The sequence below is a fragment of the uncultured Devosia sp. genome, from assembly GCF_964244875.1.
In the GTDB taxonomy this organism is placed as follows: Bacteria; Pseudomonadota; Alphaproteobacteria; order Rhizobiales; family Devosiaceae; genus Devosia.
This window is the reverse complement of sequence record NZ_CAXTKA010000001.1, coordinates 339,790-394,565: the sequence shown is the minus strand read 5'-3', so window position 1 is coordinate 394,565 and position 54,776 is coordinate 339,790. Positions and strand designations below refer to the sequence as shown.

Annotated in this window: 60 protein-coding genes and 2 tRNA genes (2 of these 62 only partly in view); 36 read left to right on the top strand and 26 right to left on the bottom strand. The window is 63.1% G+C overall.

All coding sequences use genetic code 11. The features are described 5' to 3' along the window. Positions 1-543: the 3' portion of an HAD family hydrolase gene (locus ACFE8X_RS01885; RefSeq protein ID WP_375449735.1), read on the top strand. 153 nt of this gene lie to the left of the window's left edge; only the last 543 of its 696 coding nucleotides appear in the window; its start codon lies beyond the left edge, outside the window; it ends in the stop codon at positions 541-543. 7 nt (positions 544-550) lie between these two features. Here the strand turns inward: ACFE8X_RS01885 and ACFE8X_RS01880 are convergent, their stop codons facing one another. Further along, positions 551-1,699, bottom strand: a complete 1,149-nt coding sequence (locus ACFE8X_RS01880) for a PA0069 family radical SAM protein (RefSeq protein WP_375449734.1) — start codon at positions 1,697-1,699, stop codon at positions 551-553. Between the two features lie 381 nt (positions 1,700-2,080). On the opposite strand from ACFE8X_RS01880, the gene ACFE8X_RS01875 reads away from it, so the two are divergent. Further along, positions 2,081-3,565, top strand: a complete 1,485-nt coding sequence (locus ACFE8X_RS01875; protein ID WP_375449733.1) for a DHA2 family efflux MFS transporter permease subunit — start codon at positions 2,081-2,083, stop codon at positions 3,563-3,565. Positions 3,566-3,663: 98 nt separating this feature from the next. On the opposite strand, the gene infA is transcribed toward ACFE8X_RS01875, so the two are convergent. The 4 genes from infA to ACFE8X_RS01855 form a co-directional block, all read right to left on the bottom strand. Further along, entirely contained in the window at positions 3,664-3,882 is a 219-nt protein-coding gene (gene infA, locus ACFE8X_RS01870) for a translation initiation factor IF-1 (RefSeq protein ID WP_299729566.1), read from the bottom strand. A gap of 217 nt (positions 3,883-4,099) precedes the next feature. Beyond that, entirely contained in the window at positions 4,100-4,636 is a 537-nt protein-coding gene (moaB, locus tag ACFE8X_RS01865; RefSeq protein ID WP_375449732.1) for a molybdenum cofactor biosynthesis protein B, read from the bottom strand. Next, on the bottom strand, positions 4,614-5,915 hold the full coding sequence (locus ACFE8X_RS01860) for an MFS transporter (protein WP_375449731.1): 1,302 nt from the start codon (positions 5,913-5,915) through the stop codon (positions 4,614-4,616). The genes moaB and ACFE8X_RS01860 overlap by 23 nt, the downstream gene beginning before the upstream one ends. Positions 5,916-6,077: 162 nt before the next feature. Further along, entirely contained in the window at positions 6,078-6,893 is an 816-nt protein-coding gene (locus ACFE8X_RS01855; RefSeq protein WP_375449730.1) for a uracil-DNA glycosylase, read from the bottom strand. Positions 6,894-7,057: 164 nt separating this feature from the next. Between ACFE8X_RS01855 and ACFE8X_RS01850 the strand changes: the two genes are divergently transcribed. Both ACFE8X_RS01850 and ACFE8X_RS01845 read left to right on the top strand, forming a co-directional pair. Then, positions 7,058-8,779, top strand: coding sequence for a tetratricopeptide repeat protein (locus tag ACFE8X_RS01850; protein WP_375449729.1), 1,722 nt, complete (start codon positions 7,058-7,060; stop codon positions 8,777-8,779). A gap of 10 nt (positions 8,780-8,789) precedes the next feature. Further along, entirely contained in the window at positions 8,790-9,662 is an 873-nt protein-coding gene (locus ACFE8X_RS01845) for a 4-(cytidine 5'-diphospho)-2-C-methyl-D-erythritol kinase (RefSeq protein ID WP_375449728.1), read from the top strand. Positions 9,663-9,666: 4 nt separating this feature from the next. Here ACFE8X_RS01845 and ACFE8X_RS01840 read toward each other — a convergent pair whose 3' ends face one another. Continuing rightward, positions 9,667-10,674 (bottom strand): polyprenyl synthetase family protein, encoded by a 1,008-nt coding sequence (locus ACFE8X_RS01840; protein WP_375449727.1) that lies wholly within the window; start codon positions 10,672-10,674, stop codon positions 9,667-9,669. 179 nt (positions 10,675-10,853) lie between these two features. Here ACFE8X_RS01840 and ACFE8X_RS01835 point away from each other — a divergent pair, with 179 nt between their 5' ends. The 8 genes from ACFE8X_RS01835 to glyS all read left to right on the top strand — a co-directional run bounded on the left by ACFE8X_RS01835 (position 10,854) and on the right by glyS (position 19,008). Continuing rightward, a complete protein-coding gene (locus tag ACFE8X_RS01835) occupies positions 10,854-11,561 on the top strand; it encodes a tRNA1(Val) (adenine(37)-N6)-methyltransferase (protein WP_375449726.1) in 708 nt (235 codons plus the stop codon). A gap of 47 nt (positions 11,562-11,608) precedes the next feature. Then, entirely contained in the window at positions 11,609-12,454 is an 846-nt protein-coding gene (locus ACFE8X_RS01830; RefSeq protein ID WP_375449725.1) for a S49 family peptidase, read from the top strand. Next, complete coding sequence (locus tag ACFE8X_RS01825; RefSeq protein WP_375449724.1) at positions 12,455-12,679, top strand: hypothetical protein; 225 nt, start codon at positions 12,455-12,457, stop codon at positions 12,677-12,679. Positions 12,680-12,758: 79 nt separating this feature from the next. Next, entirely contained in the window at positions 12,759-13,682 is a 924-nt protein-coding gene (locus tag ACFE8X_RS01820; protein WP_375449723.1) for a glycine--tRNA ligase subunit alpha, read from the top strand. A gap of 221 nt (positions 13,683-13,903) precedes the next feature. Beyond that, positions 13,904-14,455, top strand: coding sequence for a LemA family protein (locus ACFE8X_RS01815; RefSeq protein WP_375449863.1), 552 nt, complete (start codon positions 13,904-13,906; stop codon positions 14,453-14,455). 4 nt (positions 14,456-14,459) lie between these two features. Further along, positions 14,460-16,382 (top strand): DUF2207 domain-containing protein, encoded by a 1,923-nt coding sequence (locus ACFE8X_RS01810; RefSeq protein WP_375449722.1) that lies wholly within the window; start codon positions 14,460-14,462, stop codon positions 16,380-16,382. A gap of 14 nt (positions 16,383-16,396) precedes the next feature. Beyond that, the gene (locus ACFE8X_RS01805; RefSeq protein ID WP_375449721.1) at positions 16,397-16,900 is read left to right on the top strand and encodes a hypothetical protein; all 504 of its coding nucleotides are present in this window, start codon (positions 16,397-16,399) and stop codon (positions 16,898-16,900) included. An 83-nt stretch (positions 16,901-16,983) separates the two neighbouring features. Then, positions 16,984-19,008, top strand: a complete 2,025-nt coding sequence (gene glyS, locus ACFE8X_RS01800; RefSeq protein ID WP_375449720.1) for a glycine--tRNA ligase subunit beta — start codon at positions 16,984-16,986, stop codon at positions 19,006-19,008. A gap of 2 nt (positions 19,009-19,010) precedes the next feature. Here glyS and ACFE8X_RS01795 read toward each other — a convergent pair whose 3' ends face one another. Continuing rightward, the gene (locus tag ACFE8X_RS01795; RefSeq protein ID WP_375449719.1) at positions 19,011-19,346 is read right to left on the bottom strand and encodes a hypothetical protein; all 336 of its coding nucleotides are present in this window, start codon (positions 19,344-19,346) and stop codon (positions 19,011-19,013) included. 64 nt (positions 19,347-19,410) lie between these two features. Between ACFE8X_RS01795 and ACFE8X_RS01790 the strand changes: the two genes are divergently transcribed. Next, positions 19,411-20,391 (top strand): DUF808 domain-containing protein, encoded by a 981-nt coding sequence (locus tag ACFE8X_RS01790; RefSeq protein WP_375449718.1) that lies wholly within the window; start codon positions 19,411-19,413, stop codon positions 20,389-20,391. 34 nt (positions 20,392-20,425) lie between these two features. Here the strand turns inward: ACFE8X_RS01790 and rnhA are convergent, their stop codons facing one another. Genes rnhA through ispH form a run of 3 tightly spaced genes read right to left on the bottom strand, consistent with a single transcriptional unit; the run spans position 20,426 to position 22,382 of the window. Then, positions 20,426-20,929, bottom strand: a complete 504-nt coding sequence (rnhA, locus tag ACFE8X_RS01785; protein WP_375449717.1) for a ribonuclease HI — start codon at positions 20,927-20,929, stop codon at positions 20,426-20,428. Further along, the gene (locus tag ACFE8X_RS01780) at positions 20,893-21,414 is read right to left on the bottom strand and encodes a GNAT family N-acetyltransferase (RefSeq protein ID WP_375449716.1); all 522 of its coding nucleotides are present in this window, start codon (positions 21,412-21,414) and stop codon (positions 20,893-20,895) included. Before ACFE8X_RS01780 ends, rnhA begins: the two co-directional genes overlap by 37 nt. Further along, positions 21,411-22,382: a 4-hydroxy-3-methylbut-2-enyl diphosphate reductase gene (gene ispH, locus ACFE8X_RS01775; RefSeq protein WP_375449715.1), complete on the bottom strand. Its 972-nt coding sequence runs from the start codon at positions 22,380-22,382 to the stop codon at positions 21,411-21,413. Before ispH ends, ACFE8X_RS01780 begins: the two co-directional genes overlap by 4 nt. Before the next feature lie 118 nt (positions 22,383-22,500). Here ispH and ACFE8X_RS01770 point away from each other — a divergent pair, with 118 nt between their 5' ends. The 3 genes from ACFE8X_RS01770 to ACFE8X_RS01760 all read left to right on the top strand — a co-directional run bounded on the left by ACFE8X_RS01770 (position 22,501) and on the right by ACFE8X_RS01760 (position 26,618). Beyond that, positions 22,501-24,768 carry a putative PEP-binding protein gene (locus ACFE8X_RS01770; protein ID WP_375449714.1) on the top strand — a complete coding sequence of 756 codons (2,268 nt, stop codon included), beginning with the start codon at positions 22,501-22,503 and terminating at the stop codon, positions 24,766-24,768. A gap of 73 nt (positions 24,769-24,841) precedes the next feature. Next, a complete protein-coding gene (locus tag ACFE8X_RS01765; protein ID WP_375449713.1) occupies positions 24,842-25,387 on the top strand; it encodes a hypothetical protein in 546 nt (181 codons plus the stop codon). Between the two features lie 178 nt (positions 25,388-25,565). Next, positions 25,566-26,618, top strand: coding sequence for a cell wall hydrolase (locus tag ACFE8X_RS01760; protein ID WP_375449712.1), 1,053 nt, complete (start codon positions 25,566-25,568; stop codon positions 26,616-26,618). A 6-nt stretch (positions 26,619-26,624) separates the two neighbouring features. Here ACFE8X_RS01760 and ACFE8X_RS01755 read toward each other — a convergent pair whose 3' ends face one another. The 3 genes from ACFE8X_RS01755 to ACFE8X_RS01745 form a co-directional block, all read right to left on the bottom strand. Beyond that, positions 26,625-27,134, bottom strand: a complete 510-nt coding sequence (locus tag ACFE8X_RS01755; RefSeq protein ID WP_375449711.1) for a hypothetical protein — start codon at positions 27,132-27,134, stop codon at positions 26,625-26,627. Between the two features lie 111 nt (positions 27,135-27,245). Further along, positions 27,246-27,848 carry a hydrolase gene (locus tag ACFE8X_RS01750; RefSeq protein ID WP_375449710.1) on the bottom strand — a complete coding sequence of 201 codons (603 nt, stop codon included), beginning with the start codon at positions 27,846-27,848 and terminating at the stop codon, positions 27,246-27,248. A 65-nt stretch (positions 27,849-27,913) separates the two neighbouring features. Then, a complete protein-coding gene (locus tag ACFE8X_RS01745) occupies positions 27,914-28,705 on the bottom strand; it encodes a YgfZ/GcvT domain-containing protein (protein ID WP_375449709.1) in 792 nt (263 codons plus the stop codon). Between the two features lie 68 nt (positions 28,706-28,773). Between ACFE8X_RS01745 and ACFE8X_RS01740 the strand changes: the two genes are divergently transcribed. Next, entirely contained in the window at positions 28,774-30,108 is a 1,335-nt protein-coding gene (locus ACFE8X_RS01740) for a dihydroorotase (RefSeq protein WP_375449708.1), read from the top strand. A gap of 10 nt (positions 30,109-30,118) precedes the next feature. Here the strand turns inward: ACFE8X_RS01740 and ACFE8X_RS01735 are convergent, their stop codons facing one another. The 3 genes from ACFE8X_RS01735 to ACFE8X_RS01725 form a co-directional block, all read right to left on the bottom strand. Continuing rightward, positions 30,119-30,397, bottom strand: a complete 279-nt coding sequence (locus tag ACFE8X_RS01735) for a hypothetical protein (RefSeq protein ID WP_375449707.1) — start codon at positions 30,395-30,397, stop codon at positions 30,119-30,121. A 95-nt stretch (positions 30,398-30,492) separates the two neighbouring features. After that, entirely contained in the window at positions 30,493-30,909 is a 417-nt protein-coding gene (locus tag ACFE8X_RS01730) for a TIGR02301 family protein (RefSeq protein ID WP_375449706.1), read from the bottom strand. Beyond that, positions 30,896-31,294, bottom strand: a complete 399-nt coding sequence (locus tag ACFE8X_RS01725) for an NUDIX domain-containing protein (protein ID WP_375449705.1) — start codon at positions 31,292-31,294, stop codon at positions 30,896-30,898. The genes ACFE8X_RS01730 and ACFE8X_RS01725 overlap by 14 nt, the downstream gene beginning before the upstream one ends. A gap of 67 nt (positions 31,295-31,361) precedes the next feature. On the opposite strand from ACFE8X_RS01725, the gene ACFE8X_RS01720 reads away from it, so the two are divergent. Beyond that, positions 31,362-32,090 (top strand): SOS response-associated peptidase, encoded by a 729-nt coding sequence (locus tag ACFE8X_RS01720; protein WP_375449704.1) that lies wholly within the window; start codon positions 31,362-31,364, stop codon positions 32,088-32,090. Between the two features lie 34 nt (positions 32,091-32,124). Here the strand turns inward: ACFE8X_RS01720 and ACFE8X_RS01715 are convergent, their stop codons facing one another. Next, positions 32,125-32,748, bottom strand: coding sequence for a hemerythrin domain-containing protein (locus ACFE8X_RS01715; RefSeq protein WP_375449703.1), 624 nt, complete (start codon positions 32,746-32,748; stop codon positions 32,125-32,127). A 78-nt stretch (positions 32,749-32,826) separates the two neighbouring features. After that, positions 32,827-34,239 (bottom strand): FAD-binding oxidoreductase, encoded by a 1,413-nt coding sequence (locus ACFE8X_RS01710; RefSeq protein WP_375449702.1) that lies wholly within the window; start codon positions 34,237-34,239, stop codon positions 32,827-32,829. Positions 34,240-34,509: 270 nt separating this feature from the next. Between ACFE8X_RS01710 and ACFE8X_RS01705 the strand changes: the two genes are divergently transcribed. From ACFE8X_RS01705 to aroC, 4 genes are read left to right on the top strand one after another with little or no spacing between them, the layout of a single operon-like run. Beyond that, a complete protein-coding gene (locus ACFE8X_RS01705; RefSeq protein WP_375449701.1) occupies positions 34,510-35,136 on the top strand; it encodes a histidine phosphatase family protein in 627 nt (208 codons plus the stop codon). A gap of 44 nt (positions 35,137-35,180) precedes the next feature. Next, a complete protein-coding gene (locus ACFE8X_RS01700; protein WP_375449700.1) occupies positions 35,181-35,447 on the top strand; it encodes a type II toxin-antitoxin system Phd/YefM family antitoxin in 267 nt (88 codons plus the stop codon). Further along, positions 35,428-35,733, top strand: coding sequence for a type II toxin-antitoxin system RelE/ParE family toxin (locus tag ACFE8X_RS01695; protein ID WP_375449699.1), 306 nt, complete (start codon positions 35,428-35,430; stop codon positions 35,731-35,733). The genes ACFE8X_RS01700 and ACFE8X_RS01695 overlap by 20 nt, the downstream gene beginning before the upstream one ends. A gap of 48 nt (positions 35,734-35,781) precedes the next feature. After that, positions 35,782-36,897: a chorismate synthase gene (gene aroC / locus ACFE8X_RS01690; RefSeq protein WP_375449698.1), complete on the top strand. Its 1,116-nt coding sequence runs from the start codon at positions 35,782-35,784 to the stop codon at positions 36,895-36,897. On the opposite strand, the gene ACFE8X_RS01685 is transcribed toward aroC, so the two are convergent. Genes ACFE8X_RS01685 through ACFE8X_RS01670 form a run of 4 tightly spaced genes read right to left on the bottom strand, consistent with a single transcriptional unit; the run spans position 36,894 to position 39,493 of the window. Further along, complete coding sequence (locus tag ACFE8X_RS01685) at positions 36,894-37,631, bottom strand: TlyA family RNA methyltransferase (RefSeq protein WP_375449697.1); 738 nt, start codon at positions 37,629-37,631, stop codon at positions 36,894-36,896. The genes aroC and ACFE8X_RS01685 overlap by 4 nt on opposite strands. Then, positions 37,628-38,230: an SCO family protein gene (locus ACFE8X_RS01680; RefSeq protein WP_375449696.1), complete on the bottom strand. Its 603-nt coding sequence runs from the start codon at positions 38,228-38,230 to the stop codon at positions 37,628-37,630. Before ACFE8X_RS01680 ends, ACFE8X_RS01685 begins: the two co-directional genes overlap by 4 nt. A gap of 59 nt (positions 38,231-38,289) precedes the next feature. Continuing rightward, positions 38,290-38,535, bottom strand: a complete 246-nt coding sequence (locus tag ACFE8X_RS01675) for an exodeoxyribonuclease VII small subunit (protein ID WP_375449695.1) — start codon at positions 38,533-38,535, stop codon at positions 38,290-38,292. Positions 38,536-38,545: 10 nt separating this feature from the next. Further along, complete coding sequence (locus ACFE8X_RS01670) at positions 38,546-39,493, bottom strand: histone deacetylase family protein (protein WP_375449694.1); 948 nt, start codon at positions 39,491-39,493, stop codon at positions 38,546-38,548. A gap of 67 nt (positions 39,494-39,560) precedes the next feature. Between ACFE8X_RS01670 and ACFE8X_RS01665 the strand changes: the two genes are divergently transcribed. Then, positions 39,561-40,490, top strand: coding sequence for an L-threonylcarbamoyladenylate synthase (locus ACFE8X_RS01665; RefSeq protein WP_375449693.1), 930 nt, complete (start codon positions 39,561-39,563; stop codon positions 40,488-40,490). Here the strand turns inward: ACFE8X_RS01665 and ACFE8X_RS01660 are convergent. After that, positions 40,487-41,416 (bottom strand): DnaJ C-terminal domain-containing protein, encoded by a 930-nt coding sequence (locus ACFE8X_RS01660; protein WP_375449692.1) that lies wholly within the window; start codon positions 41,414-41,416, stop codon positions 40,487-40,489. The two genes, ACFE8X_RS01665 and ACFE8X_RS01660, sit on opposite strands and share 4 nt — an antisense overlap. Before the next feature lie 136 nt (positions 41,417-41,552). Between ACFE8X_RS01660 and pdxH the strand changes: the two genes are divergently transcribed. After that, positions 41,553-42,170, top strand: coding sequence for a pyridoxamine 5'-phosphate oxidase (pdxH, locus tag ACFE8X_RS01655; RefSeq protein ID WP_375449862.1), 618 nt, complete (start codon positions 41,553-41,555; stop codon positions 42,168-42,170). 22 nt (positions 42,171-42,192) lie between these two features. Then, entirely contained in the window at positions 42,193-43,023 is an 831-nt protein-coding gene (locus ACFE8X_RS01650; protein WP_375449691.1) for a DUF1499 domain-containing protein, read from the top strand. Positions 43,024-43,027: 4 nt separating this feature from the next. Here ACFE8X_RS01650 and ACFE8X_RS01645 read toward each other — a convergent pair whose 3' ends face one another. Next, positions 43,028-43,945 (bottom strand): MBL fold metallo-hydrolase, encoded by a 918-nt coding sequence (locus ACFE8X_RS01645; RefSeq protein ID WP_375449690.1) that lies wholly within the window; start codon positions 43,943-43,945, stop codon positions 43,028-43,030. 94 nt (positions 43,946-44,039) lie between these two features. Between ACFE8X_RS01645 and ACFE8X_RS01640 the strand changes: the two genes are divergently transcribed. The 3 genes from ACFE8X_RS01640 (at position 44,040) to ACFE8X_RS01630 (ending at position 45,547) form a co-directional block, all read left to right on the top strand. Beyond that, entirely contained in the window at positions 44,040-44,678 is a 639-nt protein-coding gene (locus tag ACFE8X_RS01640) for a biotin transporter BioY (protein WP_375449689.1), read from the top strand. Positions 44,679-44,800: 122 nt separating this feature from the next. After that, entirely contained in the window at positions 44,801-45,055 is a 255-nt protein-coding gene (locus ACFE8X_RS01635; protein WP_375449688.1) for a GlsB/YeaQ/YmgE family stress response membrane protein, read from the top strand. Between the two features lie 21 nt (positions 45,056-45,076). Then, positions 45,077-45,547 carry a YidB family protein gene (locus ACFE8X_RS01630; RefSeq protein ID WP_375449687.1) on the top strand — a complete coding sequence of 157 codons (471 nt, stop codon included), beginning with the start codon at positions 45,077-45,079 and terminating at the stop codon, positions 45,545-45,547. 59 nt (positions 45,548-45,606) lie between these two features. Here the strand turns inward: ACFE8X_RS01630 and ACFE8X_RS01625 are convergent. After that, positions 45,607-45,683, bottom strand: a tRNA-Pro gene (locus tag ACFE8X_RS01625). Between the two features lie 132 nt (positions 45,684-45,815). Here ACFE8X_RS01625 and ACFE8X_RS01620 point away from each other — a divergent pair. The 7 genes from ACFE8X_RS01620 to ACFE8X_RS01590 all read left to right on the top strand — a co-directional run bounded on the left by ACFE8X_RS01620 (position 45,816) and on the right by ACFE8X_RS01590 (position 52,678). Then, a tRNA-Gln gene (locus ACFE8X_RS01620) sits at positions 45,816-45,890 on the top strand. A gap of 436 nt (positions 45,891-46,326) precedes the next feature. Further along, on the top strand, positions 46,327-47,706 hold the full coding sequence (locus tag ACFE8X_RS01615; protein ID WP_375449686.1) for an extracellular solute-binding protein: 1,380 nt from the start codon (positions 46,327-46,329) through the stop codon (positions 47,704-47,706). Positions 47,707-47,810: 104 nt separating this feature from the next. After that, complete coding sequence (locus ACFE8X_RS01610) at positions 47,811-48,713, top strand: carbohydrate ABC transporter permease (protein ID WP_375449685.1); 903 nt, start codon at positions 47,811-47,813, stop codon at positions 48,711-48,713. Continuing rightward, positions 48,710-49,513, top strand: a complete 804-nt coding sequence (locus ACFE8X_RS01605; RefSeq protein ID WP_375449684.1) for a carbohydrate ABC transporter permease — start codon at positions 48,710-48,712, stop codon at positions 49,511-49,513. Before ACFE8X_RS01610 ends, ACFE8X_RS01605 begins: the two co-directional genes overlap by 4 nt. 58 nt (positions 49,514-49,571) lie before the next feature. Continuing rightward, positions 49,572-50,624, top strand: a complete 1,053-nt coding sequence (locus ACFE8X_RS01600) for a Gfo/Idh/MocA family protein (RefSeq protein ID WP_375449683.1) — start codon at positions 49,572-49,574, stop codon at positions 50,622-50,624. Positions 50,625-50,647: 23 nt separating this feature from the next. Further along, positions 50,648-51,748 carry a Gfo/Idh/MocA family protein gene (locus ACFE8X_RS01595; RefSeq protein ID WP_375449682.1) on the top strand — a complete coding sequence of 367 codons (1,101 nt, stop codon included), beginning with the start codon at positions 50,648-50,650 and terminating at the stop codon, positions 51,746-51,748. A 15-nt stretch (positions 51,749-51,763) separates the two neighbouring features. Then, positions 51,764-52,678, top strand: a complete 915-nt coding sequence (locus tag ACFE8X_RS01590) for a sugar phosphate isomerase/epimerase family protein (protein WP_375449681.1) — start codon at positions 51,764-51,766, stop codon at positions 52,676-52,678. A gap of 163 nt (positions 52,679-52,841) precedes the next feature. Here ACFE8X_RS01590 and ACFE8X_RS01585 read toward each other — a convergent pair whose 3' ends face one another. After that, entirely contained in the window at positions 52,842-53,858 is a 1,017-nt protein-coding gene (locus ACFE8X_RS01585) for a LacI family DNA-binding transcriptional regulator (protein WP_375449680.1), read from the bottom strand. A gap of 261 nt (positions 53,859-54,119) precedes the next feature. On the opposite strand from ACFE8X_RS01585, the gene ACFE8X_RS01580 reads away from it, so the two are divergent. Continuing rightward, positions 54,120-54,776: the 5' portion of an aldose 1-epimerase family protein gene (locus ACFE8X_RS01580; protein WP_375449679.1), read on the top strand. It continues 525 nt past the right edge of the window; only the first 657 of its 1,182 coding nucleotides appear in the window; its start codon is at positions 54,120-54,122; its stop codon lies off the right edge, out of view.

Genomic DNA, 54,776 nt, shown 5'->3' with positions numbered 1-54,776 from the left:
GCCAATGAAGCCATCGCCCGCCGCTTCGTACCGGACCTGTCGCCAGAGCAGCAAATGGCGGTCATGGCGGGTAAGGAGCAATTGTTCCGCGACCTGGCCGGAACCGAAATCCATGCCGTGCCCGGCCTGTTCGAACTGCTCGATCTCGCTGATGCCAGCGGCCTGCCCATGGCGGCCGTCACCAACGCGCCACGGGCCAATGCCAGCCTGATCCTTGATGGCCTGTGCATCCGAGATCGCTTTCGCGCCTTGGTGATTGGTGACGAACTCGCCCATGGCAAGCCGCACCCATTGCCCTATCTGGAGGGCCTGCGCCTGCTCGGGGCTGACGCCGGTCTATCCGTAGCCTTTGAAGACTCCCGAACCGGCATTGCCTCGGCAACGGGGGCCGGCCTCAGGACCATCGGCATCAGGACCAGCCTGGCGCATCCCGACATGATCGCCGCCGGCGCCTCCATGTCCGCCGATCGCTATGATGACGAGGCCTTGTTGCGCTTCATCGCCGCTATCGTCGAACGCCTCGAGGTCGTGGCCAGTAGCTGATTGTGCCCTAGAACAGGCTCATCTGCCGGTCCTCTCCCTTGGGTGGCTCGAACAGATCGGTGCGGATCGCCGGCAGCTTTTCGTCCAGCCCATAGCGCTTGCGCGCTTTTTCGAAACGCTGCTGCAGCAGCGCCGCATAAGGACCTTCCCCGGTCATGCGGCTGCCAAAGCGCGGATCGTTGTCATGGCCGCCGCGCGTGTCGCGCACCAGCGACAGGACGTGGCGCACCCGGTCCGGAAAATGGCGCAGCAGCCATTCGCGGAAAATATCGCGCACTTCCCCGGGCAGGCGCAGCAGCACCATGCCGGCGCCCTTGGCGCCCTGCGCTGCCGCCGCGTCCAGGATGCGCTCGAGTTCCATGTCGTTGATCGCCGGGATCATCGGCGCCGCCAGCACCGATACCGGCACGCCCGCTTCGCTTAGCAGCCGGATCGCTTCCAGCCGCCGCGCCGGCGAGGACGCGCGCGGCTCCATCTTGCGGCTCAGCTTGTGATCCATCGAGGTCATCGAAATACCCACCTTGACCAGCCGCAACTTGGCCATTTCGGTCAGCAAGTCGAGATCGCGCACGATCAGCGCCGACTTGGTGACGATGCTGACCGGGTGCCTGGTTTCCAGCATGACTTCGAGAATGCCGCGTGTCAGCTTGTGCTTACGCTCGGCCAACTGGTAGGGGTCGGTATTGGTGCCCATGGCAATGCGCTTGACCTTGTAGCTTTTGGCTCCAAGTTCCGCCCGCAGCGTTTCCACCGCATTGGTCTTGACATAAATATCGCGCTCGAACTCGATCCCCGCCGAATGGCCCAGATAGGCGTGCGTCGGCCGCGCAAAGCAGTACGAACACCCATGCTCGCAGCCACGATAGGCATTGATCGAGCGATCAAAACCCAGATCGGGGCTATCATTGGAGGTGATGATGGTCTTGGCCCGCTCCATATGTTCGACGGTTTCGAAAACGGGCAACGGCTCGACACTGCTCCAGCCATCGTCGAACCCTTCGCGGACCTGCTTTTCGAAACGCCCGCTGCGATTGGACTGCGCGCCCCGTCCGCGATTGCGGCTCGGATCGACCAGTTCCCGCCGTGCCAGATCAGCGTCGCGGCTGCGGCTGAGCTTTTCCAACGCTTCGAAAGAGGGCGCCTGGTAAAGGGCCATGCTCATCTCCTACAGGGCGCCCGGCAGTCGAATCATGGCTGCCGGCCCGGGCTGACAGATAGCAGCGTCATAGGAACATAACAAGAACATACCGTATGTCGCGCGCGTTAGGCGGCATGAGGATGGCTCTCGTGCATCCTCGTGGATGGACACGGAAACGCTCTTGGACTAGACATGCTGCCCCGTCCAGGCGGCTCGCCGGGCACCTTAAATTCGAGCGTTCGCCTTTGTCGGACTTTGCGCCCCCGCTGAATATGTCGTCTGGTCGTCTTGTGCCGCCATGCTGACATTGGTTGTCGTATAATTATTGCAAGGTGTTGTCGAAGCCTGCCGGGGTCGCTCGTCGCTGCGGCAGTACAGATTGGATCGAAGGAAAATCCCATGGCCACCGATAGTATTGCCGATTTCGACGCCGCACGCTCGCCAACAGAGGGCCTCGAAGACCATAGCGCCCGCAACCGCCTGGTGATCGGCCTGCTGCTGGTGTCGGCCTTCGTCGTCATCCTCAACGAGACCATCATGGGCGTGGCCTTGCCCCATTTGATGACGGATCTGGAGATCACCGCCAGCGCTGCGCAGTGGCTGACCACGGCGTTCATGCTCACCATGGCCGTGGTGATCCCGATCACCGGCTTCCTCCTGCAGCGTCTCAATACACGGCCGGTTTTCATTCTGGCCATGTCGCTGTTTTCCGCCGGCACCTTGATTTCGGCCCTGGCGCCGGGCTTTGCCGTGCTGGTCATCGGCCGCATCGTTCAGGCTTCGGGCACCGCCATCATGATGCCGCTGCTGATGACCACGGTGATGAACCTGGTGCCGCCTGAGTCGCGCGGCAAGACCATGGGCAATATCTCGATCGTCATCTCGGTGGCGCCCGCCATTGGACCGACCATTTCCGGGCTGATCCTGTCGGTGCTCGACTGGCGCTGGATGTTCATCCTGGTGCTGCCGATCGCCCTGGCTGCGCTGGCTCTTGGCGCCTCGCGGATCAAGAATGTCACCACGCCCACCAATGCGCCGATCGATCTGGTATCGATCCCGCTGTCGGCTATCGGCTTTGGCGGGTTCGTCTATGGCCTGAGCGGGCTGGGCGAAGCGGCGCTGCATCCGCCCGTCGTCTCGCCCTGGATTCCCCTGCTGGTCGGGGCTGCGGTCATCGCCCTGTTCGTGTTGCGCCAGGTGCAGTTGCAAAAGCAGGACCGCGCTTTGCTCGATCTGCGCACCTTGACCAACAAAACCTTCACCATCGCCACCGCCATGATGGCCATCTTGATGATGTCGATGTTCGGCGCCTTTATCCTTTTGCCGATCTATCTGCAAAACGTTCTGGGCCTGACCACCTTGCAAACCGGCTTGCTTCTGCTGCCTGGCGGCCTGATCATGGGGCTTTGCGCACCCAAGGTGGGCAGCCTGTTCGATAAGATCGGGCCGGCGCCCCTCGTCATTCCAGGCGCGCTTCTGCTGAGCGTGGCACTATGGGGCCTGACGCTTGTGCAGCAGGATACCTCGTTCTGGGCTGTGCTCGGCGCCCATCTGGTGCTCAGCGTCGGCCTGGCGCTGATGTTCACGCCACTCTTTACGGTCAGCCTTGGCGCGCTGCCGCCCAATCTTTATTCGCACGGCAGCGCCATGATCGGCACGACCCAGCAGGTTGCCGGTGCAGCGGGCACGGCCCTGTTCGTCGCCATCATGACCTTGCAAGCGGCAGGATTGGCCGCGGGCGGCGCCGAAGCGCTGGCTGCGACCACGGGCGGCATCAAGGCGGCTTTCCTCTGCGGCGCCATCATTTCGCTGCTTGCCGTGGTTGCGGCCTTCTTTATCCGCAAGCCCGTAGGTGGCCAGCCAGGCATGAGCCACGGCCACTGACGAGAAGGCATAACAATCCCGGTCGCCTCTGGCGGCTGGGGCTTATCGGTATTTGCAAGATATTTGCCCGGCCTGATGCGTCCGCCGGACGAACGGCTTTAGCGGAAGCGGTAAGTCAGACGGCCCTTGGTCAAATCATAGGGCGTCATTTCGCACAGCACCTTGTCGCCGGCAAGCACCCGGATGCGGTTCTTGCGCAGCTTGCCGGCGGTGTGGGCGATGATCACATGATCATTCTCCAATTTGACCCGGAAGGTCGCATTGGGCAGCAATTCGGTCACCACGCCCGGAAATTCGAGCACGTCTTCTTTTGCCATAAAGGCTCCTGAGCAGCCCCGGAACGGGCCGGAGAATGTCGGCGGTCTGGTCCGGGTATGTGGGGATCATCGCCATCAAGACAACCGGGTTGCCCCAGAGGCTCGACCGGCAGGATGGTCGGATGCCTTGATATAGTGCATTACACATGATTTGTGAATACGCGCTTGTGAGCGACGCACCAGATAACCCTGACATGCAGCGCCAGCGTGACCAGAGCTACCGCTCGTCCAGCCGCGGCATCAGTTCCACGAAATTGCACGGCTTGTGCCGATAATCCAGTTGATGCGTCAAGATCCCTTCCCAAGCGTCGCGGCAGGCGCCCCGCGAGCCGGGTAGGCAGAACACGAATGTCGTCCCGATCAGCCCGGCAGTCGCCCGCGATTGAATCGAGCTCGTACCCACCGTGGTTGCCGAATACTGGTGGAACAGCACCGAGAAGCCCTCCATCCGCTTGTCGAACAGCGGCTCGATTGCTTCAGGAGTCACGTCGCGGCCCGAAAAACCGGTGCCGCCGGTAGTCAGGATCACATCGATATCGCTATTGGCGACCAGCGGCTGCACGGCCGCGCGGATCAACTGGATATCATCGCGTACCACGAGCCGCTCGGCGCAGCGGTGCCCGTCGGCCTCCAGCAGCGATCGGAGCAGGGCGCCGCCTGTATCCGTCTCAAGCGTGCGCGTGTCCGAAACGGCGACGACGGCAATCGACAGAGGGACGAAATTGCGGTCCTCAAACCGGGCTGACTTGAACATCGCTTCTTTCTGCTTCCGTGCTGTCCGCGTCGTTGAGCGGAAGATCGTCGCTATCGGCGCGCGGATCGAGCGCCACCGATTCGGGGGTGACCTGCTTGTCATTACCCATTGGCTGGAACGGGGCGCGATCCGCCGTCACCGGAGCATTGCGCACCCGCATGCGCAGCGCGGCTGTCACCGCCAGCGCCCCATGGAAGGCGGCAGTCACGATAAACAGCCCGACCGGCGCGAAATTGCTCATGATCACCGAGGCTACCGCCGGCCCGATCGCTAGGCCCACCCCCAGGATCAGCAGCATGCCGCCGGCGATCTTGGCAAATTCTCCGTCCTTGGCGAAGTCATTGGCATGCGCCACCGCCACCGCATAAATCGGATTGGCCGCAAAGCCGTACAACGCGAACAGCACATACATCATCCACCCGCCGGCCGGATTGATGATCACGGTAAGTGCCCCCACCACGCAGGCCGTGCCGGACAATCCGATCAGCACCAGCCGCCGATCCACCCGATCGCTCAACCGCCCGAACGGAATCTGCGCAATCGCGCCCAATATGGCCGCCAGCGCGAACAAGAACGCAATGCCGCTGGCATCCAGCCCCTGCTCATAGCCATAGACCGGCGCCAGCGTACCGAACGAACCATTGGCCATGCCCACTGAAAACGCCGCGATCGCCGCAACCGGGGAGGTCTTGTACAACAGCCGCACGTCGAGCTTGGCCGAGGCCAGCGGGCGCGGCTGCGGGCTTGAGGTCAAAGCGGTCGGCAGCACCGCGCAGATGAAGCTGATGGCGCCCAGAACGAAGGGGACGTAGCCTGCAGTGCCGGTCAGCGACATGGCGATCTGCCCCAGCGTCGAGCAGGCCATGTTGATGGTGACATAAATGGAAAACACCGTGCCGCGGTTCTTGTTGTCGGCCACCTCGTTGAGCCAGCTTTCCACGATCATCGCCGCGCCGGCGAAGCAGAATCCCGACAGCGCCCGCAACACGATCCAGCTCCAGTCGTGGATCATCATCAAGTTGAGCAGGATGGTGACGGTGCCGATCGCCGCCATCACTGAAAACGCGCGGATATGGCCCACCTTGCGCACCACCAGCGGCACGGTGATCGAGCCGGTGACGAACCCCACCGACCAGCCGGTGCCGATCAGGCCCAGCGACAGCAGCGAAAATCCCTCCTGCGCGCCACGCACCGACAGCAGCAATCCCTGCAGCCCGCCTCCGAACATCAACAGGGCGGAGCCCAAAAACAGGGCATAGATCTTGATGACGGAGTTCATGGGCGCTTCCGGCTGGGACGTGGTCTGCGGTTTCGCATCACGCCGCGGTGACAATACCCCGATGTCACGGTTTCGCACGGCAAAAGTACGGCGGCGTACAATTTTGTTTGGCCCTGGATGACAATGCGCGGCATCGCATTTTCGGCGGCGCAGAGCGCGGCTTCAGCTTATGCCCAGCGTGTCGATTCGCTGTTTCAGGCTCAGCATGTCGCGCCACGCCTGCTGCTTGGCAGCCGGGTTGCGCAGCAGATAGGCCGGATGCAGCGTCGGCAGGGCCTCGACGCCATGATTGCCCATTTGCACCGTGCTCCAGCGTCCGCGCATCTTGAGAATGCCGGTGCTGGTGGAAAACACCGTCTGCATCGCCGGCCCGCCCAACGTCAGGATGACCTTGGGCGCGACCAGCTCCACTTGCCGGTGTAGAAACGGCAGGCAGATTGCCAGCTCTTCGGGTGTCGGCGTACGATTGCCCGGCGGCCGCCACGGCACGGTATTGGCGATATACACCTTGGTGCGATCCAGCCCGATCGCCGCCAGCATCCGGTCCAGCAACTGCCCCGATTTGCCCACGAACGGCTTGCCCTGGCGATCCTCCTCGGCGCCTGGCGCTTCCCCGATCAGCATGATCTGCGCCTCGGGATTGCCGTCGGCGAAGCACAGCTGGGTCGCGCGCAGCTTCAACCCGCATCCATCGTAAGCGCCGACGATGGCTTCCAGCTCGGCAAGGCTCTGCGCCCCGGCCGCCAGGGCACGCGCCGCTGCCGGATCGACCAGGAATGCCGATGGCAATGCTAGGGGTGCCCCATGAGGGGCCGGTGCCGCGTCTTGCGCTTGTACCGCAGCAACGGGACGTACCGGCGCGCGCTGGGCAAAACGGTTGACCGGCTCTTCCCCGACCGCCAGATCGACGCCGGCAGCCCGATACCATTCGAGCACCGACACCATTTCGGCGGTATTGAACGGTCGATCTTGAGCCATGCGTCGTGTTATGTCACAGCACTTGGTGCGCGGCCAGATGCGGCAGGCCACCACCACAGCACATTGTGACCGGTCTTGCGGTCCTCGTGCTTGCGTCATGGTCGCAAAATCGACACTGTTTGCGCCAAAACCGGCCTGGAGCGGCCAACGGAGAACTGAGCCTCGTGACCAAGCTTTTCAACCGTATCGTGCGTCCTGCTGTCCTGGCCCTCGTCCTGGGCAGCCTGGTTGCTCCAGTCATGGCGCAGCCCAAGCTGCCCAAGGCCGCCATGGACATGCTGTCCATGCTCAGCCCCAGCGTGACCGGCAGCTACCTGGCCGGCCGGCAGGCCCTGGAAGAATTGCGCACCGAGGAGGCGGCCCGCTATTTCATGGAGGCGGCGCAGGCCGATTGGGGCAACCCGCTCCTGGTCGAGCGCGCTTTCGTGGCCTTTGCCGCCGATGGCCAGATCGGGCAGGCCGCATCCACAGCCAAGCACCTGCTCGAGCTTGATCCGGACAATGAGCTTGCCAAGCTGGTCGTTGCCACCGAGGCGCTCAAGGAGCGCCGTTATCCAGCGGCCGAAGCCCAGCTTTCGAGCGCCGGCCAGGACAGTTTCACCGCCATCACCGCGGGCATCCTGCGGGCCTGGGCCCTGGTGGGCGAAAACAAGCCGCAAGATGCCGAAAAACTTCTCGATGCGCTGGGGCAGGGGGGTCTTGAGGACTTCCTGCTGTTCCATCGCGCCTTGATGGCCGAGGCTGCCGGCGATACCGACAACGCTATCAAGCTGGCTGGGCAGGCCTTTGATGCCGAGCCCAACGTGGCCCGCGTCGTCGAGGTCTATGCGCGCATCCTGGCCAATGCCGGCGAGTTCGACCAGGCCAAGGCCGCCATCGCCCAGTTCGAGAACCAGGGCTTGAGCCATCCCGTCGTCACCATCGTCAAGAACATGATCGATGCCGGCCAGCGTCCGGGCGTGTTCGCGTCCAACGTGCAGGTCGGCGCTGCCGAAATGTTCCATGGCATTGGCGTTGCCCTGTCGCGCGATGGCAGCATGGACCTGTCCATCGTGTTCCTGCGCCTGGGCCTCTATCTCGATCCATCCGCCGACGTCATCTCGCTGGCGCTCGGGCAATTGCTCGATCAGGCCGGCCAGAACAAGGCCGCCAACGTCATTTACGACGGCGTGCCCGCTACCTCGCCGATGAAGCCGACCGCCGTGGTGCGGATCGCGCAAAATCTGGATACCCTGGGCGACCGCCCCGAAGCGCTGCGGCGCCTGGGCAATATCGTCGCCACGCGTCCGGACGATCTTGATGCCGTCTCGGTCTTGGGCGACCTGCTGCGCTATGACGAACAATTCAGCCAGGCCGCTGATGCCTACACCAAGGCGCTGGCGATCAGCGGCGGCGAAAGCCCGTCCGATTGGCGGTTTTACTATGTGCGCGGCATCGCCTATGAGCGGGCCAAGCAATGGCCCAAGGCCGAAGCCGACCTGCTCAAGGCGCTCGATCTGAACCCCGACCAGCCGCAAGTGCTCAACTATCTGGGCTATAGCTGGATCGACCAGGACATGAATTACGATCAGGCCCTGGGCATGATCGAGAAGGCCGTCGCCGCCGTGCCGCAGGATGGCTACATCGTGGATTCACTTGGCTGGGCGTTCTACAAGCTCGGTCGGGTCGATGAGGCGGTGAACACGCTCGAACAGGCGGTGCAATTGCTGCCCAACGACCCCGAGATCAACGATCATCTGGGCGACGCCTATTGGAAGGCCGGCCGCGAGCTGGAGGCCAAGTTTCAGTGGCGCATTGCTGCTTCGGTCGATACCGTCGGCAATGTCAAGGATCGCACGGTGCCCAAATTGGCCAATGGCCTGACCGCGTCCGCCGCTACGCCGTAGCGTTCCCCTCGTGGCGGAACACTTTGTCCAGGCGGCCCCCGCCAAGGTCAATCTTGCGCTGCATGTTACGCGGCGGCGCGAGGACGGCTATCATGACCTCGAAAGCCTGGTTGTCTTTGCTGAGGTGGCCGACGAGATCGAAGCCATCCCGGCCCGCGCCGACAGCCTCGTCATCACCGGCCCGTTCGCCAAGACCCTGGTCAACAGCGACAATTTGGTGACCCGCGCCGTTGCCGCCTTCCGCGCCCAATGGCCGGGCGCAGTCGAGCCGGCGCTGGCCATGACCTTGCGCAAGAACCTGCCGGTGGCGGCTGGAATCGGCGGCGGCTCCGCCGACGCGGCAGCGGCGCTGCGGCTGATGGCCGGCCTTTCCGGCCAGCCGATTGCCTTGCCTGAACTGTCCGCCCTGGCGCTTCGGCTCGGCGCCGATGTGCCATCCTGCCTGCTTTCGGTGCCGCTCGTGGCGCGCGGAGTCGGCGAGATCGTCTCGCCGCTACGCCAGTTCCCCTCGCTCCACATCGTGCTGGTCAATCCGCTGGTGCCGGTCGCCACCGCCGATATCTTCCGGCGCCTGCGGGCCCATGACAATTATCCCCTGCCGGCCTTGCCCATGCCGCTCACCCGCCCGGCCCAGCTCGGCATCTGGCTGGCCGAAACCCGTAACGACCTACAGCCTCCCGCCGTCAAGCTCGTCCCGGTTATCGGCGATCTGATCGAGTTGATGGGAGAAACCCAAGGCTGCATGCTCGCCCGCATGTCGGGCTCCGGCGCCACCGTCTTCGGCCTTTTCGGCGCCAGCGCCCAGGCACACCAGGCCGCGCACGAACTGCGTCGCGCTCATCCCGAATACTGGGTCGCCGCGGCGCCCTTGATCGTGCCGTAAAGCCTCAATACCCTCGCCGCACGCTGAATTCGACCACGTCGACCAGCAGCGTCTTCATCGCCGACCCGGGCAATCCAGCCAGCGCATCCACTGCTGCCTGCGCATGCGCCTCGGCCTGTTCCACCGTACGGCCCAACGTATCGTAGCGCTCCATGATCGCCACGACGTCGTTCACCTGTTCGGCGCTGGCCTCGGCATCGCCCAGCGCGTCCGAGATCAGCGCCTGCTCTGCAGACGTGCTTTCGGCCAGCGCCAGGATCACCGGCAGCGTCATCTTGCCTTCGCGCAGATCGTCGCCGGTGTTCTTGCCCATGACGCCGCTTTCGCCGCGATAGTCCAGCACATCGTCGACCAGTTGGAAGGCGTTGCCCAGTTCCAGGCCATAGGCCTTGAGCGCCCCACGTCCGGCATCATCGGCGCCGCCGGCCATGGCGCCCACCTCGCAGGCCGCCTCGAACAGTGTCGCGGTCTTGGCCCGGATCACGTCGGCATAATCCTGCGGCGTCGTCGCCAGGTCGCCCGTCTTGGCCAGCTGAAACACTTCGCCCTCGGCCATCGCCGCCGCCGCCGCCGCCAGGACGCCCAGCGCCGCGATATCCCTGGTTTCCACCATCATCATGAAGGCCTGCCCGAGCAGGAAATCCCCGACCAGCACGCTGGCCTGGTTGCCCCAGATCATCCGTGCCGCAGGCTTGCCCCGGCGCATGTCGCTTTCATCCACCACGTCGTCATGCAGCAAGGTGGCATTGTGCATGAACTCGACCGCAGCCGCGAACTTGATGGCGCTGCCCATCCCGGCCCCAAACAGGGCCGCTGCCGCCACGGTCAGCATCGGGCGCAACCTTTTGCCGCCGCTATCGATCAGATAGCGCGCCAGCTCGGGCACCATCTCCACATGGGAATCGGCGCGTTCGAGAATCAGCGCATTGACCTTGGCCATGTCCTGGCCCGTCGCCAGCAGCAGGCGTTCGATCGCATTGGCGCTGGGGGCCTGGGTTGTTTGCGTCAGCATTGACACCGGCACATCATCCTTGTTTGGCCGCAACGGCAATTCTGGTTGAGCGCGCCAGGCCCAGGCATGTAAACTAGCGCCGAACCGGCCATTCGGATGCGATGTCCCTAGACCAGGCAAATGCCTTTGTAAAACACCAAACGCCGACGCGCGACGCCTTTTTAGGCGGCAGGATCACTGTGTCGCAGCCGCGCCACGGCTTTCGCGCCGGGCTCGATAGCGTGCTTCTTGGCGCAGCAGTATCGCCTGCGGCCACCGCGCTGCTCGACCTGGGTTGCGGCGTTGGCACTGCGGGGCTTGTGGCTTTGACGCACAACCCGAACCTGGCCGCAACGCTGCTTGACCAGAATGCCGACATGCTGGCCCTGGCGCAGCGCAACGCCCATGACAATGGCTTTGCCGACCGCGTCACGCTGATCCCGGCCGACGTGGCGGGGAAGGGCGCCGACCGCCGCGCTGCCGGTCTGCGCGACAATGCCTATTCGTCGGTCATCGCCAATCCTCCGTTTTTCGACAGTTCCGGCGGCACTCCGGCGCAGCAAGCCACCCGTGCCGACGCCCGCCACATGCGCGCCGAACACCTTGATCTCTGGGTCAAGACCGCGGCCGGCGCGGCTGCCGCAGGTGGCGAAATCATCTTCATTTATCCCGCCGCTTCGCTCGTGCCGCTGCTGGCAGCATTCGCGGCGCGCTTTGGCGCCATGATGGTGCTGCCGCTGGTTCCGCGGGACGGCGAGCCGGCCAGTCGCGTGCTGGTTCGCGCTATCAAGGGATCGCGTGCGCCGCTGACGCTGCTGGCGTCCCGGCCTTTACATGAGCCCGAAGGGCGCGCCTTTACCGCGCAATTCGACGCGATCTTGCGCGGCACCGCGCGGCTCGACTGGTAATTGCCGCCAATGAACCTTAGATCTGCCGGCAAACAACGGGATTGAGCATGGCGCAGACACCGGCACGATTTGGACATTGGCTCAGGCGCCTGCTCGGGCGCAACAGGACGATCATTCCCGTTATCCGCTTGCAGGGCGTCATCGCCGCCGACCAGCGCCAAGGCCGGCTCAACATCGCCAATGTGGCGCCGCTGCTCAAGCGCGCTTTCGCCATCAAGTCCGCGCCCGCCATTGCCATTATCGTCAATTCCCCCGGCGGCTCCCCCGTTCAGTCGCGCCTGATTTCCAAGCGCATCCGCGACCTGGCGGACGAGCACGGCAAGCCGGTGCTGGTGTTCGTCGAGGATGCTGCCGCCTCGGGCGGCTATTTCATTGCCGTGGCGGGCGACGAAATTTTTGCCGACCCATCCTCCATCGTCGGCTCGATCGGCGTCATCATGGCCGGCTTTGGGTTCGTCGAAGCCCTGGGCAGGCTCGGCATCGAGCGTCGTGTCCACACCGCCGGCCGCAACAAGTCCACGCTCGATCCCTTCCTGCCCGAAAAATCCGAAGATGTGGATCGCATCAAGACCTTCGAGCTTGATATCCACCAGGTGTTCATCGATCACGTCAAGGCGCGCCGCGGCACCAGGCTGAAGGGCGCCGACGATACCTTGTTCACCGGCGAATGGTGGACCGCCACGCGCGGTCTTGACCTCGGCCTGATCGATGCCATCGGCGATTTGCACGCGGTCCTGCGTGACCGTTACGGCACCGACATCGAACTCCGGCCGATTGCGCCCAAGCGCGGCTTGATCAATTTTCCCCGTTTCGGCTTTTCCGCGCAAAGCCTGGTGGGCGATGTGTCGGCCGGCATCGAGGATCGTGCCCTCTGGGCCCGGTTTGGCCTTTAGATGACCGCGATTTTTATCCGCATTGCGCTTTATGTCGGCATCGCCCTGATCATCTACCTGGGCGTTCGCAAGATCTGGCGCGACTGGACCGGCACGTTCAAGCAGCAAGACGCCGAAGCCAACCGCATCCGCCGCGAGCGCGACCTGCGCGAACGCGCCCAACCCGGCGTGATCGACCTCAAGCGCGACAAGGACGGCACCTTCCGGCCGGGGGACAAGCCTTGAGGGCCGCAATCACAATGCTGATTGACCGGCCCCAGCCGCCCAACTAGGTTCCGCCCGACATTCAGCCGGACCCTGACTTATGACCGATCGCCCATCTCACATGGACCCCAGGAACTCGTTCCAGGGCCTGATCCTGACCCTGCAACAGTTCTGGGCGGAACAGGGCTGCGTAATTCTGCAACCCTATGACATGCCGATGGGTGCCGGTACGTCCCACACCGCGACGGTGCTGCGGGCACTGGGGCCAAAACCCTGGAACGCCGCCTATGTGCAGCCATCGCGCCGGCCCAAGGACGGGCGTTACGGCGAAAATCCCAATCGCCTGCAGCATTATTATCAGTTCCAGGTCATTCTCAAGCCATCCCCCGATGACCTGCAGGAGCTGTATCTTAAATCGCTCTATGCCATCGGCATCGATCCGGGTCTGCACGATCTGCGCTTCGTCGAGGACGATTGGGAAAACCCCACGCTCGGCGCCTGGGGGCTGGGCTGGGAGGTGTGGTGCGACGGCATGGAAGTCAGCCAGTTCACCTATTTCCAGCAGGTGGCCGGCTTCGAATGCCATCCGGTTTCGGGCGAATTGACCTATGGGCTCGAACGCCTCGCCTGCTATCTGCAGAATGTCGACTCCATCATGGAGCTGAACTTCAATGGCGGCAGCGGCGACGCCAAGGTCACCTATGCCGATGTGTTTCTGCAGAACGAGCAGGAATCGAGCAAATATAACTTCGAAGCCGCCGACACCGACATGCTGTTCCGCCACTTCGCCGATGCCGAAACCGAGTGCCGCGCGGTCCTCGCCAGGGGCGCCGAAGCCAATCGGCAGACCATGGCCATTCCCGCCTATGAACAGGTTCTGCGCGCCGCCCACAATTTCAACCTGCTCGATGCCCGTGGCGTCATCTCGGTGACCGAACGGCAAAGCTACATCCTGCGCATCCGCGAACTCGCCAAAAGCTGCGGCGCTGCCTGGCTGCAAACGGCCGGTGGCGGCGCGGAGTAGACGCTTGTCCGTTTTCCGTCCATGACAACAATAGGCACAGAGTTGCCTCCCGCCCGCGCAGGGCAGAGCTATCGTAGGCGATAATCCTGGATGAAGGGGATGGTGGCAGATCGGGCCTCGCCCACGCCCACCAAATTCCATTGCCTTCCGTCCTCTGGCAATGCCAATGTCGCGCTGGGGCAGGGGTGCGCGGGCGCCCCCTTTTGGAGGCATTCATGGCCATCTGGATCATTCTCGGCGTCGTCGTCATCGTCGCTGTCTACGCCGTCACCATCTACAACAGCCTGGTGAAAAACCGGCAGATGGTGGAGGAGGGCTGGTCGGGCATCGATGTGCAGCTCAAGCGCCGTACCGACCTGATCCCCAATCTGATGGAAGCGGTCAAGGGCTATATGGGCCATGAGCGCGAGACGCTGGAAGCGGTGACCAATGCCCGCGTCAGCGCTCAGGGTGCGTCCAATGGCACCCCGGCCGAACGTGCCGCGGCCGAAGGGGCCCTGTCGGGTGCGCTGGGCCGGCTCTTTGCCGTCGCCGAGGCCTATCCCGACCTCAAGGCGAGCGCCAATTTCATGGAGTTCCAGCAGGCGCTGCAGACCACCGAGGACGAAATCCAGATGGCGCGCCGCTATTACAACGGCGCCGTGCGCAATCTGAATACCACGGTGGAATCCTTCCCCTCCAACCTGATCGCCAACAACTTCAAGTTCGAGAAGGCCGAATATTTCGAGCTGGAGAACCCCGCCGATCGTGCCGTGCCCACGGTCAAGTTCTGACCTCATGGGCATGCTGTCCCGGCTGCTCGCCGCGCTGGTCGTCGCGCTGGCGCTCGTCCTTCCGGCCGCGGCGCGCGAGGAAATCCGCGCCTTCTCGGCCAATGTGGTACTCGCTACCAACGGCGCCGTCGCCGTCACCGAAACCATCGACGTGCAGGCCGAGGGCAACGAAATCCGCCGCGGCATCTATCGCGATATCCCCGTGACCCTGCTCGGCCCCGAAGGCGGCAAGATCCGTCCCGGTTTCGAGGTCCTGACCGTCACCCGTGACGGCGCGCCCGAGACCTTCCGGGTCGAGCGCATGGGCGACTTCCAGCGCATCTGGATCGGTGATCCCGATGTGTTGCTGCGCAATGGCAAGCATCGCTACATCATTGACTACACCATGACCCGCATGGCCCGCACCTTCGCGGACCATGACGAACTGTTCTGGAACGCTACCGGCAATTACTGGATTTTTCCGATCGCCAGTTCCGTCGCCACGGTCACGCTGCCCAAAGGCGCGGTGATGTCCAGCCTGGTCGGCTATACCGGCCGCCCCGGCTCCACCGAGCAGGCGGTGACCATCACCCGCACTTCGGACAATACCGCGATCTTTCGCACCAATCGCCAGCTCGAGCCCGAAGAAGGCATGAGCTTTGCCGTCGCATTCCAGAAGGGCATCCTGACCCTGCCCACCGGGTTCGACGCCTGGCTGCAATGGCTGTCGGACCTGCGCGAAGTCATCTTTCCCGTGCTGGCGGCCCTCCTGGTGCTGGCCTACAATTTCATCGCCTGGTTCCGCGTCGGCCGCGATCCGGCAAAAGGCATCATCATTCCCCTGTTTTACCCGCCCAAGGATTTCTCGCCGGGCCTGACGCACTATGTCCACAACTGGGGCTTCGAGAACTCCGGCTGGACCGCCTTTACCGCCACGATTTTCGAGCTTGGCGTCAAGGGTCTCCTTACCATCGATAATTCCGGCGACGATCTGCGCGTGACCGTGACCGGCAAACAGCCCGAAACGCCGCTGCCGGCGGGCGAAAAACTGGTCTTCAACTATTTCAACGGCAAGGGCGCTCTCACCGTCGACAAGTCCAACGGCCTCGATCTGCAAAAGAAACGCGGCCAGTTCGTCGCCGCCATCGAAAATGAAAACCGCTCCACCTGGTTCAATAGCAATCTGGGCTATTCGATCATCGGCTATGTGCTGGCTTTGGCCCTCTTGGGTGCGCTGGTGCTGTCAGACATCCTCGATCCGGTCTGGCTGGTCGGCTCGGTCATCATCGGGGTCGTCCTCGGGCTGTTTAGCACCTCGGTCGGCTCGGTCTGGAAGGGCGGGCTCTGGCGCAATCTGGTCACCGCCGTCTGGGTCATCATCGTCGGCTTCAATATCTTCGGCTTTGCGCTCGATACCCTGACCCACATAACGGTCAATACGGCCGCCATCGCCGCCATCTCCATCGTTCTGGTCACGGTGATCTTCGCCGTCCTGATGCGCGCCCCCACCATCCAGGGCCGCAAGATCATGGACCAGATCGACGGCTTCAAGCTCTATCTGAACACCGCCGAAAAGGAGCGCCTCAACATCACCGGCGCCCCGCCCATGACCATAACCCGCTTCGAGCGCATCCTGCCCTTCGCCATCGCCTTGGGCCTCGAAAAGCCCTGGAGCGAGCATTTCGAGGGCGAACTGGCGCGCAACGCCGTCAGCGACGTGACCGGGTCCGGCTATGCCCCGCTCTGGTATGGCGGCAGCCATTTTGGCTCGGGCAGCGGCAACATTGCGGGCAACATGACCAATGCCGTCAGCGCCGCCGCCGCCAGCATGACCGCCGCCATGGTCGCCGCACAACCAGTGCAAGCGTCATCGTCCGGCTTTTCCGGCGGCGGTGGCGGCGGCTCGTCCGGCGGTGGCGGCGGTGGTGGCGGCGGAGGTGGGTGGTGACTGAGGAGTACGGCGTGCTTGACAAGCATTCACGCCACTCCGTGCTGCGCGAAGTCATTCTTGAACACCTGCTGATCGGTGCCTTGCTGCGCGCGTTGTGGCAACGGGATGTGTTCGACGCGGAGGTTCTCCGTTCCGAGTTCGATGCTGGTGGCTATGACATCGTCGTTTCACGCGGCGTTCTCACGCGACACATCCAGCTCAAGGCCACGATCCTTGGCGGCAAGCGCACTGAGGTTGGTATCAATCTCGGACTGACCGGCAAACCCAGCGGCTGCATCGTGTGGATGTTCGTGACCGACGATCTTCGGTTTGACCACTTCTTCTGGTTCGGCGATGCGCCAGGCCAGCCGCTGCCCGATACCATCGATGGCAGGGTCGTCCGCCACACCAAAGGTGACGGCTTGGGAAATAAACTTGAGCGGCCCAATCTGCGGGAAGTTCGCAAATCGGCGTTCGAACACCTCGCTACGATCGAAGACCTGCTTGATGTCCTGCTCGGCGAACTGGCGCACTGAACGGGCGCAGCGGGCGCTGGTTGCACATGGACATCCGCGTCCCCCCAAGCTAACAAACCGGCGCCTCTAACGTCTGGTGCGCCATGCCCGAATTGCTGCTCGAACTGTTTTCCGAGGAAATCCCCGCCCGCTTGCAGCGCCGCGCGGCGGACGATTTGAAGAAAGCCGTGACCAATGCCATGGTCGATGCCGGACTGGTCTATGAGGGCGCGCGCGCCTTCGTCACGCCGCGCCGCCTGGCGCTGACCGTCACCGGGCTGCCGGCCCGCTCGCCCGATACGCGCGAAGACAAGAAAGGCCCCAAGCTCGGGGCGCCCCAGCCAGCTATCGATGGCTTCCTGCGCGCGGCAGGCCTGAATTCCATCGATCAGGCCAGTGTCGAAAGCGATCCAAAAAAAGGCGACTTTTATGTTGCCCGGATCGACCGGCCTGGGGCGGACGCCACCGCCTTGCTTTCGGCTATCCTGCCAAAAATTCTTGCCGATTTCCCGTGGGCCAAATCCATGCGTTGGGGCCGCGGGAGCTTTGCCTGGGTCCGTCCGTTGCGGGCGATCACCGCGACCTTCGGCACCGAAAACGAGGAGCCGGCGGTTATCGCGTTCACGTCCAACGACTTGGTCTCGGGCCAGACCACGTTCGGCCACCGCTTTCTCGCCCCCGAGCCCATTCGCGTCCGCCGCTTCGACGATTACGTCACCGCGCTGGAGCGCGCCAAGGTCGTGCTCGACATCGACCGCCGTAAGGACATCATCAAGACCGATGCCGATCACCTGGCCTTCGCCCAGGGTCTGGGCGTCATTGCCGATGAAGGCCTGCTCGAGGAAGTCGCTGGCCTGGTCGAATGGCCGGTCGTCATGATGGGCGCCTTCGATCCCGCGTTTCTGAAACTCCCCGAAGAAGTCATTATCGCCACGATCCGCGCCAACCAGAAATGCTTTTGCTTGCGCGACGCATCAGGCAAACTGGCACCCAATTTCATCATTACCGCCAATACGGTTGCAAGCGATGGCGGCGCGGTGATTACCGCCGGCAATGAACGCGTCATTCGTGCCCGCCTCAGCGACGCGGCGTTTTTCTACCAGGGCGATCTGGCCATTCCGCTCGAACACGGCCTGCCCAAGCTCGAGGATACCGTGTTCCACGCCAAGCTGGGCACCCAGTTCGCGCGCGTCGAGCGGATCGTCAAGCTGGCCGGCGACATCGCTCCCTTGGTCGGTGCCGATGTTGCACGCGTCCAGCGCGCCGCCATGTTGGCCAAGGCCGACCTGGTGACCAACATGGTCGGCGAGTTTCCCGAATTGCAGGGTCTGATGGGCCGCTACTATGCCGCCGCCCAGGGCGAGCCTGCCGATATCGCCAATGCCATCGAGCAGCACTACAAGCCGCTTGGCCCCACCGACCAGGTGCCCACCGATCCCGTTGCTATCGCTGTGGCTCTGGCCGACAAGCTCGACCTGCTCGCCGGTTTTTGGACTATCGACGAAAAGCCCACGGGCTCCCGCGATCCCTTTGCCTTGCGCCGTGCGGCTTTGGGCGTGATCCGTATCATCGCCGAAAATGCTCTGCGCGTGCCGCTCAAGGTCGAACCGGACCTGTTGGCGTTCTTCCACGACCGCCTCAAGGGGACGCTGCGTGATGCCGGCGCCCGCCACGATCTGGTCGATGCCACCATTGCAGCCGATAGCAACGATATTCTTGAGATCATTCGCCGTGTCGAAGCGCTTTCGGCCCTGCTGTCGTCCGAGGATGGCGTCAACCTGCTCGCCGGCTATCGCCGCGCCGCCAATATCCTGGCTGCCGAAGAAAAAAAGTTCAACCTCGTTTACAACGGCACCGTCGACCAGGACTTGCTGCGGCTCCCGCAGGAAACCGACCTGGCCTTCGTCGTCGACGCGGTCCATGCTGCGGTATCAAGCCATGTCGCCGCCAACGACTACAAAGGCGCCATTGCCGAACTGGCCACCCTGCGCGGTCCGGTGGATGCCTTCTTCACCGCCGTCCTGGTCAATGACGAAGACTCAAAAATTCGCGTCAACCGCCTCAACCTGCTCGGCCGCCTACGCGACACCATGCACCTGGTCGCCGATTTTTCGAAGGTCGCCGGCTAAGACTATTGCGGCAACGCGCAAAGCAGGCTGCCCATGTTGGTGGTGAAAATGAATGACGCTTCGCCGCGCTCGTCGGTGGTAAAGCTGCCGGCAAGCCCGATATCGGCCAGCGGGCCGCTGACAGCGTTCACGCTATTGCCCGAGGACGCCACCTGGCCGCTGCCACCCAGCGTCACGCTGCTGTCGAACTGATAGTCGCCTGCAACCTGCAAGCTCAGTACGCCGAACGCAGTGCCGTTCATGTCGACGCACTGATAGACACCCGGTGGCGGGAACTGTGCCAGGGCGGGCAGTGTGACGGCGATGCTAAAGGCTGTGGCGAGCAGAACTTTCTTCATGGCTGCAACGTTGCGCCCGGGATGGGCTGATGCCAAATCACAGTGCCGCTATCAAGGATCGACCATGAGTATCGGACTTCTCGCTTTGCTCGACGACGTTGCCGGCCTTGTCAAGGTCGCCGCGGCCTCTCTGGATGACATCGCCGGCCAAGCCGCCAAGGCAGGCGTCAAGGCCGCGGGCGCCGTGATCGATGATGCCGCTGTCACCCCGAACTATGTGCACGGCTTCGAGGCGGACCGGGAACTGCCCATCGTCGGCAAGATCGCCTGGGGATCGATCAAGAACAAGCTACTCTTTCTTCTGCCGGCCGCGCTGGTCCTGAGCTTTTTTGCGCCTTGGCTCATCAGCCCGCTGCTGATGATCGGCGGCGCCTATCTGTGCTACGAGGGTGCCGAAAAGGTGTTTCATGCGCTGGCCCCGCACAATGCCGAGGCGCACGAGGCCGGGCTTGAGCCGGCCGCGATTGACCCCAAGACGCTCGAAGATCAAAAAGTGGCTGGCGCCGTCAAAACCGATTTCATCCTCTCGGCCGAGATCATGACCATCATTCTGGCCGCCATCGAGGTTCCCGACTTCTGGGCCCGTACCGCCATTTTGGCGATTGCAGGCATTGGCATCACCATCGCGGTTTACGGTGCCGTGGCGCTGATCGTCAAAGCCGACGACTTCGGCGTTTGGACCGCAACCCACGCGCGCACGGGCTTTGGACGCGCGACCGGCCGCGGCATCGTGCGGTTCATGCCGATATTCATGCAGGTCCTGAGCGTGATCGGCACCGCGGCCATGACCTGGGTCGGCGGCAGCATCGTCGCCCATGGCCTGATCCAGTTCGGCATCGAAGGCCCCGAACATGTCATCGAGGCAGCCGCCCACTGGGCCGAGCAGGCGCTGCCCGCCATTGCCGCATTGGCCGGCTGGCTTGCCACAGCCGTGGTCGATTTCTTTTTTGGCCTGTTCCTGGGGGCTTTGCTGATCCCGGTCGCGAGCTATGTCGTGTCGCCGACGTGGAAGGCGATAAAGGGTCTGCTGCCGAAACGGGCCTGAGGCGCCTTCCCTCTCCCCGAGGGCGGGGAAACGGCTAGACCGGCGGCATCAAGGCGTCGCGGCGCTTGGGCTTGAAGGGCGCCATGCCTTCATTGGCCAACTGGTCGGCGCGCTCGTTCAAATCATGGCCGGCATGGCCCTTGACCCAGCGCCAGGTAATGGTGTGCCGCTGGCTTGCTGCATCCAACGCCTGCCAGAGTTCCAGGTTCTTGACCGGCTTTTTGTCGGCAGTCTGCCAGCCGTTTTTTTTCCAGCCGTGGATCCAGCTCTGGACGCCGTTCTTGACGTATTGACTGTCGGTATGCAGCTCCACGGTGCAGGCCCGCGTCAGCGCATTGAGGGCCTCGATCGCCGCCGTCAGCTCCATCTTGTTGTTGGTGGTGAGCGGCGCCCCGCCGCTCAATTCGCGTCGCTTGTCGCCATATTGCAGGATGGCGCCCCAGCCGCCTGGGCCCGGATTGCCCGAGCAGGCCCCGTCGGTATGAATAATGACGGCCTCGCTCACGGACGGCCTTTGTGCAAGATGTGAAACTGGCATTGCTGGTCGTCAATCACATCGACATGGGTCTTGCTCATGCCGATCCGCGCCAGCACGGCAAGGGACGCCGTGTTGCGCACATCGGCGAAGCCGAGGAAATAGGTACGGTCGGTTTCCCGGAAAATCCAGTCGCGCAAGCCGCTCGCGGCCTCGGTTGCATAGCCCTGGCCGTGATAATCCTGCAGCAGCGCATAGCCGATTTCCGGCTCCTGCTGGTCCCCGAACAGACCGAACCCCGCCCGGCCGATAAAAGCGCCGTCGCTCTTGCGCACCAGACGCAGCTTGCCCATCCGGTGCTGCACGAAATTGTCGTGCCACAGCGACAGCCGGGCTGCGGCTTTCTCCCGGCTCCAGGGTTTCCCCTCTGCATCCAGGTAGCGCGCCACCATGGGGTCGCCATGCAGCCGCACCAGATCCTCGATCTGCTCTTGCGTCCAGCCGCTCAGCACAAGCCGCTCGGTTTCCAGAACCCGCAGATCGCTCATCGCGCCACCGCCGCCTCGATCGTGCGCAACTCGCGTGGAATGTTGAAGGCGATATTTTCACGCGCCGTCACCCGTGCAGTCACCTTGATGTCATAGCGCTGGGCAAATGCCTCGATCACCTCGTCCACCAGTTTTTCGGGGGCCGACGCCCCGGCCGAAACGCCCAAGGTCCTGATACCCTCAAGCCGGCTCCAGTCGATTTCGGTGGCCCGGTCCACCAGCATCGATATCCTGCAACCCGCCCGCTCCGCCACTTCCACCAGCCGCAAAGAATTGGACGAATTGGACGATCCAACCACGATCATCGCATCGACTTCCGGCGCCACCGCCTTGATCGCCTCCTGCCGGTTGGTGGTCGCGTAACAGATGTCTTCCTTGTGCGGCCCGTTGATCGCGGGAAAACGCTGCTGCAATGCCGATACGATCTCGCGCGTATCGTCCACCGACAGCGTCGTCTGCGTCACGAAGGCCAGCGTTTGCGGGTTGCGCGGCTCGAACCGCGCCACGTCCGCCACCGTTTCGATCAACGTGATCGCATCGGGCGGCAGTTGTCCCATCGTGCCCACGACTTCAGGGTGCCCCTTGTGCCCGATCAGCACGATTTCGTGCCCCTCGGCATGGTGGCGCTGCGCCTCCACGTGAACCTTGCTCACCAGCGGGCAAGTGGCGTCGAGAAAGAACATGTTGCGGTTGCGCGCATCGGCCGGCACGCTCTTGGGTACGCCGTGGGCTGAAAACACCACGGGCGCTCCGGTGTCGGGAATTTCATCGAGCTCTTCGACAAACACCGCGCCCTTGTCGCGCAGTCCATCCACGACATATTTGTTGTGCACGATGGCGTGGCGCACATAAACCGGCGCGCCATATTTTTCCAGCGCCAGTTCCACGATCTGGATAGCCCGGTCGACCCCGGCGCAAAAGCCGCGCGGGGCACACAGCAGGATGTCGAGTTGTGGCCGCTTTTCCATTCCAGATCAGATGCTTTCTGAGTGTGGCCAAGTCAAGTCCTGTTGCGGGGCAGGGCCGTCATGGGCAATATGCGGCGGTAACGATGGCAGGAACTGAGCGGTGAGTTTGGCGCAGGAAATGTTTGCGATTGCCCCGGCCACGGGGAAAGCGAACCTTTCGGCGGCGCAGCTCAAGCTGCTGGCCGGCAAGGCCCGCTGGATTTTCCGCGTTGGGGAGGCGGGCTTTCCCACCGTGCCCACCATCGCCATTACCCGCGGCGCCTGGGAGGCGCTGCAGGCCGAGCGCAGCCGCAAGGATACCCGCCTGCGCACCCACTGGATCGCCTGCCTGTTCAAGCTGGTCAGCGGCGATGCCAAGGCCCCGCCTTTGACGGTGCGCACTTCGGCAGCGCGCCACAATGGCGGCCTGATGAATGCCAGGACCGGCTTGGTGCCGCCCTCCAGTCCCGAGGATTCGGTCGATCCCAGCCGCCCATTGGCGCGGGCCATCAAGAACGCTTTTGATTCCTATGGCTTTGGCCAGGCCTGGGCCGGCCCCCGTCAGGAGGACGACCGGGCGCGGCAAATCGTCCTGGTCCAGGCCACCGCCGATGGCGAGCTGGAACAATTCCTCACCCGCAATGCGGTAACGGGCGGCCTCGGTCCCGCCCCGGTGGACGGCTCACCTTTACCCCGCCTGCCCACCGGCATCGATGCCCTGGTCAGCCTGCTCGATGCCAAGGCAGGCCGGCACATGACGTGCCTCGTGGCCATCAAGAACGGCAAGGTCAGCTTCGTGTCGGCACGCGGTATTCAGGCCGCCCCCGCCGCCGAACTCGAAGCGGCCGTCGATCGTGTCGCGCGCAAGGTCTGGTCGGCGCAAAACGCCGTCAGCCGCGTCGATCCCGCTCGCCTGGCGCAATTGCTGCATCCGCGCCTCCGCTCCACCGAGGGCGTGGCACCCATCGCCACGGGCCTGGGCGTCTCGCCCGGCGCCGCCAGCGGCGTGATCGTCTTTAATCCCGAGGACGCAGCCCGCCTGCGCGCCCGCGGCAAGCATTGCATCCTCGTCGTCAACGAAACCGGCCCCGCCGATATCGAAGGCATGAAGGCCGCCACCGGCATCCTGACCGCGCGCGGCGGCATGTCCAGCCACGCCGGGGTGATCGCCCGCATTACCGGCAAACCCTGCGTGGCAGGCGTGCGCACCCTGTTCGTGGATGCCGCCGAGCTGGTCTGCCGGATCGGCGATCGCGAACTGCGCAGTGGTGACCGGATCACCATCGATGGCTCCGATGGCAATGTGTATGCCGGCGTCTTGCCCCTGGCCCAACCCCATATCGGGGGCGCCATGGGCACGCTGCTCGGCTGGTCTGATGCCAGCCGCACCATCGAGGTGCGCACCAATGCCGAAACCGTCGAATCGGGCCGCACTGCGCTCAGCTTCGGTGCCGAAGGCATCGGCCTTGCCCGCTCGGAGCACATGTTCTTTTCCCCCGAGCGCATGGTGGCGCTGCGTCGACTCATCCTGTCCGAGGACGAGGATGATCGCGCGCGGGCCCTGCATGGCCTGGTCGATTTCCAGACCGGGGATTATTCGGCCCTGTTCGCCACCATGAAGGGGCTGCCGGTTACCGTGCGCCTGTTCGATCCGCCGCTGCACGAATTTTTGCCGCGCACCGATGAGGATATCGAGGAGACCGCCCACTCTCTCGGGCTGGCCGTGCGGGCCTTGCGCCTGCGCCTGGAGCGGATCGCCGAGGTCAATCCCATGCTCGGACACCGCGGTGTCCGCCTCGCCATCACCTATCCCGAAATCCTGCAGATGCAGATGCAGGCGCTGATGGCCGGAGTGCGGGCCGCCAGCGAAACCCAGGCCGAACCGGTGATCGTCGAGGTCATGGTGCCTTTCGTGTCCACCGTCAGCGAGGTGGCCTGGGTGCGCGACAAGGTCAACGACATCGTTGCCAATTCAGGCCTGCTGCGCTCGGGGCGGGTCCAGTTTTCATTCGGCACCATGATCGAACTGCCGCGCGCCTGTCTGCGCGCTGGCGAAATCGCGCCCATGGTCGATTTCTTTTCTTTCGGCACCAACGATCTGACCCAGACCACGTTCGGCATCTCGCGCGACGACGCCCCGACATTTCTCGCCGCCTACCAACGTAAGGGCATTTACGAGCGCGATCCGTTCGTCAGCATCGACGAAAAAGGCGTCGGCGAACTGATCGCCCTTGCCATCCAGCGTGGCCGCGCCAGCAATCCCGGCCTCAAGATCGGCATTTGCGGCGAGCATGCCGGCGATCCGGCCTCGTTGCGGTTCTTTTCCGGTCTCGGTATCGATTATGTCAGCTGCTCACCCTATCGGGTGCCAGTTGCCCGGCTGACCCTGGCCCAGGCCCTGGCTTAACTATCCGGCCCTCCTGCCCTATATGTCAGGCAAGCGGGCCTCGCTCGAAAGAGGCACGATGGGAGGACGTTTCTTGAAATCTCTGCCGGTTCTGACGCTGCTGCTTATGTCTTTGCTGCCCAATGCGCCAATTGCTGCCCAAGAGCGCAGCGCGGCGTGCGCCGCGATCATCGGCGACCCGGAGCGGCTGGCCTGCTACGATAGCCTGTTTCGCGCCGTCCCCGCCGTATCCAGCCAAAGTGTGACCATCAACTCAGCGCAGTTGATCCCGGCCCGTCCCAGCGGCCGGCAGCCGGCGGTCATGACCGTGACCTGCGCCGCAGGTGCCCTTTCGGTCAAATTTGCCTTTGCCGGCAATGCCATGTCCGCTATCGGCAACGATGCCGGCATTACCCTGCAGCTCGATCTTCAGGCGGCGCGCAGCCGCACCCTGCCCACCGCGGACAACAACACCGCCCTGATGATCGATCGCGATGCGCCGGCCTTCCTTGATAGCCTTGAAGGCGCCAACAACTTGACCGTTCGCGTTACCCCGCTCAGTTCGCGCTCGCTGACGGTGCGCTTCAGCCTGGCCGGCGTCAACGAAGCCGTTGCCCCGGTTCGCGCTGCCTGCGACTAGGCTGTCGCCGCCCTGCGACAAAATCTCCCGTCACATCAGCGCCCTCATTCCCTCACGCCATCGCCCCACTCGCCGTTTACCGCCTGCTAACCCTAATAAGACATCATCCCGATTGTCGGCATTTTAGCGTCACTTTCGCCGATCAGTAGTTTTGTTGCGTAGTGTTGAGTAGCAATTGATGGCCCATCCACACCGGCCCGCCGCCCGCGAGGGCGCGGCTAGAGCGGTTCGTACCGGACATCCCATTGCCAGATTTCTGGCCTTGGGCGTCATTGGCGCAATGAGCTTTGCCGGCCTGACTGCGGCGGCTCATGGACCCGCTGCCGACCTGCCGCGCGAGCTGGGCAAATCCGCGCCGTCCATCATCGAGGCTAGTCTCGCCCCGCCCGGCATTGACGCCATCACTACCAGCTCGCTCGATCGCCTTTTCGACGCTGCCAGCTTCACCGGCCCCAATCGCGCCGGAAAATCCGATCGTGTCCGGGCCATACCCAGTGCACTGGCTATCGCCCACAGCTTCGAGCGCGCCCGCATGCGTATCGCCGAACTGCGCGCCGGTCCTACACCCAATGCTCTCCCCAATCGCTCGCAACTCGCCGCGGCCGATCCCGTCATTGTCGTTGCCGGCCAGGACCAGCCGCGCATCGCCGTTGCTGCCCTCGATCCGGCGATGGATTCCGATGCGCTCAAGGCCATTGCCGGGTTTGCGCCCACCACCGGCACACCGCTGCCCATGGTCGCATCCGACCAACTGGCTTATGCCCGCGCCAATGCACCGGTCACCGGAGCCTACAGCACGGGCGCCGTCATGGTCGCCTCGACCAAGGAACTCTGGTGTCTCGCCACCGCGATTTATTTTGAAGCACGGGGAGAAAGCTATCGCGGCCAGGTCGCCGTGGCGCAAGTGGTGCTCAACCGCGTCAAGGATCACCGTTATCCCAACACCATCTGCGGCGTCGTGTTCCAGAACCAGACGCAGCGCAATTCCTGCCAGTTCTCGTTTGCCTGCGACGGCCACCCCGAAACCATCAACGACCAGAAATCCTGGGCCCAGGCCGAAGAAATCGCCACCAAGGTCACCGATGGCGAGCTGTATCTGGCCGAAGTGGCCGACGCTACCCATTATCACGCCAGCTATGTGCGCCCCGCCTGGGCGCCGCGCATGACCAAGGTCACCCAGATCGGGATGCACATCTTTTATAAGTTCAAGCGCGGCTGGTTGTTCGGCTGAAACCGCCTAGCAGCCCGTCGAGTGCTGCGTGAATACGCAGGTCAAACCATTGCCGCTGATCGTCGCATGGTCGCCGCTGCCGGTGTAAACGAATGAATTCCCCGGCGCCAGCGGCAGGTCCACCCAATGGCCGCCAAATCCGATCACCGAGACAGCGCTGGCAATCTGGGCCGACACCGGCTCAACGGTAATGCCGGGATATTGGATATTGACGGAAAACATCGCATCGGTCGAATAGGCGCCGGTCGCCGTCGTGGTAATGTCGATATAGCTGACGCGGCCGAATTCGATCTTCTTGACCCGGCTCTTGGCCGTGGGCTCCGTATCCACCCAGTCCTCATACTGGACGTCGTAGTCACGCCCCTCGAATTTCACCAGGCTCGTGGGATCGATCCCCGTTTGCGTTTCGTCGGCAATCGCGCCCATGACCGCACCCGGACCGGCGATCGTCAAGCCCGCACCGCATACCGCGCCCAGAACCACGCCCAGCAACACTTTACGATCCGGCAGAACCATGGCGACTGTCCCAAAATGAAGCGAATGCTTTCACTCTCTTAGCACTTCATTGACCATAGTCGCTCCACGCGAGCAAAGTTCATCCGGTGTTAGGGTTAATCTCCACGCTCTTCAGAGGTCGATGGCGTCAAACGCCGCCACGAACCGATCATGCGCTTCATGGGTCGGCCAGGGGCGGATCAGCCGGTCGAAAGCGTCGACGTCGAAGGCCGGCATGCTGGGTTCGCCAAACAATTTGCGGGCCTCGGGTGCCTCGAATCCTGCCAGATGAATGGCCTCGAAGAACGCCGCCTCCCGGTCGGCCTGCTTGATCTGCTTGGTCAAGGCCGCAGGCGGCATTGCCGGCAGTGAAAAACGCAGGTGAACCGCACCCAGCAAGCGATTTTCCACATCCTTGTAATTGCCCCCCATCGCCGCCTTGAACGGCGAGATGATGTCGCCCATCACATATTCGGGCGCATCGTGCAGCAGCGCCTGCAACAGCGATTTTCCCCCTGCATCCGGGTTGTGTGCGCGAAACAGTTCCAGCACCAGCACCGAATGCTGCGCCACCGAAAACGGATAGTCGCCAATCGTCTGCCCGTTCCAGCGCGCCACCCGCGCCAGTCCATGGGCAATGTCGCTCAATTCGACGTCGAGCGGGGAGGGGTCCAGGATATCGAGCCGCCGGCCAGACAACATGCGTTGCCAGGCCCGGTCTTTCGCGCGCGCCATGCTGCCCCCAGATGAAAACGTCGCGCGACCCTAGGTCTGCAGCCGCGATTCTTCAAATGCCGGTGCTATGCGTCCTCAGCGCTCGCCTCGCCCAGCCCGTAGCGGGCCCAGTCAGGCAATTCCAGCGTCACCGGCTTGTCACCGACTGTCGCTGCCACGCCGGGCCCGAACCGGTCCAGCCGCACGATGCCGACCGCTGCGCCGTCGACGATGCGCCCGATTGTGCCGCTATCGCGCCCATTTGCCAGCACCGGCGTCCCCGCATCGGCCTTGATCCCCCGCACGATCACCGGCCGCCGCCGCGCCGTGCCGCGATGCTTCATCCGGCTGACCACTTCCTGGCCGACATAGCAGCCCTTGGCGAAGTCGATACCCTCCAGCAGGTCCATCCCGATGTCGTGGGCAAAACTGGTGTCGGGTGCAAAATCCTGCCCCAGTTCGGCAATTCCCGCGGCAATGCGCATCCGTGCGTAGTCTTCATCATCTTGCGTCCAGCCTGCCGCACCGTCTGCCGGTGCGATTACCCGCCCGCCCAAGCGGTCAAACCCGTCATCCCATCCCGCCACATGACTTGCCCGCAGATCGTCGATCACCACGCTGGCCCGCAGCCGATACAGTCTCATGCGCTTGAAAAAATCATCTGCCACCGACTGGTGCACATCAAGCAGTAAGGCTTCGTCCGACCAACCCGCAAGCCCTTCGGCCAGGATCTTGCCCTGCGGCGACAGCAGCGCCCACCATGCGGCGGCGCCCTCGGCTAGGGGTATCGGTCCCGTCACCACGTCATTGAGCAGTTTATGGGCATCAGGCCCGGAAAACCGGAACACGGCGCGATCGGCACGCAAATGGATGGTCATGTTCGCTTGCCCTTCCGGCGCCCCATCCGCTAAACCGGCCATGACGACCGGCTGGGCGGACCCAAGACATGGCGCACTACGACACGATTTTCAAGAATGGCACGCTGGTCAACCACGATGGGGAAGGGACCGCCGATATCGGCTTTCGCGCCGGTCGCATCGCCGCCCTGGGCACCCTGGCGGCCGACACCGCCGACACCATCGTCGATGCCGGTGGCCTGCACATCCTGCCCGGGGTCATCGATACCCAGGTGCATTTCCGCGAGCCCGGCCTGACCCACAAGGAAGACCTCGAATCGGGCTCGCTTTCCGCCGTCATGGGTGGGGTCACTGGTGTCTTTGAAATGCCCAACACCAGTCCGCTGACCATCTCGCGCGCCACTTTCGAGGACAAGATCGCCCGCGCCACCAACCGCATGCACTGCGATTTCGCCTTCTATGTGGGTGGCACCCATGAAAATGCCGGCGAGCTTGCCGCGCTCGAAAAGCTGCCCGGCTGTGTCGGCGTCAAGGTCTTCATGGGTTCGTCCACCGGCTCTCTGCTGGTCCCCGACGATGACGGTGTCGAGGCCATCCTGCGCGCCATCTCGCGTCGCGCTGCCTTTCATTCCGAGGATGAATACCGGCTTGAGGAGCGCAAACATCTTCGCGTCCCCGGCGACCCGTCGTCCCATCCGGTTTGGCGCGATCCCGAAGCGGCGCTCCGCTCCACCAAGCGCCTCGTCACCCTTGCCCGCAAGACCGGCAAGCGCATCCACGTGCTGCATATCTCGACGGGCGAGGAAATGGTTTTTCTCGCCGATCACAAGGACTTCGCCAGCGTCGAGGTCACCCCGCATCACCTGACCTTGGACGAGACCGCCTACACCCGCCTCGGCACCTATGCGCAGATGAACCCGCCGGTGCGCGATCGCGCTCACCGCGATGCCATCTGGGCCGGGGTTCGCAGTGGCGTTGCCGATATCCTCGGCTCCGACCACGCGCCTCATACGCGCGAGGAAAAGGACCACCCCTATCCCGCCTCCCATTCCGGCATGACCGGGGTGCAGACGCTGGTGCCGATCATGCTCGATCATGTGAACGCCGGCCGCCTGTCGCTGGCGCGCTTCGTCGATATGACCAGCGCCGGCCCCAATCGCCTGTTCGGCATTGCCGGCAAGGGCCGCATCGCTGTCGGTTACGATGCCGATCTGACCATCGTTGATCTCAAACGGACGCAAACCATTCGCAACGCCGACGTGAAATCGCGCGCGGGCTGGACCCCCTATGATGGCGTCTCGGTCACCGGCTGGCCCGTCGGCACCATCCTGCGCGGCAAAACCGTCATGTGGCAGGGCGAGCTCGTGACCCCCTCGACCGGCCAGCCCATGCGCTTCCTCGAGGCTTTACCGCCATCGACCTAAGACGGTTGTCCTATTGCAGGACACGATCCAGGTTGTATTCGCCCGAGCGGATCCGGTCGGGCAGCAACGCCACCAGCTCTGCCGTACCCTCGTCGCCATGCAGCTTGACGAAAGTAGCCAGCGCCGCAAACAGCGAGGCATGCGCCAGCGCGGCGCTCTCCACCCCATCGTCTTCTGCGGTGTTCCAGGCCTCGGCCAGATATTCAAGTGCAAGCTGCCGCTCGCTATGGCCGCGGTCCGGAGAGCCGACGCCCTCGACGGGGGGAAACATGGGTTTGCTGATCGTCATTGCGTGGGGATTACCATGAGCAAGGCAGGACGGGTGCGTAGGAAGTAACTCGAAGGTTAACAGTCCATATGCAATTAGACTTAATGCGTAAAGGATTACTCGGCGAACCGGGTATGGATATCGCGTGCTACCCGCTCTGCTTCCGCCAACAGTCTCGTCAGCGCCTCCTTCGCCGCGGGCGTACAGGCACGATGAAACCGCGCAAACGCCGTGTAGCCACCATTGAACGCCCCCGCGAGCCGCTGCCGTCGGTCTTCGTCGGGATCATCGAGATTGATCAGGTCGTCTATTTGCCCGCGCCAGTCGGTGGTACCGGCCTCGCACAGCGGCTGCAGGAAATACAGGCTCCCCATGATTTCGGCCAGCCGCTCCATTTGCGGCTGATATAACGGGTCGATTGCCCAGGCCGGAGGCATGGCCGAAAGCATCAGCACTGCAGCAAGAATTCGAAATTTCAACTGAATGTCCACATCGATACCGGGTGTGCCAGCGCTTCTATCAGCTTCGCTCAAACAGGGCGAATGCCGCCTCGAGCACATCACCGAGACCTGCGGTCGTGCGCAGGCCAAGGATTTGGCTGCGATCGAGCCAGCCATGATCGGCGATTTCATCGGATGGCACGATCGCGCCATCGAACCCTTCCGTTGCGAACACCGCGAGCCGAAACGTCTTGTCCTGTCCCAACCATTGCTCCAGAACCGGGCGCAAGCCATAAACGGTCAGCCCCAGCTCTTCCTTGATCTCGCGGGCAGCACACTCGGTGATGGTTTCGCCCGCCTCGATCCGCCCGCCCGGCAGCGTCCATAAATGCTGGTAAGGCGCATAGGCGCGCTTGATCAGCAACACCTGCTGCTCACGGACCAGCGCGACGCTGGCGGCATTTGGCGAGGAACTCATGGCGGCTCCATTTGCGATTCGGGTAGGCCCAGCCTATCTATCGATCAGGCGCGAGGAGACCCAAAACATGTGCGGACGTTATGCCTCCACCCTGCCGCCCGAACTGATGATGGAGCTATTCCACCTCCTCAGATCGGTCGATCTCATCCCCCGCTACAATATTGCACCCACCCAGCCGATCTGTGCCATCTGGGAAGAGTCGGGTCGCCGCGAGGCTCATTTCGCCCGTTGGGGCCTGGTGCCGCGCTGGGTCAAGGACCCGCGCGAATGGCCATTATTGATCAATGCCAGGGTCGAGACCATGGCCGAAAAGCCGGCCTTCCGGGACCTGCTCAAGCACGGCCGCTGCGTCGTTCCCGCCAGTGGTTATTATGAATGGCGCACCAATCTCGATAAATCCAAGCAGCCTTTCTACATCACCACCGCCGATGGCGGCCCCATGGCGCTGGCCGGCCTTTATGCCATCTGGTCGGGCCCCGAGGGGGAGGAGGTCGATACCGTTGCCACCATCACCGTGCCCGCCAATGACCAGCTCGCCCCAATTCACGACCGCATGCCGGCGATCCTGCAGTGCGAAGCCATCGCGCAATGGCTCGACGTGCGCGGCGTCGATGCCCGAACTGCCCGCCAGCTGGCCATACCGCTCGACAACGGCGCCTTGAAATTCCATCCGGTCTCGACCCGCATCAATTCTGCCAAGTATGACGACGAAGGCTTGATTGAACCCATGTCGGACGTGAAGCCGCACCCGACAGCGCCAAATAAAGCGGCCAGCGCACAGATGGATTTGTTTTAGCGAGCTGCGTCAACGTAGGGCCGGATGTCTGCAGTCACACCCCAATGCCAAAATAGCCCAGCGCATCGCCGATTTCGTCTTCCTCATATCCCAAGTGTGACAGCAGCACGCGCCCGAGCGCCTCGTAAACCTGCCGCGCGTCATCGAATCGAGCCGTACTTGGCTCCCGTGCAAGCGCGTTGAGCGTGTCGACTTGGCGCACGAGCAATGCGTGCACCACGACGTGTTCGGCCTGCAGCCGCTCCGCGACCTTCCGGAACGCCTCGCCTTGCTTGCTCAACTCCGGAAAAATCGCGTATTCCTCGATCGAATGGTGCGTATTGACGATCTGGCAGTGCCGCCCGCACAGATTACCGAAGCGCCTATAATTGCCGACAATGGCGAGATCCGCCGTCTGCGCCTCGATCTCTGACACCGAGACGGCTCCCCTTGCGGCTTGCTCCATCAGCATTCCAATGGCCTGCATATTTTCGCGCAGGTGATCGTGGATCATCCTGAGATGTCGCCCTGGCGCCCGCTGTGCTGCCGTCAGTCCCTCCAGCTTCGGCGCCCTGGGCCGGGTGGCGTCATCCATGAATTCGATATCGTCAAGCATTCGGGCTCCAAACGGCAAACCGTCCATTTTCCCGCACATGGGGCCGCCGGCAATTTCGATCAAGTAGGTACTTTTTGGTGACGATGCAGGCGCCGCACCATCGTTTCAGCACGGGGCCGCATCGTTACTGCAATCTGCTGATCACCCCAGCAACTTGCCTGGGTTCAAGATCCCCTTCGGATCGAGCGCCAACTTGATCGAGCGCATCATCTGCAGCGCCACCGGGTCCTTGACCCGTTTGAGCAGCTCGCTCTTGAGCTGCCCGATGCCGTGCTCGGCCGAAACCGAGCCGCCCAGCTTGAGGACGATCTCATATATCGCCTCGTGCACGGCGTCGTCTTGTGCCATCACCCATTTCGGGTCGGCCCCGATCGGTTGGCTGAAATTGAAGTGAATATTGCCATCGCCCATATGCCCGAACGGCACCGGGCGAATGCCCGGCATCACCCGCGCTGCCGCCGCCGAGCCTTCGGCGATCAGCTTGGGGATAGCGGCGATCGGCACGGAAACGTCGTGCTTGATCGATGCTCCCTCGCGCGACTGAACCTCGCTCATTTGCTCGCGAAAGGCCCACATGTTGGTTCGGTCGGCAACCGATTGGGCCAGTGCTGCCGTTTCCAGCAGCCCAATGTCCAGCCCCGCCTCCAACGCTGCCTCAAGCGCCCCTGGTTCGGTGCCCTTCATCCGTGACAGTTCGACTAGCGCATACCAGGGCGATGCTCCGGCCGTCGGATCACGCGTCAGCATGGTGTGCCGCAACTGGAACTCCAGACCGATCTGCGGAACCAGCTCGAACGCGTTTAGCCGCGATCCGGCCCGCGCCCGCAGCAGTTGAAACAATTCCAGCGCCATTTCGGGCGATGCGATATTGACCAGCGCCGTCTCGTGATCCTCGGGCTGCGGGAAGATCTTCAGGGTTGCCGCCGTGATGATCCCCAGCGTTCCCTCCGCGCCCACCAGCAGGTCCTTGAGATCGTATCCGGTATTGTCCTTCTTGAGTGAATTCAGCCCCCGGTAAAGCTGCCCATCCGCGAGCACCGCCTCTACCCCCATGCACAATTCGCGCGCATTGCCGAACGCCAGCACGTTCACCCCGCCTGCATTGGACGACAGCACGCCCCCGATGCGCGCCGACCCCTGCGAGGCCAGCCACAGCGGAAACATCATGCCGGCGGCTTCGGCGGCCTTGTGGGCGCTTTCCAGGATAACCCCGGCTTCGGCGGTCATTGTCCCGGCGGCAACGTCCAACGACCGTACCGCATCGAGCCGTGCCAGGCTGATGATGACCTCGTCGCCGCGCATCGGCACCTGTGCGCCGACCAGCCCGGTATTGCCGCCCTGCGCGATCAGGCCGATGCCGTGAGCATTGGCCAGCCGAACGACGGCCTGCACCTGCGCCACGTCCGCCGGCCGTACGACCGCCGCTGCCGGCGCGTGGAAACGTCGGCGCGGTTCGGCAAGATAGGGGGCCATGTCGACGCGCTCGCCGATAACCGCTTCCGGCCCCAGCAAAGTGCTCAATTCAGCGATGATTTCTCTTGCATCCAGAGCCATGGAAAACCCGGTTTGTCTGATCGTGGAGCCATAGGGCAAACTTGCCCGTTGCATAGCCCTGTGCCACAACCGGCGCAACGATTGACCGAAGGTCGGCAACGCGTCGATGGGTTTGCTTTCCGATTTGGCGGGCTGTGTCACTGGCGAAACCCACTACGCCGATGCCCGCTTCGGCGTCACCACGTTGCCAAACGCGAAGCGGGCGAATAGTCGCCCGCTTGTCAAATTCGCCGTATAGGACGGGTGCCTGCAGCACCCGAGTTTAAGCCCATGACAGCCTTGATCTGGCCGGAGATTTATTTCATCCGCCATGGGGAAACCCCCTGGAATGCCGAACGCCGCTATCAGGGGCGCAAGGACATTCCGCTCAATGAAAAAGGGCAGGGTCAGGCCGATCAGAACGGGCGAACGCTTGCCGCATTGTTCGCCGCGCGCGGCCTTGATCCGATGGCTTTTGAATGGCACGCCTCGCCTCTCAATCGCACGCGCGACACCATGGACCGCGTCCGCGCGGCGTTCACCACGCCGCTGCCGGCGGTCAAATACGATCTGCGTCTCATGGAGATTTCCTTTGGTGTCCTTGAGGGTGTGCTGCTCGAGGAACTATCGGACGACATGGCCCATGTGCCGGGCAAGCGAACCGAGACGTATTGGGACTACCGCCCCGAAAATGGGGAAAATTATCGCGACGTGGAAGCGCGCCTCGAACAATTCGCTGCCACCATGACCGGCCCCTCGATCGTGGTCGCCCATGGCGGTATTGCCCGCACCCTGCGCGTGCTGATCGAACTCGCCCCCATTCTCGAAGCCGTCAACTGGGCCCCACCACAAGACGTTATTATGCACTTCACGCCGGGCAGGATGGAACTGCTCCGCAGTGAACAGATCTTGATTTAGCGCTAAATTCAGGTCATTTTATTGGTCTGAATTGAGGTGTCCGTATGAATGAGCACGTCCAGCGTATTGGCTCGCAACAAGTGGTGTCGGTGAGCGATCTCAAGAAAAATCCCTCATCGGTCATAACGGCCGCGCAGAATGGTCCTGTGGCTGTCCTCAACCATAACCGGGTCACCGCCTACATCCTCAAGCCCGAAGTTTACGAGTATATGCTCGATTGCCTGGAAGACCTCGAGGATATCGGCTCCATTCTCGAACGCCAAAACGAGCCGTCGATCGAAGTCGATATCAATGACCTCGACACGCTATAAACTTAGATTTACCGACAAGGCTGCCAAAGACTGGCGTAAACTCGATCCTTCTCTCAAGGATAAGTTCACTCGCAAGCTCCAAGAGCGCTTAAGCAATCCGCGCGTCATCTCGGCGGTACTTCACGGCATGCGGGATTGCTACAAAATCAAGCTTCGCGATGATGGCTACAGGCTGATCTACCAAGTTTTCGATCGCACGATTACCGTGATGATTATTTCTATCGGCAGGCGGGACGGTAGCGATGCCTATCGCGAGGCCGAACGCCGGTTGAAGGAGCTCGATTGACCTTCCCGTCGCCCGCTCCTAAAACGCCCTCAATCATGGGGCCGCTTCATGTCTTTCAATACGTTCGGACAGCTTTTCCGCTTCACCACCTGGGGTGAAAGCCACGGCCCGGCGCTGGGCGCAGTTGTCGATGGGTGCCCGCCGGGCATCGTGCTGACGCCTGAAATGATCCAGCGCGATCTTGATCGTCGCAAGCCTGGCCAATCACGCTTCACCACCCAGCGTCGGGAGGAGGACGCCGTGCGCATCCTGTCGGGCGTCTTTGAGGACGAGCGCACCGATGGCCCCCGCACCACCGGCACGCCGATCGCCTTGATGATCGAAAATGGCGACCAGCGCTCCAAGGACTATGCCGAAATCCGCGACAAATACCGCCCCGGCCACGCCGATTATACCTATGACCAGAAATACGGCATCCGTGACTATCGGGGCGGCGGCCGCTCGTCCGCGCGTGAGACTGCGGCCCGCGTGGCTGCCGGTGCCGTGGCGCGGGCCGTGCTTGCCGGCATCACCATTCGTGCCAGCCTGGTCCAGATCGGCCCGCACAGAATAGATTACGCCAATTTCGATTGGGATCAGGTCGGGCAAAACCCCTTCTTCTGCGCCGACGCGCAAGCGGCCGCCCTGTGGGCCGATTATCTCGACGGCATCCGCAAGGCCGGCAATTCGGTCGGTGCCGTGATCGAAGTCGTTGCCGAAAACGTGCCCGCCGGGTGGGGTGCCCCGATCTATGGCAAGCTCAGCGCCGATCTGGCCGCCGCCATGATGAGCATCAACGCCGTCAAGGCGGTTGAAATCGGCGCCGGTTTTGAAGCCGCCAGCCTGACCGGCATCGACAATGCCGACCAGATGCGCGCCGGCCCGGATCGCCCTTATTTCCTTTCCAATCACGCCGGCGGCATTTTGGGCGGCATTTCCAACGGCGACCCCATCGTCTGCCGTTTCGCCGTCAAGCCGACCTCCTCGATCCTGTCCGAACGCCACACCGTGACGAGCGCCAATGTGGATACCGACATCGTCACCAAAGGCCGTCACGACCCCTGCGTCGGCATTCGCGCCGTCCCGGTGGGCGAGGCGATGATGGCATGCGTGCTCGCCGACCATTATCTGCGCCATCGTGGCCAGACCGGTCGGGAGGGTGCGGTGGGGTTCGAGCGAAACTAGTCCCGCCCAAACACCATTACCGTTTCCCGGTTCCCATCGCCCCCCGTAATCGGTGACGCCACCGACAGGCGATGAGCGAACCCTTGCGCCGCCATGAAGGCAATCACCGCATCCAGCGCCTCGGCGATCGCCGGCGCGCTGGTCACGATACCGCCCTTGCCGACGTTTTTGCGCCCCACTTCGAACTGCGGTTTGAACAGGATCACCGCCATCGCGCCCGGCGTGCACAATGCCAGGGGTGCCGCCAAGACCTTGGTCACCGACACAAAACTCACATCCGAGACCAGCACGTCGACCGGCTCTGCGATCTGCTCGCGCGTCAGGTCGCGCGCGTTGACGCCCTCGATATTGACCACCCGGTCGCTGCCGCGCAGCCGCTGGTGCAATTGGCCATGGCCGACATCGACCGCATAAATCCGTGTCGCTCCGCGCTCCATCAACACCTGGGTAAAGCCGCCCGTAGAGGCGCCGACGTCGAGGCACACCTTGCCCGCCGCCACGATCCCCGCGGCATCAAGCCCGGCTACCAGCTTCAGCGCCGCCCGGGACACGTAGTTGGCCGCCGGATCGCTGAGGGCCAACTGGTCCTCCTTGCCCACCATCTGGTTCTGCTTGAGTGCGGTTGCCCCATTGATGGTCACCGTACCGCGCAAAATCGCATCGCGCGCCCGCGCTCTGCTGGGCGCCAGGCCGCGCTGCTCCAGCGCCAAATCCAGCCTGATTCGGTCATTCACGAGGCGATCAACCGCTTGATCTTGGCCAGCGGCGCGTCGCCGGCTTCGTCATAGGCGATCGTGCCTTCGAAGGTCCCATCCGCACCCATCAGGAACACCAGCGCTGTGTGGTCGACCATATAATAGGGATCGCCCGCTTCGCCCTTCTTTTCCGAGAATACGCCGAAGGCCCTCTTGACCGCATCGGTCTGCGCCTGGTCGCCGACCAGCCCGATGATCGAGGGATCGAACCCCTCGACATAGCCCTTGACGGTGTCCAGCGTGTCGCGCTCCGGATCGACAGTCACGAAAATGATGCGCAGATCGTCCGCCGATATCCCCAATTGGGACCGCCAAGCCGTCGTTTCGGCCAGCGTCGTGGGGCACACATCAGGGCAAAACGTGTAGCCGAAAAACACCAGGCTTGGCTTGCCGCCGAGGTCCGCCTGGGTGAATTGGCCCCCTTTGGTCGAAGCCAGCGCAAAGCTCTGGCCCGTCACACCCAGCGGCCGGGCGGGGGGCCGGAACAGATAAAGCCCGGTCGCGCCAATCGCCACCAGGATGACGAGGCTCCACAGCACGATCCTGAAAGTGCGCAGGGTCTTCGGGGACTGCGTCATGACTGTCCTGGCATTGGGCTCAGCCCCTGATATTCAGCGCCAACCGCACCGGCACGCGCTCAGGCGTCCAGCGGCTCCGTTCCGATGGCCTTGCCCTCGCGTGACAGCGTGATCTTCTCGATCCGCGCTTCCGCCGTGCGCAACAGCCCTTCGCAATGCGCTTTCAACGCTTCACCGCGCTCATAGATTGCAATCGACTCGGCCAGTGGCGCGCGCCCGCTTTCGAGCTTGCCCACGATCTCTTCCAGTTGCGCCAGCGCCGCCTCGAAGCTCAGCACTTTGATGTCGTCGTTCGCTTCGGCCATTGCACAATTCCTATTCGTCCAGCCGCCCGCTGGCGCCGTCCATCAGCATGGCCAGGTGATGCGAAACACCCCCGGCCAACCCTTTGAGGTCATAGCCACCTTCCAGCAGCGACACAATCCGGTTGCCGCAGGTGCGCTCGGCCATGTCCATCAGCTTGCCCGTCAGCCAGCCGAAATCCTGCGCCGTCCAGTTGAGCTGCGCCAGGGGATCGCGCTCATGGGCATCGAACCCTGCCGAGATCAGGATCAGATCGGGCGAAAAATTTGCCAGTGCCGGCAAGATGCGCCCGATATAGGCCTCGCGCATCGCCGCGCCGTCAGTGTCGGGATCCAGCGGCGCATTGGTGATATTGCCGACGCCGGTTTCGCTCGCCTTGCCCGTCCCCGGATAAAGCGGCATCTGATGGCTCGAGGCATAGAACACGCTGGGATCGTCCTCGAAAATATCCTGCGTGCCGTTGCCGTGATGCACGTCGAAATCGATGATCGCCACCCGCTCGGCCCCGTATTTGCGCTGCGCCTCGCGCGCCACTATCGCAATGGTGTTGACCAAGCAAAACCCCATCGGGCTGTCGATTTCCGCATGGTGCCCCGGCGGCCGTATCGCGCAAAATGCATTGTCGACTTCCCCGAGCAACACCGCGTCCAGCGCCGCCAGCGCGCCGCCCAACGCGGTGCCCACGGTTTCCAACGAGGCCGACGAAATAAACGTATCTCCGTCGATCTGGCCGATCCCCTCGGCCGGCCGTGCATTGCGCAGGATCGACATGTACTTGGCCGAATGCACCAGTTCCGCCAGCGTCAGGTCGCCCGACGGGGCAGGGCGTCGCAACAGTTTGTCGAACCGCGATTGGGCCAGCACGTCCTCGACCGCACGGATGCGATCGGCCCGTTCGGGGTGCCCTTGGGGCGTTACGTGGTTTTCGAAATTGGCCTGGCTGATGAGAAGTGTCGTCACTATTGCACTCTTCTCGCGCTGTTCATCTCGTCTTGACGCGCCGCCGCCCGGTTGTCAAACACCACCCATGAGCGTGCTTCTCGATATCGCCACTGCTGCCGCACTTTTGCGTGAGGGAAAACTCTGCGCCTTCCCCACCGAGACCGTCTATGGCCTGGGCGCCGACGCCACCAATGCCGACGCGGTGCTGTCCATCTACGACACCAAGGGCCGCCCCCGCTTCAATCCGCTTATTATTCACGTCGCCGATCTGGCCATGGCCAATACCCTTGCCGAGTTTTCGCCCCTGGCCGAACGGCTGGCGCGCTTCTGGCCCGGCCCGCTGACTTTGGTGCTCCCAGCCAAACCCGGCAATGGCTTGGCCGATATTGCCACTGCCGGTCTCGACAGCGTCGCCATCCGCATTCCCGCCCATCCCCTGGCGCTTGAGCTGATCCGCGCTGCCGGCCGGCCACTGGCTGCGCCTTCGGCCAATCCGTCCGGGCGCCTGTCGCCGACCACGGCCGATCAGGTGCGGAACGGCTTTGCCGGCCGCGTGCCGGTGCTCGATGGCGGACCCTGCACGGCCGGCGTCGAGTCCACCATTGTGCGGATCGATGGGGATCGCCTGGTCCAGTTGCGAGCCGGAGCCCTGGCTCGCTCCGACATCGAGGCGGCGATCGGCAAAGCCATCGAAGTGGCGCCCAAAGACGCCCCCATTGCCGCTCCGGGCATGCTGGTAAGCCACTATGCCCCACGCGCAATCGTTCGCTTGAACGCCGTGCCGCAGCCGGGTGAAGCCTTTCTCGCCTTCGGCCCCGCCCCCAGATTCGCCGGCCCGACGCGCAACCTGTCGCCCGCCGCCGACCTGTACGAAGCCGCACGCAACCTGTTCTCGATGCTGCATGATCTGGATGCGTCGGGCGCCGCGACCATTGCCGTGGCGCCCATACCCTTCGACGGCCTGGGCGAAGCGATCAATGACCGCCTCGAACGCGCTTCAGCCCCGCGCCCCTAGTCGCGAACCTTGTACGGCTTGCTCTCCCGCATGAAACGCATCAGCGCTTCAAGATCGGGATCGCCCCCCGGCGGCAGTACGACCTTCAAATTCACATACAGATCGCCATCGCCATGCAGCCCCTTGCCCTTGAGCCGCAGCGCCTTGGCGGTATCGACGCCGGGCGGCAAATTCAGTTCCACCGAACCGCTCAGGGTCGGCACCCTTATTTTCGTGCCCAGCACTGCTTCATAAAGAGCCACCGGAACATCGGTGCGCAGGTCGGCCCCGTCGCGACGGAACTGCCTGGATTTCTGGAATTTCACGGTGACCAGCGCATCCCCCGCCTCGCCCCCAAGGGGACTGGGCGATCCCTGGCTCTTGAGCCGGATTTGCTGGCCTTCTTCCACCTTCTCCGGCAGCCTGACCGACAATACCTTACCGCTTGGCATGCGTACCGGAACCGAAGCGGCATTATGGGCATCCTCGAGCGAAACGGCCGCAGTCACCACCACGTCCTCGCCCTTCACGCGCCCGCCGCCCGGTTGTGCGGCAGCCCCGCTGAACGGGTCCCATTGTGCGCCGCCGGCACCCGGCCGCGCGCCCCCGCGCGGTGTGCCGCCAAAGCCGCTCATGAACTCCTTGAGAATGTCCTCGGCCGAAAACCCGCTCGCTGCCGTGCGTCCACGCGCTGCGCTGCCGGGGTTGAAGCCGGCGAATTTCGGATTGCCGTCATTGTCGATCTCGCCCCGGTCGAACTGCCCCTTCTTTTCGGGATTGTTCAACAAGTCGTAAGCGTGAGTAGCCTCGGCAAATTTTTCATGTGCCGAGGGATCTTCCGGGTTCTGATCGGGGTGATACGTCTTGGCCAGCTTGCGATAGGCGGACTTAATATCTTTTTCGCTCGCCGAGCGGGTCACCCCCAGCACGGTATATGGATCTCGCATCGTGTCCTGTCAGTGAGTGCGGGCGTTGCTTCACCCCGGTTTCCTGTCCTATATGGCGAGCGCCCCCCGCCTTGTCCAGTTTTGCGGCCGCGTATGGGCACAATTGCACTGTAAAGGGGCCGCCATGCTGCAAACCTTGACTGAACGCCTTTTTGATGACGGCGACCGGACGGACCTTGATCCCTTCGCGCTGTTTGAAGAATGGTTCGCCCTCGCGCGGGAGGCCGAACCCAATGATCCGCACGCCATGGCCCTGGCCAGTGTCGATACCGATGGCTTGCCTGATCTGCGCATGGTGCTGCTGAACGCCCGCGACATCAGGGGATTTACCTTCTTCACCAATTTCGACAGCGCCAAGGGCGGGCAATTGCAGGCTCATCCGGGCGCCGCTTTGCTGATGCATTGGAAGTCGCTGCGCCGGCAGGTCCGCATGCGCGGCCCGGTAGAAATCGTCACGCCCGAAGAGGCCGACGCCTATTGGGCCTCCCGCCACCGCAATTCCCAAATTGCGTCGTCGGCGTCCGCCCAGTCGCGCCCGCTCGAAAGCCGGCAGGCTTTGATCGATCGGGTCGCCGACCTGACTGCCTCGGTGGGCACCGGCCTCGTCACGCGCCCGCTCCACTGGTCGGGCTTCCGCATCGTGCCCTCCAGCATCGAATTCTGGAAGGATGGCGAGTTCCGCCTGCACGATCGTGTTCGCTTCACCCGATCGGCGCCCGACGCCGGCTGGACCAATACGCGGCTCTATCCCTGATCGATTTGGCGGAATCGGCCTGGTGCGCATTCTCATCCGAACATCCAAATGGGCGATCCTGGCGCGCCGCCTGGGCAGCCTCGCCATTCCACTGATCGTGTTCGCCGTATTGCTGCATCGCGGGCAGCTGATTGCCAGCAATATCTTCGCCGTTGCCGCTGCAATGGCCGCTACTGTCGCGGCGCTGGCGGTGCTGGTCGGGCTGCTCGCGCTGGCCCGCCTCTGGTCCACCGGCGATCAGGGTTGGGGGCTTGCCATTGCCGGCGTGCTGATGGGGCTGGCCTGCCTCGCGCCGGTCGCCTGGTTTGCCTCGCTGGCGCTGCATTTTCCGCCGGCCACCGACATTGCCACCACCGACCGTAGCCTGTTGCCCCTCGTGCTCGAGCCGGACACCGCTCTGATGCCGCCCGCTCAAACCCTGCCTCCGGCCCAGCTCGAAGCCGTTTTCCCTAACGTCAAGACTCGCAGTTATCCCCTTGACGCCCAGCAGGCCTATGAGATCGTCCTGCGCATGGTGACCGAGCACGGCTGGGACATCGGGCTTGAGCGTGCGCCCGCCACGCCCGCCGGCACTGGCTTGATCGACGCCCGCATCGTCACCTTGGCCGGCTGGCGCGAGGAAGCCGTGCTGCGCGTAGCGGGCACGGCTGAGGGCGCCAGTGTCGATATGCGTTCTGCCTCCATCAACGCCTGGCATGATTTCGGCTCCAACGGCTCGCGTATCGAGGCGTTCCTTGTTGCGCTCGATACCGAAGTGACCACGCTGTTGCGCGACAATCCCAATGCCAACCAGCCCGTCGACACCGATCCCGCCGCTACTACATCACCGCTTGAAGCGGCGCCTGCTTCATGACGCCTCATACCGCCAGCAGCCTGGTGCCGAGTACCCCACGCCGCACTTCCATGGTGCCGGTGTCCTCGAGATATTCCACATGGGCTTTGACCACCATGGCCGCCGCGCCGCGCAGCGGCAGCGAAATATCGGGATAAACCGCCGACACCACTGCGCCAACGGTTCGCGCCCCCCCGCGCACGGCCTCAAGGATTTGCCCGTTGCGCGCCTGCCGGTGCGTTCGAAGCGCTTTAGCGTAGGGTGGCCCGTCCGTGATTGGCCCGCCATGCGCCGGCACATAGTGGGTAAACTCCAGCGCCAACACCTTGTCCAGTGACGCAAGGTAATCCGCCATCGACCCGTCTGGCACCGACACCAGCGTCGAATTCCATCCCATGATATGATCGCCCGTCAGCAGCGGCGGGGTCCCACGAAGTCCGAACGCCAGGTGATTGGCGCAATGCCCCGGCGTCGTCGCGACGCTCAGCATCACGCCGCCCACCTCCAGCAAATCTGTGTCCCCCAGCACCCGGTCCGGCACCAGGTCCCAATCGCATGATCCCTTGATCGGATTGCCTTCGAAGCGCCGTAACGGCCGCGACAGTCGGTGCTGCCCGCCGAACCAGAGCGGCACGCTCCACAGATCGGCCAGCCGCCGCGCCGAGGCGCTGTGGTCGCGATGGGTGTGGCTCAGAATGATCGCCTCTATACGCCGCCCTTGCACTGCTCGCGCCAGTGCTGCCTCGTGGCGCGCATCGTCGGGCCCGGGATCGATGACCGCGACGCTATCGTGCCCCACGACGAAGCTGTTGGTTCCGCTGAACGTATAGACGCTCCGATTGGGCGCGGTGACCCGCACCAGGCCCGGCACGATCGGTACCGCCTCTCCGGTCTGGGGATCAAAGCTGGTGTCAAAGACCAGGGCCGGGGCAGGGGACGCCATTGCGCTCGATATTCCAACCGATTATGAGTTTAGCACGCTGAATCGAGATGCTCCCGAGCGGGGATGCCGGTTCCCGATCCATGGAAGGTATGAAATGGCTGTGACTTTGACCACGCCCAATACGCTGCTCGGCACGTTCCAGCCGAAATCGGACGCCGCCAAGCTCGCCATGGGCCTTGCCACCGTTGTTTTGGGCACCATGCTGCTCACGGTGGCCGCCAAGATCAATGTGCCCGTCTGGCCCGTTCACATCACCCTGCAGAGCATGGTAGTTGCCGCCCTCGCCGCAGCCTTCGGCGCGCGTATTGGCGTCGCCACCGTCGCGCTTTACCTGGTTGAAGGCCTGTCGGGCCTGCCGGTTTTCTCCACCGGCGGCGGCTTTGGCTATGTCATGAGCCCGTCGTTCGGCTTTATCGTCGGCTGGTTGCCCATGGCCTATATCATTGGCCGTGCCGCCGATCGGGGTGCGGCCCAACGGCCTCTGCGCCTGTTCGCGGTCATGCTGGTCGCCGACGCCGTATCCTTTGCGCTCGGCTTCGCCTGGCTGCTGATCGTTGCCAATCTGATCACCCAGGGCGGCGGGACGCTGCCGGCCTGGCTCTCCGGCGGCAATCTCGTGGCCATCGCCTTTGACGGCGCCATCAAGCCGTTCATCATCTGGGACGTGCTGAAAATGGCCTTTGCCGCGCTCACCGTAACCGGAGCCTGGGGCCTGTTCGGCGCCAAGCGCTGATACGCCAGATTCATCGCTGATCAAGGCCGGCCTCGCGCCGGCCTTTTTGTTTAACTGACGCGCTGGAACCAGCCGCGGCGATTGGCGTTGCAGTGGCAGGCTTCAACAAGGAATAGCGTCAAATGGGCATTCTCTGGACAATCATCATCGGGTTTATCGCTGGCATCATCGCCAAATTCATCATGCCCGGCAGTAATGAGCCGTCGGGCTTCATCATGACCACAATTCTTGGCATCGTCGGCGCCTTCGTCGCGTCCTACCTCGGCCAAGCACTTGGCTGGTATTCGCCCGGCGAAGGGGCTGGCCTGATCGGTGCCATCGTTGGCGCCATCATCGTCCTGTTCGTCTGGGGCCTGATCTCCCGCCGCCGCGCCTGATCGACACAACAGGAGACTGAAATGGCAAATGCTATGCCCTCCATGGTGGCTCTTCTCGGCATGCTTGCCGTGGCAGGCTACCAAAATCGCGACAAGCTCGGCGGCCTTCTGGGTGGCTTGGGCAATCAGTCCGGCGATCCTGCCAACCGCCAGTCCGGCGGGTTGGGTGACCTTCTCGGCGGCTTGGGCGGCGCGTCTGCCGGCGGTGCGCTAAGCGGCGGCCTTGGCGACCTCGTCGATCGCTTCCGCCAGTCGGGCCACGGCGACAAGGCCGATAGCTGGGTCAACTCCGGCGCCAATGCCAGTGTCGATTCATCCGACCTCGAACAGACCCTGGGCGACGATACCATCACCGAACTCACCCAGAAGACCGGCCTTTCGCGTGCCGAACTCCTGGACCGTCTCGCCAAGACTCTGCCGGATGCCGTCAACCACATGACGCCGGACGGCCGCCTGCCCACTCCTCAGGAAGCCCAGCGCTTCGCCGGCTAAGCCGGTTTCCAATATCGAAAGTGACGAAAAGCCCGACCTCGCGAGAGGCCGGGCTTGATTGGTCGGAGTAGAGTGATTCGAACACTCGACCCCCTGCTCCCGAAGCAGGTGCGCTACCAGGCTGCGCTATACTCCGTCATCATCGGTCCGGCAAAAAGCTCGGCGATGCGGCGGGTTATAGCCGCGCTTACCCTCCCGTTCAAGCGCTTCCACAACCCGCTCGCCAATATTGCGAAGCGCCGGCAAACCGTGTACGAACCGCGCCAGTTGGGGCGTCGCCAAGCGGTAAGGCAGCGGCTTTTGATGCCGCCATTCCCAGGTTCGAATCCTGGCGCCCCAGCCAATCCTGCACATTATCGCATGTTCATGCCGCCGACAGGCCGCAGCCATCGGCGCGTGTGACGATCATCGCTGCTTGTCAGCGTTGCCATCTGTATTCCGTCACATTGTGCCATGCACTTCCATTGCCACAATAGCGCAGGAATGAGTACCCTTGAATGATGTATTTCAAATCATTATTCCCTCAGACTGAGATGAAATTTCCTCGTTGCGCGGTGTAAATCGAATGCTGAGATGGCGAAAAATCAACATAAGAATCCAAATATATGTTCAATATCAGAACCTTAAGAGCGTCATAACCTTATGATGGGCCTTATTGACGTAAATGAATTGTTGTGATGTATTTCACCGCATAAGCCACACAGATCCGAACCAGGTGCCGTAGAGCGCAGGTCGGATAGTGGAGGCGCTGGCCTTCGGGCCGTCAGAGGGAGGGATTGATGAGGAAAGCCTGGAAGAATTCGGCCACCTGTCCGCGCCTGGTCGATGCGCGGCTTACCCGGCGCGCAGCAATGGCCGGTGTCGCATTGGTCGCCATGCTGGCGGCAGTGCCGTTGGCACAGGCGCAGGACGGCGGCGTGCTGAAGTGGATGGAAATCTATTCGATCTCCTCGGACCAGTCGGCTCAACTCAACAATGACTGGGTCGGCAAGGTCATCGACCAGTTCGAGGCCGAAAATCCGGGCTGGACCGTCGAGCAGGAATCCTCGACCTGGGATCAAGTAGACCAGCGCTCCATCCTCGATTTCAACGCCGGCGTGCCCCACGACGTGATGTTTAGCTCGCCCCAACTGATGGCCAAGCACAACGCCACGGGCGACTTTTTCGACATGGCGCCGCTGATGGCCGCCTGGCCGGCCGCCGAACGCGCCGATCTCGATTGGAGCGCCGGCTGGAAGGCCGGCCAGTTCGGCGATGCCGTCCTCAGCGTCCCCTTGGGCGTGCATGTACGCGGCAATGTCTATAACCGCGACCTGTTCGCCGCCGCGGGCCTTGATCCGGACAAGCCGTTCACCACCCTCGACGAGCTTGTGGCCGGCAGCGAAAAGCTGCTCGCCCATGACAGCAAGGTCTGGCCACTCAGCCTGTTCATGGGCAATTCGCGCGCCACCATCGAAACCACCTACGCGCCGCTGGTGTGGCAGTTCGGTGGGGATTTCTACGACCCGGCAACCGGCAAGGCGACGGTGGCCGGCCCCGCCAGCGTCAAGGCCGTGGAATGGCTCTATGACGCGGTGCACACCTGGAAGATCACGCCGCCTTATGCCTATGCATCCGATGCCGATTACGGCAACCTGGCCTATGACATCTTCACCCGCGGCGAGGCCGCCCAAACCGTTGGTTTCGGCAGCTATTGGGTAGCGGGCCTCGAAACCCTCGGCATGGTCAAGGACTGCTTTCCGGCCAGCGCGGCTTGCGCCGTTCAATCGGCCAATATCATGATCCAGCCCGGCGGCAAGGGTGAGCAGTTCGCCAATTCGTGGAACCTGTCCATCAACAGCCTCAGCCAACACCCCGACATGGCGTTCAAGCTGATCGAAGTGGCGCTGCGCCCGGAAAACCTCGCGACCTTCCCCGATGCCGGGCTCCCCGCGCGCCTGTCGGCCTGGGACAAGCCGGAATACAGCTCCACCTTCTGGCAGACCTGGCTTGAAGCCGCCAAGAAGGGCCGCTCCATGCCCGCAACGCCCTACTACCCGGAACTGGCCGACGCGATGGCCGCTGCCATCCAGGAAGCCCTGGCAGGAGATCGCGGCAATATCACGGCTTTGCTCGCCCAGGTCGAAGCAGACTGGAATGGCAAGTACGCGGGCAAGTAGCCTGCACCACTTGCCAATTTGGCTCCGCGCGGAGTGAGCTGCCACGAACGCCGCGCGGAGCTATCGCGTCTGCCCTCCAGCGCAAACCAGCCAGGCGAACCAGCATGGACCAAGCAATGCCTCGATCGGCCAAGAAGCGCGGACTTGCCAGATATGGGTTTGCCTATGCGCTGGTCTCACCCACCATCGTGCTACTGACCAGCTTCCTGATTTTCCCGCTGATCGCCCTGTTCTACTACGGCTTTCATGAAACCGCGCTCAACGGCGCCATTGAATTCGTCGGCTTCAAGAGCTTCATCGATCTGTTTGCCGAAGGCCGGTTCCGGCTCGATATCGTCAACACCGTCATTTATCTGTGCGGCAATCTGGCGATCTCGATCCCGCTCGGCTACATCACGGCCATCTTGGTCAGTTCCGGCTTTCGCCTGGCCGGCTTGATGCGCACCACGTTCATCATCCCCTGGGTCATGGCGCCGGTGGTCAGCGCTTTGCTCGTGCGCACTCTGCTCAATCCCACCGACGGCCCGATCATCGATCTGCTGACCTGGATCTATGGCGAGCCGGTCTATCCAACGCTGACCGCGGCTGGCTCCATGGCCGTCATTGTCCTGCATTCGGCCTGGCGCAGTTTCCCCCTGATCATGCTGCTGCTGGCCGCTGCCATGACCTCTATTTCGCGTGAAGTCTATGAGGCCGCCCGGCTCGATGGCGCCGGCAGGTGGCAGCAATTCTGGTTCATCACCCTGCCGCTGACCAGGACCGCGCTGTTCTCGTCCATGCTGGCCATCAGCGTCTTTACCATCCACGACGCGGAGGGCGTGTTTGCCGTGACGCGTGGCGGGCCCGGCAACGCTACCGAAACCGTGGCCGTGCGCCTCTTCAAGGAAGCCTTCGTGTCCTTCAACATTGGCCAGGCGGCGACGCTGGGCGTGGTGCTGGTGGTGCTCAGCATCCTCATCATTCTCATCCAGATTTTCGTCTTCGGGCGCCGGGGGCAGGGCGCATGAAATCCACCAATCTTGCCTTGGGCATCGCGGGGCTTGCCATGGTGCTCGTGCTGATCGCCTTTCCGCTGTATTGGTCGGTGCGCACCTCGCTGGTCGAGCCGGGCACGGCCGGTTTCGTCCCCGAGGCGATCACTTTCAAAAACTACCAGTTCTTGTTCACCGCCGGAAAGTTCTGGAACAACATTCGCAATTCCATCCTGGTGTCGACCGGCTCGCTGGTGCTCGGCCTGCCCATCGCGCTGGCCGCCGGCTATGCCATTGCCCGGTTCTCGTTTCCCGGCAAAAGCATCAGCACGCTGCTGCTGTTTCTGCCGCTGCTGCCGGCCATTGCCGTGCTGATCCCGCTGATCCTGTTCGTGCGGGCGCTTGGGCTCTACAACACGCTGTGGCCGGTGATCCTGGCCAACACCATCTTCACGCTGCCCTTCGCCATCTGGATGATCCGCGGCTTCATCCTCGCCATCCCGACGGAGATCGAGGAAGCCGGCCGCGTCGATGGCGCCTCCCCGCTCAAGGTCCTGCTGCTCATCGTCGTGCCGCTTGCCGCGCCCGGGCTGATCTCGGTGGGCATGTTCATGTGGATCACGTCGTGGAACAATTACCTGTTCTCCTTCGCCTTCACCGTCTCCCCGGATTTGCAGATCGTGCCCGCCGCCATTCTCGGTTTCATTTCGGCCTGGGGCGTCAATTATGGCGGGCTCAACGCCGCGGCCGTCCTGGCCAGCCTGCCGCCACTGATCCTGTTTCTGGCATTCCAGAAGCTCTTTATCCAAGGCATGCTGGCCGGGAGCATCAAGTGACGACGCAACGGCACTTAGTGACTCGCACAGTCTTCAACGCCACCAAGGGGCCTACTTCATGACCAGACTGATCATCATCGGCGGCGGCCGCATGGCCGCGACCCATGCCGCAGCCTTCAAGGCCATTGCCGGCGTGCAACTTGTTGGGCTGGTCGAGACCGATCCGGGACGGCGGGCCGCTTTCGCCGCCGAGCACGCCATTCCCAACCAATTCGACGATCTGGACTCCGCCCTGGCCTGGGGGCAGTTCGATGCTGCGGCCAATGTGACGCCCGACGCCATGCATTATGACACCACCATGCAGCTGATCGCCGCCGGCAAGCACGTGTTCTGCGAAAAGCCCCTGGCGACGGAATACGCCAAGGCGCGCGAACTGACCGACGCGGCGCAACAAGCCGGCATCATCAATATGGTCAACCTGACCTTCCGCTCGATGGCCACGCTCAACAAGGCCCATGAGATTGCCGCCTCCGGCGCTCTGGGCAATATCCGCCATTTCGAGGCCTCGTGCCTGCAAAGCTGGCTGGTGGGCAATTACTGGGGCGATTGGCAGACCGAGCAGATGTTCCTCTGGCGCTTGTCCTCGGCGCACGGCTCCAAGGGTGCGGTGGGGGATCTGGGCATCCACATCGTCGATGCCGCGACCTATGCGGCCGCCAGCGACATCGCCAGCATGTCGCCGCGCACCAAGACCTTCGACAAGGCACCCGGCGGCCGTATCGGCGAATATGTGTTCGACGCCAATGACAGTTTTATCGCCATTGCCGAACTCAACAACGGCGCCCTCGGCACCATCCAGGCAACGCGGTTCGCCACCGGCTTCGCCAACGAATTGCGCATCGTGGTGCATGGCGACAAGGGCGCTTTGCTGCTGCAAGGCGGTGCCGAGGGCGACAAGCTGAGCATCTGCCAGGGTGCGGACGTGCATACCAATGCCTGGAAAGTTGTCGATTGCCCGCCGGTGCTGAGCAATTACCAGAAGTTCGCCGCTGCCATTGCCTCCGGCATCAACGGCGATCCGGATTTTGCCCGTGCCGCCATTATCCAGCAGGCGCTGGACCGCATCATCGCCGACGGCGCCGCGCCGGTCAGCGTGCTCGAAACCGCTTGACCGCAAAGCCGGGGGAGAACGCGATGTCGGACCTGTTGCAATTTACGCCCGATCCGCCGGTGCGGGTCAACGATGTGCGCATCGGTTGCATCGGGGCCGGCATGATCATGGCCGAGTGCCATCTTCCTGCCTACCGCAGCGCCGGCTTCCCGGTCGTGGCCATTGCTTCGCGCACCAGGGCGCGTGCCGAAGCGGTGGCACAGCGCCACGGCATCGCCAAGGTGCACGATACGCCTTTCGCACTGATCGAAGACCCCGATGTCGAGATCGTCGACCTGGCCTTCCCCCCCGATCTGCAGCCCGATCTGCTGCGCCATGCGCTCAGGCAACCCCATGTCAAAGGCGTCCTGATCCAGAAGCCGTTGGCGCTGACGCTGAACGAGGCCATCAGCCTGCGCGAAGCTGCAGCGGCATCGGGCAAGCTAGTATCGGTCAACCAGAACATGCGGTTCGACCAGTCCATGCGCGTGCTGCACGAGCTCCTCGACCGCAACGCCCTGGGCATTCCGGTCTTTGCCGAAATCAACATGCATGCCATTCCCCATTGGCAGGGGTTTTTGCAGCAATATGATCGGCTGACGCTGCTCAACATGAGCGTGCATCATCTCGACATCATGCGCTTCCTGTTCGGTGACCCCAGCGAGGTCACCGCCGTGGTGCGGCCCGATCCACGCACCGGGTTCGAGCACACTGACGGGCTGGTGGTCTCGACGCTGCGCTTTCCCTCGGGCCTCTTGGCGCTCTCGCTCGAGGACGTGTGGAGCGGCCCCAGCAATTCAGGCTTTACCGCCGACCCGTTCATCCGCTGGCGCGTCGAGGGCACCGAGGGCATTGCCCAGGGCACCATCGGCTGGCCCACCGGCGCGGTCTCGACGCTGACTTATGCATCAAACACGGAAACCGGCGGCCAATGGATCACCCCCACCTGGGACAGCATGTGGTTCCCCGACGCTTTCGTGGGCGTGATGGAGCAACTGCAATACGCCGTGCGCACCGGCACCGAGCCGTTGCTGACCATTGCCGACAATGTGGGCACGGCCGCGCTGGTCGAGGCCGCTTACCGCTCCATCGCCGACGGCCGCACCGTCAGGCTTTCCGAATTTCCCACCACCGCAAAAGCGTAGAAGGACAGCACGACCATGATGCAACTTGGCATTTTCACGGGCTATTTTCCCCATGAGCTCGAAGAAACCGCCCGCCGGATCAAGGCGCTTGGCTTCAACACCGTGCAGCTCGACCTGCACTTCAAGGATATCGACCTTTCCAAGGGTGGCATCACCAAGCAGACGGCGCGTCGCCTTGGCGACACCTTCCGCCAGCACGAGCTGCCGGTTTGCGCCGTCTCGGGCTACGCCAATATCGTTCATCCGGATTTGGGCCAGCGCCAGGCCAAGATCGAGCAGCTCAAGCAGGTGATCCGCCACGCGCGCGATTTCGGCTCGCCCTTCGTGATCTCGGAAACCGGCACCTTCCACACCGAGAGCGACTGGATTCATCACCCCAAGAACAAGACCGAGGAAGGCTTCGAGGAATGCCGCGCCGTCATCGCCGACCTGGCGCAAACCGCCTATGACCACGGCGCCGTGTTCTGCCTCGAAACCTACGTCAACAACGTCGTCGGGTCAGTGGAAGAAACCGTCCGCATGTTCGCCCAGGTCGATCATCCGGGCCTGGGCCTGCTCATGGACCCGACCAATTATTTCGAGGCCCACAATATCGGCGACATGGACAAGATCCTCAATCAGATCTTCGACACGCTGGCCGACAAGGTCACCATCGCCCACGCCAAGGACGTCATGATGACCACCCATGGCACGAGCGAAAAGCACGCCGATATCGGTGACGACGAGGCCTCCGAAGGCCACACCTTCCGCGGCGTCGGCCAGATCGAACTACCGGCGCCCGGCCTTGGCGCGCTCAACTACGATCTCTACCTCAAGCGCCTCACGGAAAAGCATTCCAACATCCCCCTGATCATCGAGCACCTCGACGAAAGCGACGTCCCCCGCGCCAAGCGGTTCGTCAAGGACAAGCTGCTGCAACTGGGGGTGTAGATCTCTCAAACCGACAGGAGAGCCACTCTTCGCCTCTCCTGCCGGCGAGCCTATCGCCCAATCACCAGGTCCCTTGGTAAACTGCCTCAGTCAACACCTACCCCTCCCAGGGGGAGGATCAAGGTGGGGGTTGACTGACGCCAATGTTGCGACTCTCGCCCTCTCAATCTCCCGGCAAGTTCTCCCGGAAGAACACCGCAATGCGCAGCGGATGCATGTCCCAGGCCTCGCCATGGGCGACCTTGGCCAGTTGGGCAATGGCCTCGCGCGCCTCGACGCGCGCATTCTGGTCGATCGCCACATCCATGGTGCCGCTGAGCAGCAGGCTCTGGTGCACGGGGGTCAGTTCGTGCCCCACGAACACGATCGACTGTGCCCGGCCGCGCTCCTCCAGCGCCCGCGCGATGCCCAGGCTGCCGCCGCCGATATTGTAGATGGCCGCAACCTTGGGATGGGCATCCAGATGCGCGATGGCGGCGCGATAGGCCTGTTCATTGTCGTCCTTGACTTCCGTCAGATCGATCACGGTGATCTCGGGAAATTCCTCGGCGATGATGTGGCGGAACCCTGCCTCGCGCTCCTCATGCCCCCGATAGGACAAGGAGCCGGCAAACAGCGCCACCTGATAGGCCCCGGGACCCAGCAATCGTGCCGTCAAATACCCCGCAAGCCGCCCGGCGCTGCGATTGTCGATGCCGACATAGCCGGCCCGCGGCACGTGATGGATGTCGGACAGCAGGGTAATCACCGGAACCCCCGATAGGGTCGTGGCGCGGATAGCTTCCCGAACGGTCGGATGATCGAGCCCGACTATGCCCACGCCGCTGGACTTGCCTTCCAGCCGCTTCAGCGTCTCAGCCAGGGTGAACGGATTGAACCCCTCGATCGAATGCACCCGAACGCTGACATTTGCCGTTTGCTCGCCCTGCCGGATCAATTGCTGTCGCAAGTCCTCGAGAAAACTGTTGGTGCCGGCGGGCAGCACGAAATCCAGCGCCAGATTGGCAATCGGCTGCGGGGATTCCGATTGCACCGCGCTGACATAGCCGACCTGCCGCGCCGCTTCCATGACCAGGTCCCTGGTACTCGCGCGCACGCCAGGCCGGTCGTTGAGCACGCGATCGACCGTGGCGCTGGACACGCCGGCTTCGCGAGCGATGTGGACAAGAGTAGGGCGCAAATCAGGATCCGGACAGCAATTCTAAAACACCACAGTTGATGTATTTTGATGGGTTTGTAAAGCTTCTCATTCGGGCATCGCAATCGGCAAAAATACGGCTTCTGTCACTCCAATTGTTAACAGATGCGCCGCGAAACAGAGCAACCACGATGCATCTTGATTGATTTTTTGATTGATGTTGACATATCAATCAACGTCCATCATCGTGCCTTCAATGCGCCGGAACAGGTGCGGCCGGACGTGAGGGCGAGGGCAGGCGACATGGTAGAACTTTACGGCGCCAGCCTGTCGCGCAGCGATCTGGCAGCTCGTACCGGATCGCCCGACCAGGTCGCCGGAGTGCGGCTGATGACCTTGGGTGACGGGCTGGAGCGCGGCATTCGCATGCTCGAATTTCGCACCGGAACCGGCTTGCGTTTCACCGCCCTGGTTGATCGGGCACTGGACCTTGCCGATTGCGATTTTCGTGGCCAGGCAATAGGTTGGCATTCTCCGTCGGGGTTTCGCCATCCCGGCCTGCATGACGCGGAAGCCGAAGGCGGTATCGGTTGGGCGCGCTCGTTTTCGGGGCTTCTGGTCACATGTGGGCTCGACCACATCCTGTTTCCCGACACCGTGCCGGCCGAGACCTATCACTATCCCGGTCGCACCAGCGTCCTCCATCCCCTGCACGGCCGGGTTAGCGCCATTCCAGCCCGGCTGACGGGCTATGGCGAGCGCTGGGACGGTGATAAATGCATTCTCTGGGCCGAAGGTATCGTGCAGCAGGCCGCCGTGTTCGCCGAAAACCTGCACCTAGTACGGCGCATCGAAGCCGATGTCGGCGGCAACGAAATTCGCCTCAGCGATCGCGTCGTCAACCGTGGATTTTACCGCACCCCGCATATGTATTGCTATCACATCAACCTGGCCTATCCC

What these genes read in the sequence shown, in the direction of transcription:
- ACFE8X_RS01725 (WP_375449705.1), bottom strand. Translation starts at nt 31,294, where the DNA reads ATGAGTTCCTCGCCAAATGCCGCCAGCGTCGCGCTGGTCCGTGAGCAG.
- ACFE8X_RS01630 (WP_375449687.1), top strand. Translation starts at nt 45,077, where the DNA reads ATGGCAAATGCTATGCCCTCCATGGTGGCTCTTCTCGGCATGCTTGCC.
- ACFE8X_RS01810 (WP_375449722.1), top strand. Translation starts at nt 14,460, where the DNA reads ATGGGCATGCTGTCCCGGCTGCTCGCCGCGCTGGTCGTCGCGCTGGCG.
- ACFE8X_RS01705 (WP_375449701.1), top strand. Translation starts at nt 34,510, where the DNA reads ATGACAGCCTTGATCTGGCCGGAGATTTATTTCATCCGCCATGGGGAA.
- ACFE8X_RS01635 (WP_375449688.1), top strand. Translation starts at nt 44,801, where the DNA reads ATGGGCATTCTCTGGACAATCATCATCGGGTTTATCGCTGGCATCATC.
- ACFE8X_RS01640 (WP_375449689.1), top strand. Translation starts at nt 44,040, where the DNA reads ATGGCTGTGACTTTGACCACGCCCAATACGCTGCTCGGCACGTTCCAG.
- ACFE8X_RS01755 (WP_375449711.1), bottom strand. Translation starts at nt 27,134, where the DNA reads ATGGTTCTGCCGGATCGTAAAGTGTTGCTGGGCGTGGTTCTGGGCGCG.
- ACFE8X_RS01820 (WP_375449723.1), top strand. Translation starts at nt 12,759, where the DNA reads ATGACCGATCGCCCATCTCACATGGACCCCAGGAACTCGTTCCAGGGC.
- ACFE8X_RS01610 (WP_375449685.1), top strand. Translation starts at nt 47,811, where the DNA reads ATGGACCAAGCAATGCCTCGATCGGCCAAGAAGCGCGGACTTGCCAGA.
- ACFE8X_RS01840 (WP_375449727.1), bottom strand. Translation starts at nt 10,674, where the DNA reads ATGCTGACGCAAACAACCCAGGCCCCCAGCGCCAATGCGATCGAACGC.
- ACFE8X_RS01855 (WP_375449730.1), bottom strand. Translation starts at nt 6,893, where the DNA reads ATGGCTCAAGATCGACCGTTCAATACCGCCGAAATGGTGTCGGTGCTC.
- ACFE8X_RS01750 (WP_375449710.1), bottom strand. Translation starts at nt 27,848, where the DNA reads ATGGCGCGCGCGAAAGACCGGGCCTGGCAACGCATGTTGTCTGGCCGG.
- ACFE8X_RS01590 (WP_375449681.1), top strand. Translation starts at nt 51,764, where the DNA reads ATGATGCAACTTGGCATTTTCACGGGCTATTTTCCCCATGAGCTCGAA.
- ACFE8X_RS01780 (WP_375449716.1), bottom strand. Translation starts at nt 21,414, where the DNA reads ATGAGCGATCTGCGGGTTCTGGAAACCGAGCGGCTTGTGCTGAGCGGC.
- ACFE8X_RS01795 (WP_375449719.1), bottom strand. Translation starts at nt 19,346, where the DNA reads ATGAAGAAAGTTCTGCTCGCCACAGCCTTTAGCATCGCCGTCACACTG.
- rnhA (WP_375449717.1), bottom strand. Translation starts at nt 20,929, where the DNA reads ATGCCAGTTTCACATCTTGCACAAAGGCCGTCCGTGAGCGAGGCCGTC.
- ACFE8X_RS01825 (WP_375449724.1), top strand. Translation starts at nt 12,455, where the DNA reads ATGACCGCGATTTTTATCCGCATTGCGCTTTATGTCGGCATCGCCCTG.
- ACFE8X_RS01760 (WP_375449712.1), top strand. Translation starts at nt 25,566, where the DNA reads ATGGCCCATCCACACCGGCCCGCCGCCCGCGAGGGCGCGGCTAGAGCG.
- ACFE8X_RS01695 (WP_375449699.1), top strand. Translation starts at nt 35,428, where the DNA reads ATGACCTCGACACGCTATAAACTTAGATTTACCGACAAGGCTGCCAAA.
- glyS (WP_375449720.1), top strand. Translation starts at nt 16,984, where the DNA reads ATGCCCGAATTGCTGCTCGAACTGTTTTCCGAGGAAATCCCCGCCCGC.
- ACFE8X_RS01665 (WP_375449693.1), top strand. Translation starts at nt 39,561, where the DNA reads ATGAGCGTGCTTCTCGATATCGCCACTGCTGCCGCACTTTTGCGTGAG.
- ACFE8X_RS01790 (WP_375449718.1), top strand. Translation starts at nt 19,411, where the DNA reads ATGAGTATCGGACTTCTCGCTTTGCTCGACGACGTTGCCGGCCTTGTC.
- ACFE8X_RS01710 (WP_375449702.1), bottom strand. Translation starts at nt 34,239, where the DNA reads ATGGCTCTGGATGCAAGAGAAATCATCGCTGAATTGAGCACTTTGCTG.
- ACFE8X_RS01720 (WP_375449704.1), top strand. Translation starts at nt 31,362, where the DNA reads ATGTGCGGACGTTATGCCTCCACCCTGCCGCCCGAACTGATGATGGAG.
- ACFE8X_RS01860 (WP_375449731.1), bottom strand. Translation starts at nt 5,915, where the DNA reads ATGAACTCCGTCATCAAGATCTATGCCCTGTTTTTGGGCTCCGCCCTG.
- ACFE8X_RS01675 (WP_375449695.1), bottom strand. Translation starts at nt 38,535, where the DNA reads ATGGCCGAAGCGAACGACGACATCAAAGTGCTGAGCTTCGAGGCGGCG.
- aroC (WP_375449698.1), top strand. Translation starts at nt 35,782, where the DNA reads ATGTCTTTCAATACGTTCGGACAGCTTTTCCGCTTCACCACCTGGGGT.
- ispH (WP_375449715.1), bottom strand. Translation starts at nt 22,382, where the DNA reads ATGGAAAAGCGGCCACAACTCGACATCCTGCTGTGTGCCCCGCGCGGC.
- ACFE8X_RS01735 (WP_375449707.1), bottom strand. Translation starts at nt 30,397, where the DNA reads ATGACGATCAGCAAACCCATGTTTCCCCCCGTCGAGGGCGTCGGCTCT.
- moaB (WP_375449732.1), bottom strand. Translation starts at nt 4,636, where the DNA reads ATGTTCAAGTCAGCCCGGTTTGAGGACCGCAATTTCGTCCCTCTGTCG.
- ACFE8X_RS01875 (WP_375449733.1), top strand. Translation starts at nt 2,081, where the DNA reads ATGGCCACCGATAGTATTGCCGATTTCGACGCCGCACGCTCGCCAACA.
- ACFE8X_RS01645 (WP_375449690.1), bottom strand. Translation starts at nt 43,945, where the DNA reads ATGGCGTCCCCTGCCCCGGCCCTGGTCTTTGACACCAGCTTTGATCCC.
- ACFE8X_RS01615 (WP_375449686.1), top strand. Translation starts at nt 46,327, where the DNA reads ATGAGGAAAGCCTGGAAGAATTCGGCCACCTGTCCGCGCCTGGTCGAT.
- ACFE8X_RS01700 (WP_375449700.1), top strand. Translation starts at nt 35,181, where the DNA reads ATGAATGAGCACGTCCAGCGTATTGGCTCGCAACAAGTGGTGTCGGTG.
- ACFE8X_RS01600 (WP_375449683.1), top strand. Translation starts at nt 49,572, where the DNA reads ATGACCAGACTGATCATCATCGGCGGCGGCCGCATGGCCGCGACCCAT.
- ACFE8X_RS01605 (WP_375449684.1), top strand. Translation starts at nt 48,710, where the DNA reads ATGAAATCCACCAATCTTGCCTTGGGCATCGCGGGGCTTGCCATGGTG.
- ACFE8X_RS01680 (WP_375449696.1), bottom strand. Translation starts at nt 38,230, where the DNA reads ATGACGCAGTCCCCGAAGACCCTGCGCACTTTCAGGATCGTGCTGTGG.
- ACFE8X_RS01770 (WP_375449714.1), top strand. Translation starts at nt 22,501, where the DNA reads ATGTTTGCGATTGCCCCGGCCACGGGGAAAGCGAACCTTTCGGCGGCG.
- ACFE8X_RS01660 (WP_375449692.1), bottom strand. Translation starts at nt 41,416, where the DNA reads ATGCGAGATCCATATACCGTGCTGGGGGTGACCCGCTCGGCGAGCGAA.
- ACFE8X_RS01745 (WP_375449709.1), bottom strand. Translation starts at nt 28,705, where the DNA reads ATGACCATCCATTTGCGTGCCGATCGCGCCGTGTTCCGGTTTTCCGGG.
- ACFE8X_RS01830 (WP_375449725.1), top strand. Translation starts at nt 11,609, where the DNA reads ATGGCGCAGACACCGGCACGATTTGGACATTGGCTCAGGCGCCTGCTC.
- ACFE8X_RS01740 (WP_375449708.1), top strand. Translation starts at nt 28,774, where the DNA reads ATGGCGCACTACGACACGATTTTCAAGAATGGCACGCTGGTCAACCAC.
- infA (WP_299729566.1), bottom strand. Translation starts at nt 3,882, where the DNA reads ATGGCAAAAGAAGACGTGCTCGAATTTCCGGGCGTGGTGACCGAATTG.
- ACFE8X_RS01880 (WP_375449734.1), bottom strand. Translation starts at nt 1,699, where the DNA reads ATGGCCCTTTACCAGGCGCCCTCTTTCGAAGCGTTGGAAAAGCTCAGC.
- ACFE8X_RS01595 (WP_375449682.1), top strand. Translation starts at nt 50,648, where the DNA reads ATGTCGGACCTGTTGCAATTTACGCCCGATCCGCCGGTGCGGGTCAAC.